General features: G+C 64.5%; 43 protein-coding genes and 1 pseudogene. 28 read left to right on the top strand and 16 right to left on the bottom strand.

Going from position 1 to position 55073, the window contains the following annotated elements:
- Positions 1 to 306: pseudogene (locus tag IVB13_RS07340) on the top strand (hypothetical protein); the annotation flags it as partial.
- A gap of 96 nt (positions 307 to 402) precedes the next feature.
- Here the strand turns inward: IVB13_RS07340 and IVB13_RS07335 are convergent.
- Positions 403 to 1275 (bottom strand): SDR family oxidoreductase, encoded by an 873-nt coding sequence (locus tag IVB13_RS07335; RefSeq protein WP_018456968.1) that lies wholly within the window; start codon positions 1273 to 1275, stop codon positions 403 to 405.
- A 116-nt stretch (positions 1276 to 1391) separates the two neighbouring features.
- Between IVB13_RS07335 and IVB13_RS07330 the strand changes: the two genes are divergently transcribed.
- The 5 genes from IVB13_RS07330 to ppc all read left to right on the top strand — a co-directional run bounded on the left by IVB13_RS07330 (position 1392) and on the right by ppc (position 8484).
- The gene (locus IVB13_RS07330; protein WP_018456967.1) at positions 1392 to 2201 is read left to right on the top strand and encodes a crotonase/enoyl-CoA hydratase family protein; all 810 of its coding nucleotides are present in this window, start codon (positions 1392 to 1394) and stop codon (positions 2199 to 2201) included.
- Positions 2202 to 2329: 128 nt separating this feature from the next.
- A complete protein-coding gene (locus IVB13_RS07325) occupies positions 2330 to 3874 on the top strand; it encodes an acyl-CoA synthetase (protein ID WP_247488118.1) in 1545 nt (514 codons plus the stop codon).
- Positions 3875 to 4045: 171 nt separating this feature from the next.
- The gene (locus tag IVB13_RS07320) at positions 4046 to 4450 is read left to right on the top strand and encodes a YccF domain-containing protein (RefSeq protein ID WP_018456965.1); all 405 of its coding nucleotides are present in this window, start codon (positions 4046 to 4048) and stop codon (positions 4448 to 4450) included.
- Positions 4451 to 4742: 292 nt separating this feature from the next.
- Entirely contained in the window at positions 4743 to 4967 is a 225-nt protein-coding gene (locus tag IVB13_RS07315; protein ID WP_247488116.1) for a hypothetical protein, read from the top strand.
- A 727-nt stretch (positions 4968 to 5694) separates the two neighbouring features.
- Positions 5695 to 8484, top strand: coding sequence for a phosphoenolpyruvate carboxylase (gene ppc, locus IVB13_RS07310; RefSeq protein WP_247488114.1), 2790 nt, complete (start codon positions 5695 to 5697; stop codon positions 8482 to 8484).
- Positions 8485 to 8536: 52 nt separating this feature from the next.
- Here ppc and IVB13_RS07305 read toward each other — a convergent pair whose 3' ends face one another.
- The 4 genes from IVB13_RS07305 to IVB13_RS07290 form a co-directional block, all read right to left on the bottom strand.
- Positions 8537 to 9649 carry an SMP-30/gluconolactonase/LRE family protein gene (locus IVB13_RS07305; RefSeq protein WP_026233273.1) on the bottom strand — a complete coding sequence of 371 codons (1113 nt, stop codon included), beginning with the start codon at positions 9647 to 9649 and terminating at the stop codon, positions 8537 to 8539.
- A gap of 129 nt (positions 9650 to 9778) precedes the next feature.
- The gene (locus IVB13_RS07300) at positions 9779 to 10693 is read right to left on the bottom strand and encodes an SDR family oxidoreductase (RefSeq protein WP_007593675.1); all 915 of its coding nucleotides are present in this window, start codon (positions 10691 to 10693) and stop codon (positions 9779 to 9781) included.
- A 5-nt stretch (positions 10694 to 10698) separates the two neighbouring features.
- Positions 10699 to 11838 (bottom strand): thiolase, encoded by a 1140-nt coding sequence (locus tag IVB13_RS07295; protein ID WP_247488112.1) that lies wholly within the window; start codon positions 11836 to 11838, stop codon positions 10699 to 10701.
- Positions 11839 to 11841: 3 nt separating this feature from the next.
- Positions 11842 to 12255: an OB-fold domain-containing protein gene (locus IVB13_RS07290; RefSeq protein WP_247394590.1), complete on the bottom strand. Its 414-nt coding sequence runs from the start codon at positions 12253 to 12255 to the stop codon at positions 11842 to 11844.
- Positions 12256 to 12428: 173 nt separating this feature from the next.
- On the opposite strand from IVB13_RS07290, the gene IVB13_RS07285 reads away from it, so the two are divergent.
- From IVB13_RS07285 to alkB, 4 genes are all read left to right on the top strand, one after another.
- Positions 12429 to 13778: an amidase gene (locus tag IVB13_RS07285; RefSeq protein ID WP_085352193.1), complete on the top strand. Its 1350-nt coding sequence runs from the start codon at positions 12429 to 12431 to the stop codon at positions 13776 to 13778.
- Positions 13771 to 14457: a DUF2848 domain-containing protein gene (locus IVB13_RS07280; RefSeq protein ID WP_085352194.1), complete on the top strand. Its 687-nt coding sequence runs from the start codon at positions 13771 to 13773 to the stop codon at positions 14455 to 14457. The genes IVB13_RS07285 and IVB13_RS07280 overlap by 8 nt, the downstream gene beginning before the upstream one ends.
- A gap of 158 nt (positions 14458 to 14615) precedes the next feature.
- Positions 14616 to 15362 (top strand): 2OG-Fe(II) oxygenase, encoded by a 747-nt coding sequence (locus IVB13_RS07275; protein WP_085352195.1) that lies wholly within the window; start codon positions 14616 to 14618, stop codon positions 15360 to 15362.
- Positions 15363 to 15371: 9 nt separating this feature from the next.
- Complete coding sequence (gene alkB / locus IVB13_RS07270; RefSeq protein ID WP_204513909.1) at positions 15372 to 16025, top strand: DNA oxidative demethylase AlkB; 654 nt, start codon at positions 15372 to 15374, stop codon at positions 16023 to 16025.
- A gap of 169 nt (positions 16026 to 16194) precedes the next feature.
- On the opposite strand, the gene IVB13_RS07265 is transcribed toward alkB, so the two are convergent.
- The 6 genes from IVB13_RS07265 to hpaH form a co-directional block, all read right to left on the bottom strand.
- Positions 16195 to 17823, bottom strand: coding sequence for a thiamine pyrophosphate-dependent enzyme (locus tag IVB13_RS07265; RefSeq protein ID WP_247488109.1), 1629 nt, complete (start codon positions 17821 to 17823; stop codon positions 16195 to 16197).
- Between the two features lie 25 nt (positions 17824 to 17848).
- Positions 17849 to 18718, bottom strand: a complete 870-nt coding sequence (locus IVB13_RS07260) for a fumarylacetoacetate hydrolase family protein (RefSeq protein ID WP_085352198.1) — start codon at positions 18716 to 18718, stop codon at positions 17849 to 17851.
- Between the two features lie 3 nt (positions 18719 to 18721).
- Positions 18722 to 19705, bottom strand: a complete 984-nt coding sequence (hpaD, locus tag IVB13_RS07255; protein ID WP_085352199.1) for a 3,4-dihydroxyphenylacetate 2,3-dioxygenase — start codon at positions 19703 to 19705, stop codon at positions 18722 to 18724.
- A 66-nt stretch (positions 19706 to 19771) separates the two neighbouring features.
- Positions 19772 to 21310 carry a 5-carboxymethyl-2-hydroxymuconate semialdehyde dehydrogenase gene (hpaE, locus tag IVB13_RS07250; RefSeq protein ID WP_085352200.1) on the bottom strand — a complete coding sequence of 513 codons (1539 nt, stop codon included), beginning with the start codon at positions 21308 to 21310 and terminating at the stop codon, positions 19772 to 19774.
- Positions 21303 to 21701, bottom strand: a complete 399-nt coding sequence (locus IVB13_RS07245; protein ID WP_085352201.1) for a 5-carboxymethyl-2-hydroxymuconate Delta-isomerase — start codon at positions 21699 to 21701, stop codon at positions 21303 to 21305. The genes hpaE and IVB13_RS07245 overlap by 8 nt, the downstream gene beginning before the upstream one ends.
- Positions 21702 to 21731: 30 nt before the next feature.
- Positions 21732 to 22538, bottom strand: coding sequence for a 2-oxo-hept-4-ene-1,7-dioate hydratase (gene hpaH, locus IVB13_RS07240; RefSeq protein WP_204510654.1), 807 nt, complete (start codon positions 22536 to 22538; stop codon positions 21732 to 21734).
- Between the two features lie 110 nt (positions 22539 to 22648).
- Here hpaH and hpaR point away from each other — a divergent pair, with 110 nt between their 5' ends.
- The 12 genes from hpaR (at position 22649) to IVB13_RS07180 (ending at position 39682) form a co-directional block, all read left to right on the top strand.
- Entirely contained in the window at positions 22649 to 23167 is a 519-nt protein-coding gene (gene hpaR, locus IVB13_RS07235) for a homoprotocatechuate degradation operon regulator HpaR (RefSeq protein ID WP_247488107.1), read from the top strand.
- Positions 23168 to 23407: 240 nt separating this feature from the next.
- Positions 23408 to 24184 (top strand): aldolase/citrate lyase family protein, encoded by a 777-nt coding sequence (locus IVB13_RS07230; protein ID WP_018456947.1) that lies wholly within the window; start codon positions 23408 to 23410, stop codon positions 24182 to 24184.
- A 93-nt stretch (positions 24185 to 24277) separates the two neighbouring features.
- Complete coding sequence (locus IVB13_RS07225; RefSeq protein ID WP_247488105.1) at positions 24278 to 25801, top strand: altronate dehydratase family protein; 1524 nt, start codon at positions 24278 to 24280, stop codon at positions 25799 to 25801.
- A 104-nt stretch (positions 25802 to 25905) separates the two neighbouring features.
- Positions 25906 to 29175: a transglutaminase family protein gene (locus IVB13_RS07220; protein ID WP_247488103.1), complete on the top strand. Its 3270-nt coding sequence runs from the start codon at positions 25906 to 25908 to the stop codon at positions 29173 to 29175.
- A 27-nt stretch (positions 29176 to 29202) separates the two neighbouring features.
- Complete coding sequence (locus IVB13_RS07215) at positions 29203 to 31740, top strand: circularly permuted type 2 ATP-grasp protein (protein ID WP_247488101.1); 2538 nt, start codon at positions 29203 to 29205, stop codon at positions 31738 to 31740.
- Positions 31737 to 32615, top strand: a complete 879-nt coding sequence (locus IVB13_RS07210; RefSeq protein ID WP_247488099.1) for a transglutaminase family protein — start codon at positions 31737 to 31739, stop codon at positions 32613 to 32615. The genes IVB13_RS07215 and IVB13_RS07210 overlap by 4 nt, the downstream gene beginning before the upstream one ends.
- Before the next feature lie 210 nt (positions 32616 to 32825).
- Positions 32826 to 33653, top strand: coding sequence for a metal-dependent phosphohydrolase (locus IVB13_RS07205; RefSeq protein WP_026233269.1), 828 nt, complete (start codon positions 32826 to 32828; stop codon positions 33651 to 33653).
- Positions 33654 to 33665: 12 nt separating this feature from the next.
- Positions 33666 to 34556 (top strand): alpha/beta hydrolase, encoded by an 891-nt coding sequence (locus tag IVB13_RS07200; protein ID WP_247488097.1) that lies wholly within the window; start codon positions 33666 to 33668, stop codon positions 34554 to 34556.
- Positions 34557 to 34693: 137 nt separating this feature from the next.
- Positions 34694 to 35320: a GTP cyclohydrolase I FolE gene (gene folE, locus IVB13_RS07195; protein ID WP_018456940.1), complete on the top strand. Its 627-nt coding sequence runs from the start codon at positions 34694 to 34696 to the stop codon at positions 35318 to 35320.
- A 27-nt stretch (positions 35321 to 35347) separates the two neighbouring features.
- Positions 35348 to 36871, top strand: coding sequence for an FAD-dependent oxidoreductase (locus tag IVB13_RS07190; RefSeq protein ID WP_247488095.1), 1524 nt, complete (start codon positions 35348 to 35350; stop codon positions 36869 to 36871).
- Positions 36872 to 37046: 175 nt separating this feature from the next.
- The gene (locus IVB13_RS07185; RefSeq protein WP_018456938.1) at positions 37047 to 38255 is read left to right on the top strand and encodes an ABC transporter substrate-binding protein; all 1209 of its coding nucleotides are present in this window, start codon (positions 37047 to 37049) and stop codon (positions 38253 to 38255) included.
- A gap of 197 nt (positions 38256 to 38452) precedes the next feature.
- Complete coding sequence (locus IVB13_RS07180; protein ID WP_247488093.1) at positions 38453 to 39682, top strand: acyl-CoA dehydrogenase family protein; 1230 nt, start codon at positions 38453 to 38455, stop codon at positions 39680 to 39682.
- Positions 39683 to 39769: 87 nt separating this feature from the next.
- Here the strand turns inward: IVB13_RS07180 and IVB13_RS07175 are convergent, their stop codons facing one another.
- Positions 39770 to 41107 (bottom strand): epoxide hydrolase, encoded by a 1338-nt coding sequence (locus IVB13_RS07175; protein WP_247488091.1) that lies wholly within the window; start codon positions 41105 to 41107, stop codon positions 39770 to 39772.
- Positions 41108 to 41737: 630 nt separating this feature from the next.
- On the opposite strand from IVB13_RS07175, the gene IVB13_RS07170 reads away from it, so the two are divergent.
- On the top strand, positions 41738 to 42229 hold the full coding sequence (locus IVB13_RS07170) for a septal ring lytic transglycosylase RlpA family protein (RefSeq protein WP_026233268.1): 492 nt from the start codon (positions 41738 to 41740) through the stop codon (positions 42227 to 42229).
- A 110-nt stretch (positions 42230 to 42339) separates the two neighbouring features.
- Here the strand turns inward: IVB13_RS07170 and IVB13_RS07165 are convergent, their stop codons facing one another.
- The 3 genes from IVB13_RS07165 to IVB13_RS07155 form a co-directional block, all read right to left on the bottom strand.
- Positions 42340 to 44244 (bottom strand): AI-2E family transporter, encoded by a 1905-nt coding sequence (locus IVB13_RS07165; protein ID WP_247488120.1) that lies wholly within the window; start codon positions 44242 to 44244, stop codon positions 42340 to 42342.
- A gap of 169 nt (positions 44245 to 44413) precedes the next feature.
- Complete coding sequence (locus tag IVB13_RS07160; RefSeq protein ID WP_018456931.1) at positions 44414 to 44728, bottom strand: hypothetical protein; 315 nt, start codon at positions 44726 to 44728, stop codon at positions 44414 to 44416.
- Positions 44729 to 45148: 420 nt separating this feature from the next.
- Positions 45149 to 46888, bottom strand: coding sequence for a HAMP domain-containing methyl-accepting chemotaxis protein (locus IVB13_RS07155; RefSeq protein WP_247488089.1), 1740 nt, complete (start codon positions 46886 to 46888; stop codon positions 45149 to 45151).
- A 220-nt stretch (positions 46889 to 47108) separates the two neighbouring features.
- Between IVB13_RS07155 and IVB13_RS07150 the strand changes: the two genes are divergently transcribed.
- From IVB13_RS07150 to IVB13_RS07135, 4 genes are all read left to right on the top strand, one after another.
- A complete protein-coding gene (locus IVB13_RS07150; RefSeq protein ID WP_085352232.1) occupies positions 47109 to 48491 on the top strand; it encodes an ethanolamine ammonia-lyase subunit EutB in 1383 nt (460 codons plus the stop codon).
- A gap of 151 nt (positions 48492 to 48642) precedes the next feature.
- The gene (locus IVB13_RS07145) at positions 48643 to 50229 is read left to right on the top strand and encodes a B12-binding domain-containing radical SAM protein (RefSeq protein ID WP_085352431.1); all 1587 of its coding nucleotides are present in this window, start codon (positions 48643 to 48645) and stop codon (positions 50227 to 50229) included.
- 6 nt (positions 50230 to 50235) lie between these two features.
- Positions 50236 to 51021 carry an ethanolamine ammonia-lyase subunit EutC gene (gene eutC / locus IVB13_RS07140; RefSeq protein WP_085362342.1) on the top strand — a complete coding sequence of 262 codons (786 nt, stop codon included), beginning with the start codon at positions 50236 to 50238 and terminating at the stop codon, positions 51019 to 51021.
- Positions 51022 to 51227: 206 nt separating this feature from the next.
- Positions 51228 to 53594, top strand: coding sequence for an MMPL family transporter (locus tag IVB13_RS07135; protein ID WP_018456926.1), 2367 nt, complete (start codon positions 51228 to 51230; stop codon positions 53592 to 53594).
- Between the two features lie 121 nt (positions 53595 to 53715).
- Here the strand turns inward: IVB13_RS07135 and IVB13_RS07130 are convergent, their stop codons facing one another.
- Positions 53716 to 54213 (bottom strand): hypothetical protein, encoded by a 498-nt coding sequence (locus IVB13_RS07130; RefSeq protein ID WP_247488087.1) that lies wholly within the window; start codon positions 54211 to 54213, stop codon positions 53716 to 53718.
- Between the two features lie 459 nt (positions 54214 to 54672).
- On the opposite strand from IVB13_RS07130, the gene IVB13_RS07125 reads away from it, so the two are divergent.
- Positions 54673 to 54906, top strand: a complete 234-nt coding sequence (locus tag IVB13_RS07125; protein ID WP_007593627.1) for a hypothetical protein — start codon at positions 54673 to 54675, stop codon at positions 54904 to 54906.
- Positions 54907 to 55073: the final 167 nt, after the last annotated feature.

Here is a 55073-nt window from a genome sequence, read left to right as displayed (position 1 = left end):
CGCAAGTTCGCCGCCGGTATCGCTAGCCATCTCGTACGCCTGTTCAAAGCCGTACCGGAGGCACTGCGCCATACCGTCACCTTCGACAACGGCACCGAGTTCGCCGCCCACCTTTCCTTGCAGAGCCTCTTGATGAAGACCTTCTTCCTGCGACCCGCACGCGCCGTGGCAAAAGGGCGGCATCGAGAACGCCATCGGCCGCTTGCGCCGCTTCATCCCCCGAAAGACCGACCTCGAAAAGCTCCCAACCAGGCGCTTCCCTCAGTCCATTGCCGCCTACAACAACACCCCGCGCAAATGCCTTGACTTCAGAACCCCGGCCGAGGCCTTCTCCTCTCAACTGTTGCACTTCGAGTGTGAATCCACCTCCTGGCTTTCGCCAGGACGACTACGGAGAGAGCCTCAGCCCCGCTTCGCACGGTCCTTTTCATTCTGCGCCATGATGCTCTCGCGTGCGGTTTTCCAGTCGTCGTCGCTCCAGTCGCGGAGCTGGTAGAAATTGCCGCCCATCGCGAGCGCCTGCGCGCCGTCCATGGCGATGGTCTCGCCGCTGATCCAGTCGCAACCGCCGGAGATCAGGAACACGGCGACGTTCTGCAATTCCTCCATGGTACCGACGCGGCCCATCGGGTTCATCGCCTTGGTGCGCGCGCCCGCTTCGTCGCCGGGCTTGATGCGCTTGCTCATGCCCTCGGTCGGGATCTCACCCGGCGCGATCGTGTTCAGCCGGATGCCATAGCGGCCCCATTCGGTCGCGAGCGACATCGTCATGGCATGGATCGCCGACTTGCTCATCGCCGACGGCACCACGTAAGGCGATCCGTTGCGCACCCAGGTCGTGGTGATCGAGACGACGTTGCCGGGCTGCTTCAACGCGATCCAGCGCTTGCCGACCGCCTGCGTCACGTAAAACGTGCCGTGCATGACGATGTTGGCGACGGCGTCAAAGCCGCGCGGCGACAGCTCCTCGCTGCGCGAGATGAAATTGCCGGCGGCGTTGTTGATGAGGTCGGTGAGGGGGCCGTCGCGAAAGATGGTCTCGATCATCTCCTCGACCGCGAGCGCGTTGCGGATGTCGACGCCGTGGCTGGTGACGCGGCCGCCATGCTCAGCCATCAGCTCGGTCGCGGTCTCGTCGCAGACGATCTTGCGCCGGCCGCAGATGTGCACTTCCGCGCCGAGCTGGAGAAAGCGCGCCGCCATCGACTTGCCGAGCCCGGTGCCGCCGCCGGTCACGAGGATGCGCCGCCCCGCCAGAAGATTTTCCTTGAACATGGCTGTTTCCCCCGTCGCGATTGTCGGTTAATTGATCGATTGACTAAATCCGGCCGCCGGCTTCCTGTAAAGCGGCACCGAACAAGAACAGCCGGGAACCAGGGGAGAATTCATCCATGGAAGAGCGCGTCTCGATCTCGATCTCGGAAGGCGTCGCCGACGTGCGGCTGGTGCGCGCGGACAAGATGAATGCGCTGGATCAGGCCATGTTCGAGGCCCTTGTGGCCGCAACGGATCGGCTTTCGAAGGAAAAAGGCGTGCGCGTCGTGGTGCTGTCCGGCGAGGGCCGCGCCTTCTGTGCCGGTCTCGACATGGGGCGTTTTGCCGCCATGAAGGAAAAGGGGGGCAATGGAATTCCGGGTGGCGAAAATCGCGACCTCACCAAACGCACGCACGGCCAGGCGAATTTTGCGCAACAGGCCGTGTGGGGCTGGCGCCAGCTTCCGGTCCCCGTGATCGCGGCGATCCAGGGCGTCGCCTTCGGCGGCGGCTTCCAGCTCGCACTCGGCGCCGACATGCGCTTCCTCACGCCCGATGCGCGAATGTCGGTGATGGAAATCAAATGGGGTCTGGTACCCGACATGGCGGGCACCCCGATCCTGGCTTCGCTCGTGCGCGACGACATCTTGCGCGATCTCACCTACACCGGCCGCATCTTCTCCGCGCAGGAGGCGATGGCTTACGGTCTCGCCACGCGCATCTGCGACGACCCGCGCGCTGCCGCGCTCGACGTCGCGCGCGAGATCGCGGGAAAAAGCCCCGATGCGATCCGCGCCGCGAAACGCATGCTCAACAATCTCTCGGTCGATCCGGGCCCCGCGCTACTCGCCGAGTCCGTCGAGCAGCAGAAGTTGATCGGCAGCGCGAACCAGACCGAGGCGGTGCGTGCCAATCTGGAGAAGCGCGCGCCGAAGTTTGCGGATTAGCGCAGACCTCATCCCGAGGAGCCGCGAAGCGGCGTCTCGAGGGATGGGCCACGGGCTCTCATGGTTCGAGACGGCGCCTTGCGCCTCCTCACCATGAGGGGCAACTTCAACAACAAAGAAAAACAACAATGAGCGAAACCTCAAATTTCCTCGGCATCGTCTCCGGCGGGCGCAGCCGCTCCCATGCCGAGGTCGCTGATCGTGCCGACCGCATCGCGAGCGGTCTCAGCCAGATCGGCGTCAGGCAGGGCGATTGCGTCTGCATGCTGATGCGCAACGACATCGCCTTCATCGAAGCCGCCTATGCCGCCATGCGGCTGGGCGCCTACGGCGTGCCGATCAACTGGCACTTCAAGCCGGAGGAGATCAACTACATCCTGAACGACACCGGCACCTCCGTGCTGATCGGCCATGCCGACATGCTGCATGCCTTGCGCGATGCGATTCCCCAAGGCGTCACCGTGCTCAGCGTGCCGACGCCCCCGGAGATCCTGTCCAGCTACAAGATCGATCCCGATCATCTGAAGACGCCGGACTTCGCGATCGATTTCGAATCCTGGCTCGCAGAGCACCAGCCCTATGACGGCCCGGTCGTGCCGCAGCCCATGAACATGATCTACACCTCGGGCACGACAGGCCACCCCAAGGGCGTACGGCGCAACGCGCCGACGCCGGAGCAGGCGGCTGCCGGCGAGCGCATGCGCGCGATGATCTACGGGCTCAAGCCCGGCGCCCGCACGATCCTGCCGGGCCCGCTCTATCACTCCGCGCCGAACTCGTTCGGCATTCGCGCGGGAAAACTCGGCGGCGCACTGGTGCTGATGCCCCGCTTCGAGCCCGAGGAATTTCTCGAGCTGATCGAGCGCTACAAGATCGACACCATCTTCATGGTGCCGACCATGTTCATCCGCCTGATGAAGCTGCCGGAGGAGGTGCGCAAGCAATACGACGTCTCCTCGCTCCGCCACATCATTCACGCCGCAGCACCCTGTCCGGCGGACGTCAAGCGCGCCATGATCGAATGGTGGGGGCCGGTGATCTATGAATTCTACGGCTCGACTGAATCCAGCGCCGTCACCTTCGCGACCTCCGAGGACGCGCTGAGGAAGCCCGGCACCGTCGGCAGGATTTCGCCCGGCGCCGAGCTGCGCTTCATCGGTGAGGACGGACGCGTGCTGGGTGTAGGCGAGATCGGCGAGATCTACTCGCGCATGGCCAGGATGGCCGATTTCACCTACCACAACAAGCCGGAGAAGCGCGCCGAAATCGATCGCGACGGCTTCATCACCTCCGGCGACGTCGGCTATATCGACGAAGAGGGCTACGTCTTCATCTGCGACCGCAAGCGCGACATGGTGATCTCGGGCGGCGTCAACATCTATCCGGCCGAGATCGAGTCCGTGCTGCACGCGGTGCCCGGCGTGCATGATTGCGCGGTGTTCGGCATCCCCGATGCCGAGTTCGGCGAAGCGCTGATGGCGGTGGTCGAGCCGCAAGCCGGCGTTACGCTGGATGCCGCCGAAATCCGCACCCGCCTGAAGGCCTCGCTTGCCGACTACAAGGTCCCAAAGCACATCGAGATCCGCACCGGGCTGCCGCGCGAAGACTCCGGCAAGATCTTCAAGCGGCGCCTGCGCGATCCCTATTGGGAGCAGGCGGGGCGGAAGATCTAGCGGTGCGTAGCCCGGGTGAGCGAAGCGATACCCGGGATAACAACCAGTAAGACCCGGATGTCGCTTCGCTCATCCGGGCTACACGAGCACGCGAATACGTGAGCGGCTTTATCGATCGCAACCTCGCGCATCGTGCTATACTCACGGGATCATCGACCTTCGGATCATCCCATGGCTCCCGTTTCCATCCTGCTCAACCTGCTCTGGATTCTCATTGGCGGCGCCTGGATGGCGCTCGGCTGGCTGGTCGCCGCGGTCATCATGGCGGTCACCATCATCGGCCTGCCCTGGGCGCGGGCGGCGTTCAATATCGCCGTCTACACGCTGATGCCGTTCGGCTCGCGGGCGGTCAGCCGCTATGAGGTCACCGGTGTCGAGGATGTCGGCACCGGCCCGCTCGGGGTGATCGGCAACATCATCTGGTTCGTGCTCGCCGGCTGGTGGTTGGCGCTCGGCCACCTCTTCACCGCCGTGGCCCTCGCGATCACCATCATCGGCATTCCCTTCGCCTGGGCCCACCTCAAGCTCGCCGGCATCGCGCTCTGGCCGATCGGCAAGGTGATCGTGCCGGCTTAAGGCAAACTCGTAGGATATCCTACGCCTCCGCAATGCGTCACATTTCATTGCAACTTTTTCCCGGCTTCATTGTTGACGAGCGGGAGCGAACGCGGCCGCAATGTGCCGCGGCTGGCCCTTGGTTCATTCTTATCGGGAGGCGATTGCATGAAGTGGCTTTGCTTGGTGGGCTTTGTGGCGGGGGCCGTTGCTTTGACACCCACACCTTCTGCTTCGGCGATGCCCGTTGCCAAGCCGGACACACTGGGCGCGTCTCAGACTGACACCATCGAGGTCAAGGGCGGCCACGGACATGGCGGTGGCCACGGGTGGGGTCATCGCGGCGGCCGTGGTCATCATTACGGCTGGGGCAGAGGCCGAGGCCATCACTATGGTTGGCGGCACCATCGCCACTGGTAAGCGTCACTATTTGGAGTTGGGTGGGCCGCTCAATGCTTCCGACCCACAATCCCTCGCGTTGCCCGACGGGCAAAACCCGCCACATGCAGGTCAATCGATCGGTTCTCCAATATTCTGATTGACCGAATTCGCTTCTTCGGGTAAACCGCAACTATTCTGGCCCGCTAAAAAGGGCGTTTCGCGATCGTCACGATACGTGAGCCGGGATGCGATGGACGCGGCAGCGCCGGCGCGTGACGAGATGGCAGGGCGGGCTACGCCTGTGAGTCATCGCGATCCGCGCGAACGACCCGGCGCGGTCACAGCGGTTCTTTTCGGCTTCGGTGACGAGCACGCGCGAGCTTCCGGATGTCCGGGGAGGGACGTCCGCGGACGGCAAAAGCGTGTGGTCCTGACGCCCGGGGTCTGTGCGTCAAGGCTTGCGGTGATGTGCGGCCCGACCGGGTGCGCGCATCGATCATCTGCAAGGCGACGGGGGCAATAGTGCGTCGCTCCCCGGGGAGAGCGCGCCATAAGCCGTAAACCATTGCGCAGGGAAGGCCGGGATGTTCCGGCATCACCTATGGTCACCCCCGCGTGCGTCTTTCGCGTGCGGACCCTGGGTGCCAGCCGGCGCCCGGCCTTCCCTGCGCCCTTTCTTATCGATGAGGGCGAAACGGACAGCAAAACTCGGGCCCCTGCGCCGCGAGACCGCGGACGTGTGCGCGCGCCGTTCAGCAAGGCGCATTTCTCCCATGATCGGTGATGTTGCCGCGCCGCCCCCAACTTCATCTTGCGCTGCGACAAAAAACTTGCACACTCGGCTGAGCCGGGCAGCGAAGCGAGCTCGAACAGCGGAGCGAGCCATGTCCCTCCAGACCGTATCATCCGACGCCGCCGAGCAGCGCCCCAATCGCCCTGAGGACGTCCAGGCGCTGGAAGCGGACGTGCGGCTGCGGGACGACATCCGCCTGCTCGGGCGCATTCTCGGCGACACGGTGCGCGACCAGGAGGGGCCTGAATTGTTCGATCTGGTCGAGCGCATCCGGCAGACCTCGATCCGATTCCACCGCGACGAGGACCGGCTCGCCCGCCGCGAGCTCGAGCAGATCCTCGACAGCATGTCGACCTCCGAGACGGTGCGGATCGTCCGCGCCTTCAGCTATTTCTCCCACCTCGCCAACATCGCCGAGGACCAGAACAACATCCGCCAGATGCGCGCCAACAAGGGCGGCGGCTCCGGCGTGCTGGCCGAGACGCTCGCCCATGCGAGGGCTGCGGGCATCGGTGCCGATGCCCTGCGCAACTTCTTCAAGAGCGCGCTGGTCAGCCCGGTTTTGACGGCGCATCCGACCGAGGTCCGCCGCAAGAGCACCATGGACCGTGAGATGGAGGTCGCAGCCCTGCTCGATCGTCGCGAGCGCGTCGCGCTGACGGCGGAAGAGGCTGCCGCCAGCGACGAGCAGCTCCGCCGCGAGGTGCTGACGCTGTGGCAGACCAACCTGCTGCGCCGGACCAAGCTCACCGTGCTCGACGAGGTCGCCAACGGCTTGTCGTTCTACGATTACACGTTTCTCCGCGAGGTGCCGCGGCTGGTCAACGCGCTGGAGGACCGGCTGGAGGAGGGCGGCGAGCAGGCGGCCGGCGAGCTCGCCTCGTTCCTGCGCATGGGCAGCTGGATCGGCGGCGACCGCGACGGCAATCCCTTCGTCACCGCCGACGTGATGCGCGGCACGCTGCGACTGCAGTCGAGCCGGGTGATGCAGTTCTATCTGAACGAGCTGCACGTGCTCGGCTCGGAATTGTCGATCGCGGCGCACCTCGCCGACGTCTCCGAGGAGCTGCGCACGCTGGCGGAGCGCTCGCCCGATACCTCGCCGCACCGGAGCGGCGAGCCCTATCGCCTCGCGGTCTCCGGCATCTATGCGCGCCTCACCGCCACGGCCGAAATGCTTCAGGTCGAGATTACGCGCCGGCCGGTCGGCAAGGGCGCGCCCTATGACAGCGTCGGGGAGCTAAAGGCCGATCTCGACGTGCTGCACCGCTCGCTGATCTCCAACAACGCCGGCGTCATCGCCCGCGGCCGGCTGCGGCTGCTGCGGCGTGCGGTGGACTGCTTTGGATTCCATCTGGCCCGGCTCGATATCCGGCAGAACTCGGCGGTGCACGAGCGGACCATTGCCGAGCTGATGGATGCCGCCAATCCCGGCATGTCCTATCTCGCGCTCGGCGAGGACGCCCGCATCTCGCTGCTCACCAACGAGTTGCGCTCAACGCGCTCGCTGGTGTCGCCGTTCGTCAAGTACAGCGACGAGACGATGGGCGAGCTCAACGTGTTCCATGCCGCCGCCGAGGCGCACGCGAAGTTCGGCTCGGACGCCATCCCCCAATGCATCATCTCGATGTGCAAGGGCATGTCGGATATGCTCGAGGTCGCGGTGCTCCTGAAGGAGGTCGGTCTCGTCCATCCCTCCGGGCGCAGCGCCATCAACATCGTGCCGCTGTTCGAGACCATCGAGGATTTGCAGGCTTCCAGCGCCATCATGGACCGCATGCTCTCGCTACATGATTATCGCCGCCTGGTCGACAGCCGCGGCAGCGTGCAGGAGGTCATGCTGGGCTATTCCGACTCGAACAAGGATGGCGGCTTCGTCACCTCGGGCTGGGAGCTCTACAAGGCCGAGATCGGCCTCGTCGACGTGTTCGAGCGCCACGGCGTGCGCCTACGCCTGTTCCATGGCCGCGGCGGTTCGGTCGGCCGCGGCGGCGGACCGAGCTATGATGCCATCATCGCCCAGCCCGGCGGCGCGGTGAACGGCCAGATCCGCATCACCGAGCAGGGCGAGATCATCTCGTCGAAATACTCCAACGCCGAAGTCGGCCGCAACAATCTGGAGATCCTGGCAGCCGCAACGCTGGAGGCGAGCCTGTTGCATCCGCGCCAGAGCGCGCCGCGCCGCGAATATCTGACCGCGATGGACGAGCTTTCAAATCTCGCCTTCAAGGCCTATCGCGGCCTCGTCTACGAGACCGACGGCTTCGTCGATTATTTCTGGGCGTCCACGGTCATCAACGAGATCGCGACGCTCAACATCGGCAGCCGCCCGGCCTCGCGCAAGAAGACCCGCGCGATCGAGGACCTTCGCGCCATTCCCTGGGTGTTCTCCTGGGCGCAATGCCGCCTGATGCTGCCCGGCTGGTACGGCTTTGGCAGCGCGGTCGAGCAATGGATCGCGGAGCATCCCGACAAGGGCATGCCGTTCCTCAAAGAGCTCTACAAGGAATGGCCGTTCTTCCGCATGCTGTTGTCGAACATGGACATGGTGCTGGCCAAGAGCTCGATCGCGATCGCCTCGCGCTATGCCGAACTCGTGCCCGACGAGGCGCTCCGCGAAAAAATCTTCAGCCGCATCCGCCGCGAATGGCATTCCTGCATCGAGACGCTGCTGGACATCATGGGCCAGGACCGGCTGCTGCAAGGCAACCCGCTGCTGGAGCGCTCGGTGCGCCACCGCTTCCCTTATCTCGACCCGCTCAACCATGTGCAGGTCGAGCTGCTGAAAGAGCATCGCGCGCAGAACCCGGATGAGCAGGTGCTGCGCGGGATTCAGCTGACGATCAACGGGATCTCGGCGGGATTGAGGAATACGGGGTAGAGACATGGTGAGTGGCGAGTGGAATCCATTCGCCACTCACCATTCGCTGCACTCAACAGAAATGCGCGCCCTGCGTCTCCACATACACCGCATAGAGCGACTGGCTCGCGGTCATGAACAGGCGGTTGCGCTTCTTGCCGCCGAAGCAGACGTTGGCGCAGGTCTCGGGCAACAGGATCTGCCCGATGCGCGCGCCGTCGTTTGGCGCGAACACCTGCACGCCGTCATAGCCGGGGCCGACCCAGCCGGCGCCGACCCAGATGTTGCCTTCGGTGTCGACGCGCAGGCCGTCGGGGAAGCCTGATTTGCCGTCGAGCGTCATGTCGATCAGCTTCTTCGGGTTCGAAAGCTTCGCCCCATCGATGTCGTACGACCACACCACGTTCTTGGCTTCAGGATAATGCGTGATGCCGGTGTCGCAGACATAGAGCTTCTTGTAGTCCTGACTAAAAGCGATGCCGTTCGGCTTGAACGGCTCGTCGGCCACCTTCGCGACCTGGCCGCTCTGCGGATCAATGCGATAAACCGCTTCCTTCTGATGGGGCTGCAGCGAGCCGGTATTGGCCAGCTTGCCCTCGTAGATACTGATCGCGCCGTAGCCGGGATCGGTGAACCAGATCGCCTTGTCGTTGGGATGCACCACCATGTCGTTGGGGCCGTTGAGCGGCTTGCCGCCGGCCTGCTCGGCCAGGGTCGTCACCGAACCGTCGTGCTCATAGCGGACGAGCCGGGTGCGCTCGGCACTGAGCTGGCGCCCCTCGGTGTCGAACGAGTTGCCGTTGGCCTCGTTCGACGGCTTGTGGAACTGCTCGGAGATGTGGCCGTCGTCATCGAGGTAGCGCAGCTGCCGGTTGGCGGGGATGTCACTCCAGACCAGATATTGCCCTTGCGCATTCCACGCTGGCCCTTCCGCCCACAGGCAGCCGGTATAGAGCCGCTTGATTGCGGTGTTGCCGACCTTCGCCTTGAAGCGCTTGGGATCGATGGCAATGATGTCAGGATCGGGATAGCGCTGCGGCTCGGCATTGGCGCCGAAGTCGCGGGCGTCCGCGCGTGAGGCGAGCAGGGCGGATGCGGCAACGGTCGCGGCGCCCTTGAGGAGCGTGCGGCGGGCGAGGCCGCTGCCTGCAGTCGTGTCGTCGGAGTCGGTCAGCATTCTTGTCATGGTTTCCTCCCAAAGTTGTGTTGGGAGGAAATGATCCGCCAGCAATCGGGCGTAAAGCGGAGCGATCTCCGGACAAGGCAGCCGGAGATCGCAGAGCAGGAATGCCGGAAGTGCGGCTCGACGGGATCCTTACACGGGATCCCACGGGAAGATGTCGGCGGAACGGTCGAGCTTGTAGAACGAACCTTTCAGCGCCGGCATGCCGTGTTCCGCGATCGATTGCGGCGTCCAGCCTTCGCTCCGATGCACCGAGCGCAGCGGCCGGTTCTGGCTGAAGAGGAACAGCTCGTTCATGCGTGCGCCGAAGATCTGCCCTGAGACGTCCTTGGCGGCATCGGAGAGCAGATAGGCGCAGACCGGCGCGATCTTCTCCGGGCCCATCTGCTTGATCTTCTCGACGCGCGCCTTCTCGGCTTCGGTCTCAGTCGGGATGGTCCCGATCATGCGGGTCCAGGCGAACGGCGAGACGCAGTTGGAGCGAACGTTGAAGCGGCCCATGTCGAGCGCAATAGACTTCGATAGGCCGACGATGCCGAGCTTGGCGGCGGCGTAATTGGCTTGTCCAAAGTTGCCGATCAGGCCGGAGGTCGAGGTGAAGTGCACGAACGAGCCGGACTCCTGCTCGCGGAAAATCCGCGCCGCGGCGTGGCTGACGTAGAACGAGCCCATCAAATGCACCTTGATGACGGCCTCGAACGCTTCCACGCTCATCTTGTGGAAGATCATGTCGCGCAGGATGCCGGCATTGTTGACCACGCCGTCGAGCCGGCCGAAATGATCGGTCGCGGTCTTCACGATCTTGCTGGCGGGGATGGCTTCGGCCACCGACTCGAAATTGGCGACGGCGGTGCCGCCGCGCTTCTTGATCTCCTCGACCACTTCCTCGGCGGGCGCGGCGCTGGTGCCAGCGCCGTCCGCGGCGACGCCGGGATCGTTGACGACGACCTTGGCGCCCTCGCCGGCGCAGAGCAGCGCGATTTCGCGCCCGATGCCGCGGCCTGCGCCGGTGACGATGATGACCTTGTCTTGCAGTGATTTCGTCATGTGGATTACCTCTCGTTCGTAAACACGATCGTGCCCGACGCGGCGAACATGCCGCCGACGCCGTGACACACCGAAATCTTCGCCTTGGCGACCTGCGCCGGCGCGATACCGCGCATCTGCCGCACGCTCTCCTGGAGCGCGTACATGCCGTACATGCCCGAATGCATGTAGCTCAGGCCGCCGCCATTGGTGTTGAGCGGCAGCTTGCCGCCGGGCCGCGTGTTGCCGTCGGCGATGAACTTTCCGGTCTCCTCGTGCGGCATGAAGCCGAGGTCGCCGAGGCCGAACAGCGGCAGATGCGCAAAGGCGTCGTAGATCATGAGATGGTCGACATCCTTATGCGCGATGCCGGCCTCCTTGAAGGCGAGGGGCCCCGCGGTCTTGAACGCGCGCGAGGAGTTGAACGTCTCCATCTGGCTGACCATCGGCGTCTCCACGCTCTCGCCGGTGCCCATGATGTAGACGGGCTTGCGCGGAAAATCCCTGGCACGGTCCGCCGAGGTCAGGATCAGCGCGCCGCCGCCGTCGGTGACGAGGCAGCATTGCAGCAGGCGGAACGGATAGGCGATCATGCGCGAGTTGAGGACGTCCGCGACCGTGATGGGATCCTTCATCATCGCGCGCGGATTCTTCGCCGCCCACTCCCGCTGCACCACTGCGACCGAGGCGAGCTGCTCGTGCGTGATGCCATAGGTCTTCATGAAGCGAAGCACGGGGATCGGGAACATGCTGGGCGGGCCGTAGACACCGAACGGCGCCTCGAACTGGCCTTGCAGGCTGTCGGCAGGAATCGAGCGCGGCGCCTTGCCGATCATCGACTTGCCGCTCTCGGCATGGGTGATCAGCACCGTCTTGCATAGGCCGGCCTCGATCGCTGCGGCGGCATGGCGGACGTGCAGCATGAAGGAGCAGCCGCCGACCGAGGTGCCGTCCACCCAGGTCGGCTTGATGCCGAGATAGTGGCAGACCTGCTGCGGCGTTTCGACGGCGGTGGCGAAACCATCGATGTCGGACAGCTTCAGCCCGGCATCGGCAATGGCATTGAGCGCCGCATCCGCGTGAAGCTGGAGCTGCGAGACGTTGGGGATGACACCGAGTTCGGTGGTCTCGGCCGCGCCGACGACGGCAACCTGATTGCTGCGCATGCTCTATCCCTTCGCCGGACGGAATACGGGGAGGGTGATCTTGTCGTCGAGCGCCTCGAAGGCGACCTCGAGCTTCATGTCGAGTTCGAGCGCCTCCGGCGTCTGCGGGCAGTCGATGATGTTGCTCATCATCCGCGGTCCCTCTTCGAGCTCGACTACCGCAATCGCGTAAGGCGGCGTGAAGCCGGGCGCGGCGGGACGGTGGTTGATCACGTAGCTGTAGAGAAAGCCGTTGCCGCTCGCCTTGAAGATGCTGACCTTGCGCGAGGCGCAGGACGGGCAGAACGGGCGCGGCGGGAAATAGACATGCGCACAGGCGTCGCAGCGCTGCAGGCGCAACTCGCCCGCCTTGGTGCCGTCCCAGAAATGCTGGGTCTCCGGCGTCGGTTTCGGTCGCGCGCGATGCGGTTCGGCCATCTCGGCAGGTCCTCCCAAGGCCAAGCGAAGCCCGGCTGTTGCGATCTTGATGCGACAATCGACCATGGCGCGTCAACGGTCCAGCAATGCGCATGCATGCCATCATGCGCACAATGCTTGTGTCGAAGTGAGGCAGCGCTATACATTGCGCGCAAATATTCCGTGAGACAGACATGCCCGATTTTTCGACACTGAAGAAGCTCGCCGAAGACCTCGAAAGCGGCCGCACCAGCTCCCGCAAGCTGGTCGAGGCTTGCATCGCCAAAATCGCCGATCCGGCCGGCGAGGGGCAGCGTACCTTCATCCATGTGGACAGGGACGCCGCGCTTGTGGCGGCGGATGCGATGGACGGTTTGCGCAAGGTGAAGGCGGCGCCGTCGCGCTACGCCGGTATCCCGGTCTCGATCAAGGATCTCTTCGACATCAAGGGCCAGGTGACGCGCGCCGGCTCCCGCGCGCTCGATGATTCCTCGCCGGCCGAGCAGGATGCCCCCACGGTAGCGCGGCTGCGCAAGGCCGGCTTCGTCGTGATCGGGCGCACCAACATGACCGAGTTCGCCTATTCCGGCATCGGCATCAATCCGCATTACGGCACGCCAAAGGGCGCCTGGAACCGGGCCGAGGGCCACGTGCCCGGCGGTTCGTCCTCGGGTGCCGCGGTGTCCGTGCTCGACGGCATGGCGCATGGCGCGCTCGGCACCGACACCGGCGGCTCCTGCCGGATTCCGGCGGCCTATAACGGCATCGTCGGCTACAAGCCGACGCAGCGGCGCGTGCCGCTCGACGGGGCTGTGCCGCTGTCGTTCTCGCTCGACAGCATCGGGCCGCTGGCACGATCGGTCAGTTGCTGTGCCATTCTCGATGCCGTGCTCGCCAACGAGCTGATCGGCCCGCTGAAGCCGCGACCTGTCAAGGGCATGCGGCTGGCGGTGCCGACCACGATCGCGCTCGATGACCTCGACGCGGCTGTGGCCGGGACATTCGAGCGTGCGCTCAAGAGCCTTGCCGATCACGGCGCGATCATCGAGCGCATGGAGATGGCCGAATTCCACGACATCGGACCGATGAACGCCAAGGGCGGCTTTGCGGCTTCCGAAAGCTACGCCTGGCACCGCTACCTCCTCACATCCAAGGGTGACGTCTACGATCCCCGAGTCTCCGTGCGCATCATGCGCGGCGAGGCGCAGAGCGCGGCGGACTACATCGATCTTCTCCACGAGCGCCGCTCGCTGATCGCCCGCGTCAATGCGCGGATCGCGCCCTATGACGCGCTGGTGCTGCCGACCACCGCCAACACGCCGCCGAAAATCGCCGATCTCGCCGACGACAAGGAGTTCACCAGGGAAAACCTGCGGGCGCTCCGCAATTGCACCCTGATCAACATGATCGACGGTTGCGCCATCTCGCTGCCGGCGCATCGCGAGGGCGAAATTCCCGTCGGCCTGATGCTGGCGGGCGCGGGCGGATCGGACCGCCGTATCTTCGAGCTTGCTGCCGGCATGGAGGCCGTAATTCGTGTTTGACCTGACCTTCACCGTTGACGCCCAGGACACCACCACGCCGCTGACGCTGGCGATCGACCAGATGGTCATCGCCGGCTGGACCGGCCGCGATCCGGTCGCGCGCGACAAGCACATTGCCGAGCTGCAGGAGATGGGTATCGCGCCGCCGGCCTCGACGCCGATCTACTACCGTGCCTCGGCGCGGCGGCTGACGCAGGAGGACAGCATCGAATGCACCGGCGGCGATTCCTCCGGCGAGGTCGAGTTCGTGCTGATCGGCTGGCAGGGTCGCATTTTCGTCGGCTGCGGTTCCGACCACACCGACCGCAAGGTCGAAGCCTACAACGTCACGGTGTCCAAGCAGATGTGCGACAAGCCGATCGCATCCACCGTGTGGGAGCTCGAGGACGTCATCGGCCATTGGGACAGGATGATCCTGCGCTCCTGGGCCACGATCAAGGGCGAGCGCGTGCTCTACCAGGAGGGCACGCTCGACGCGATGCTGCCGGTCGTCGACCTCATCGCGCGTGGCTTCGACGGTGGGAAATTCCCCGACGGCTGCGCCATGTTCGGCGGTACGTTTGCGGCGAAGGGCGGCATCCGTCCCGCCGATCGCTTCGATTTCGAGCTGGAGGACCCCGTGCTGAAGCGCACGATCAAGCACGGCTATGACGTGGTGACGCTGCCGGTGCGGGGCTAAAGTCTCTCCTTCGTCATTGCGAGGAGCTCTTGCGACAAAGCAATCCAGACTGGTTCCGCGGAGGAATTCTGGATTGCTTTGCTCCGCTCGCAATGACGGGGAGAGAGACGGAAATCGGGTGGTAGAGGACGGGGCGGTCCTGCGAAGGTCAGAGAGCCATGACAGCAACAGCACGCAAATCGCCTCAATCCCCGTCAGCGGATACTGCCGCCCATGTCGATGCCCTCGACTGGCCGCAAATCACCGGCGAGCTCGACACCCACGGCTCCGCCGTCCTGAAGGGCCTGCTCACGCCGGAGCAGTGCCGCGCCGTCGCCGCGCTCTATCCCGACGACACCAACTTCCGCAGCCGTATCGTCATGGGCCGCCACGGCTTTGGCCGCGGCGAATACAAATATTTCTCCTATCCGCTGCCCGATCTGATCGCGCAGTTGCGCCCGGCGCTCTACGCGCATCTCCAGGGCGTCGCCAATCGCTGGAACGAGGCGATGGGGATCGACATTCGCTATCCCGCCACTCACGCCGCGTTCCTGAAACGATGCCACGAGGCAGGCCAAACGCGGCCGACGCCGCTGCTGTTGCAATATGAGGCCGGCGATTTCAACTGCCTGCATCAGGATCTCTATGGCGAGCACGTGTTCCCGCTCCAGGTCGCGATCCTCTTGTCCGAGCCGGGACGCGATTTCACCGGCGGCGAGTTCGTGCTGACCGAGCAACGCCCGCGCATGCAGTCCCGCGCCGAAGTGGTTCCGCTCGCGCAGGGCGACGCCGTTGCCTTCGCTGTGCATCATCGTCCAGTGCAGGGGACACGCGGCACCTACCGCGTTAATCTCCGCCATGGCGTCAGCCGGATTCGCTCTGGCCAGCGCTACACGCTGGGTGTGATCTTTCACGATGCGAAATAAACGCTGCCGCTGATGGGGGATTTGTTCGATAATGTCGCCGAAGCTCAGCCGTCGCGCGAGAAGATCGCCGACGGCGCCGTGCTGCTGCGCGGCTTCGTCAAGCCGATCGAAAGCGAGTTGATCGATGCGGTGCGCGCCATCGTGGCGCAGTCGCCGTTCCGGCGCATGACCACGCCCGGCGGGCATCTGATGTCGGTCGCCATGACCAATTGCGGCGAGCGCGGCTGGATCACCGATCATACCGGCTATCGCTATGATCCCATCGACCCGCGGACCGGGGCGCCGTGGCCGGCGATGCCACCCGTGCTCCGCGATCTCGCCCGCCGCGCGGCGGAGCAGGGCGGCTTTACTGGCTTTGCGCCCGATGCCTGCCTCGTCAACCGCTATGAGCCTGGCACGCGGCTGTCGCTGCATCAGGACAAGGACGAGCTGGATTATTCGGCGCCGATCGTCTCGGTCTCGCTTGGGCTACCTGCGACCTTCCTGTTCGGCGGCCTGGCACGCAACGACAAGCCGCGCCGGTTCCGGCTCGTCCATGGCGATGTCGTGGTCTGGGGCGGGGCTAGCAGGCTCGCCTATCATGGCGTCGCGCCGCTCGCCGATGGTGAACATGCGTTGCTCGGGCCTAAGCGGATCAATCTGACCTTCCGCAGGACGCGCTGATCTTCCTTCTCCCCTTGTGGGAGAAGGTGCCTTCCCGAAAGGGAAGGCGGATGAGGGGTCTCCATCCGCGGAGACAGACCCCTCATCCGTCTCGCTGCCGCTGCGCGTCAGCGATCCACCTTCTCCCGCAAGGGGAGAAGGAAAGAGTTCCGGAACGACGATGCTTCGTTTACGGCTTCGGCGGGTGAATGAACGCCCACGGGCTGACTTCCGAATCCCGCGTCACTTCCACCGAGATCAGATACGGCCCGCCATGGGCGAGCGCCTTCTCCATCGCCGCCTTGAACTGGTCAGGCGCGGTGACGCGCGCGGATGCGACGCCAAAGGACTCCGCCAGCTTGACGAAATCCGGGTTGATCAGATCCGACGCCACCACGCGGCCGTCGAAGCGCTCGCGCTGGTCGCGGCGGACATTGCCGTAGGCGTTGTTGTTGAACACCAGCGTCACCACGCCGATGTTGAATTGCACGGCGGTGGCGAGCTCCTGCACGCCGAACATGAAGCCACCGTCGCCGGTGATCGCCACCACCGGCTTGTCGGGATTGGCGACCTTGGCGCCGAGCGCGGTCGGGAAGCCCGAGCCGAGCGTGCCCTGATAGCCGGATGTGATGAAAGTGCGCGGCTCGTAGATCGGGAAGCCGTACCAGGAGGCGAAGCCGAACTGCGACAATTCATCGGTCACGATCGCGTTCGCCGGCAGCACCTCGCGCAGAATGTTGAGATACGCCATCTGCGGCTGGATGCGCTGGATCTCGGCTTGCGCCGTCGCAGTCACCTCGCGGATGTCTCCCCGCCGGCCGCTGGTCCTGGCATAGCCGGCCCTCTTCACGGCGGCGACGAGATCGGCCGCCCCGGCCTTGGCATCGGCGACGATAGCGACATCGGAGGCGACCCGGCGCATCTCGGCCGGATCGATATCGACACGAATGGATTTCAGCCCCTTCGGCTGATACGGCCAGCGGAAGCCCGATGCCGGCAGTTCGGCGCGCGTGCCGATCGCGATCATCAAATCGGTTGTCGGCCACAGCTTGTAGGCCGCCGCCATCGTGAGTCCAAGCTCATGCGCATTGGAGACGATGCCGCGGCCGCTGCGGAAGGCGACGACAGGCGCGTCGGTCATCTCGGCGAGTTCGAGAATCTCCTCGCGCGCTTCGATTGCGCCGCTACCGACGAAGATCATCGGCGCCTTGCTGTTCCTGATCAGCGCGGCCGCTTGCTTGATCATGTCAGGGTCGGGCTGCGGCGCGGGCAGCGGCTCCAGCACTTGCGCAGCCGCGGTGTCGGCGCGCTGGGTGAAGACGTCCCAGGGCATCTCGACCGAAGCGGGGCCACGCCGTCCGGACGTCATCTCCTGGAAGGCGCGCGCGACGGTGGTCGGCGCGTTGCCGGGATATTCGATCCGGTCCGCCCATTTCACATAGGTGCGTAAGGTCGCGAGCTGGTCCGGCATCTCATGCAGATGGCCGCGGCCCTTGCCGAGAAATTGCGTCGGCACCTGGCCGGTGACGCACAGCACCGGCTCGTTGCAGCCGAAGGCGGTGAGCAGCGCGGCGCTGGCGTTGAGCACGCCGGGGCCGGGCACCACGCTGAACACGCCGGGCCTGCCGCTGGAACGGGCATAGCCGAACGCCATGTAGCCGCAGGCCTGCTCGTGCCGCGCGCCGATCACCTTGAGCTGGGCCTGGTGGAAGGCGTCGAACAGGCCGTAGACCTGCGCGCCGGGCAGGCCGAACACGGTGTCAACGCCATGAGCGACAAGGCCGCTTACGATCGCTTCGCCGCCGGTGAGGGTGGTCATGGCATTATTCCATTTCAATCGGTGTTCAGGCTTCGTTGACGACGCCGTTTCGCAAGGTCCCGATGCCATCGGACGCGACTTCGATAACATCGCCCGGCTTCAGATAGCGCGGCGGATCGAACCGCGCGCCGGCGCCGGTCGGCGTGCCCGTGACGATGACGTCGCCGGGGACAAGCGTTGCGAAGGTCGAGATATAGCTGATGAGATAGCGGAACGGGAACATCAATCGGCTGGTGCGGTCGTCCTGGCGCAGCTCGCCATTGACATGCGTGGTGAGGCGGATGTCGGCAATCTGCGATTCCTGCGTGTAGGGCACCAGCCACGGGCCAAGGCTGCCGCTGGAATCGAAGTTCTTGCCCTGCGTGACGTTGAACTTGGCATGGCGCAGCCAGTCGCGCACCGAGCCTTCGTTGCAGAGCGTCAGCGCGGCGATGTGATCGAGCGCAGAACTTTCCGGAATGTGTCGGCCTTGCTTGCCGATCACCAGCACGATCTCGCCCTCATAGTCGAGCTGCGCTGAGGCGCGCGGGCGCACCAGCGGCGTGTCGTGGCCGACAAAGGAGCGCGGCGAGCGCATGAACATGCTCGGATATTTCGGTGCGTCCTGGCCGTCCTTGTACTCGGCATTGCGGTCGGGATAGTTGACGCCGATGCAGATGATTTTTTCCGGCGCGGGCACCGGCGGCAGCCAGATGATGTCGCCGAGCGCGAGATCGGGCGTGCGGCCGGTGGCCTCCTCGGCGAGGCTCGCGAGCTGTCCTGCCGCGATCACCTCGCGCAGCGTCGGATAGTCCTTTGCGTGGCGCGCGGAGAGATCGACAATGCCGCCGTCGACGACGGCGCCGTACTTCGTAGCACCCTTGACGGAATAGGTGGCGAGGCGAGGGAGATTCATTGCTTAATCCGCCACCAGCACGTCGGCCACGAACTTCGGTTCACGCACGGTCTGCCCGGAGAACGGCGAGCCCTGCTCGAACCAGGAGCGCGGGGCGGGCGCGCCCCACAATGTCTGGCGGCGCGGATCGCGCAGCGACCAGCGCAGCGGCTCGTGGTCGTGATCGCCGGTGAAATAGTCGCTGGTGTAGAGCTCGAGACGGTGTCCATCGGGGTCGCGGACGTAGAGAAAGAATGCGTTCGAGATGCCGTGGCGCCCGGGGCCACGCTCGATGTTCTTCACGAAGCCCTGCGAGGCCATGACGTCGCAGAGGTGGATGATGTTCATCGCCGTCGGCGTCCAGTAGGCGAAGTGGTGCAGCCGCGGGCCCTTGCCGTTGGTGATGGCAAAATCGTGGACATTGCCCTTGCGATGCATCCAGGCGGCGGCGATGCGCCCGTTCGGTCCGTCCTCCTCCGCGTATTCGGTGAGGCGAAAGCCGAGCCGGGCGTAGAATTCGACGGTGTCCTGCACCTCGGCGGCGAACACGTTGAAATGGTCGAGCCGCTGCGGATGGCAGCCCCTGTAGAGATCGTAGCGGCGCAGCAGATGCGGCCGCCGGTCCATCGACGCATATAGCTCGATCTGGAAGCCGAACGGATCGGTGAACTGCAGCGTGCGGCCCTGGAACGGCTGATCGACGAAGGCGTAGCCAAGGCCGTTCTCGGACAGGAACTTCGCAGCCTTGTCCAGATCCCCGTCGTTGCCGACCTTGAAGCCGAGGCGGTTGCAGGCAGGCGCGGCCGCCTTGCGCAACACCAGCGAGTGATGCTGATGCTCCTCGGCCGCGCGCAAGTAGACGACCTTGTCGTCGGCGTCCTCGACATGCAGGCCGACAACGCTTTCATAGAACTCGCGGCTGAGCTTCAGGTCGGTGACGTCCAGCACGGCGTGGCTGGAGCGGATGATGTTGAACGGCGGCTCGAAGATATGTTGCGGTACGGGCATTGCGTTTCCCCTCTCTAGACCCAGCCATTCCTCGTTGGCGCTCCGCGCGCCGAGGAACCGCGGGCGTTAGATTCCCAGCTTCTGAATCTTATGCGTGCCCCGCGCCAGCGAGACGTGCTTGGTTTCCATGTAGAAATCGAACGAGTAATCGCCGCCGTCGCGGCCGATGCCGGAGGCCTTCATGCCGCCGAACGGCGTCGGCAGATGGCGGACGTTTTCCGAGTTCAGCCAGATCATGCCGGCTTCCAGCGCATCCGCGACACGCAACGCGCGGCCGACATCGTTGGTCCAGACATAGCCGGTCAGGCCGTAGCGGATGTCGTTGGCGATCTCGATCGCGTCTGCTTCGTCCTTGAAGGGCAGCACGGTGAGGAAGGGGCCGAACACCTCTTCCTGCGCCACGCGCATCTTGCCGTGAGCGCCGGTCACCAGGGTCGGCTCGACATAATATCCGCCGCCCGGGCCATCATAGGCCTTGCCGCCGACGGCAATCGTCGCGCCGTCCTGGCGTGCGACGTCGAAATAGGAGCAGACCTTCGCGAGATGACGTTCGTGGATCAGCGGCCCGATCTCGGTGGCGGGATCGAGGGGATGGCCGACCTTCAGCGCTTTCACCCGTGCGGTCAGCTTTTCGACGAATTTTTCGGCGATGCCGGCCTGGATCAGCAAGCGGCTCGACGACGTGCAGCGCTCGCCGTTGAGCGAGTAGATCATGAACACGACCGCATCGAGCGCGCGGTCGAGATCGGCGTCGTCGAACACGATCACCGGGTTCTTGCCGCCGAGTTCGAAATGCACGCGCTTCAAGGTCGGCGCGCCCTGAACCATGATCGCCGAGCCCGTCGAACTTTCGCCGACGAAGCCGATCGCCTTGATGGCGGGATGCTCGGTCAATGCCTTGCCGGCCTCTTCGCCAAAGCCATGTACGGTATTGAGCACGCCGTCGGGCACGCCGGCTTCCTTGACGAGCTTCGCAAGAATGGCCGCCGTGACCGGCGACCACTCCGCCGGCTTGTGCACGACGGTGCAGCCGGCCGCGAGGGCAGGGGCGATCTTCCAGGTCGAGAGCATGAACGGCGTATTCCACGGCGTGATCACGCCGACCGGGCCGATCGGCACGCGCGTCGAGACGTTCCAATGCTCGTCGCTCGGTGTGTTCTGGCCGTCGCGCGCCTCGCCGCATCTGTCGGCGAAGAAGCGGAAATTCTCGGCGGCGCGGATCGCGGCCTTGGCCATGAAACGATAGGCCTGGCCGGTGTCGATGCATTCGAGCACCGCGATGTCCTCGGCATTGTCCTCGATGGCGTCGGCGACCCGATGCAGCAGCTTCTTCCGCATCGCCGGTCCCATGTCGCGCCAGGACTTGAAGGCCAGCGCGGCAGCGGTGGCGGCGCGATCGACATCCTCGGCATTGCCGCGGGCGACGCTCGCCAGCGTCGCGCCGTCGACCGGCGATTTCGTCTCGAACGTCTCGCCGGAGATCGACGGCACGATCTTGCCGTCGATCATGTGGCCGATACCGTCGGCACGCAGCGTCTTCAGCAGCGGTGCGATGCGGTCGCGATTGGCCTGGAATACGTCGGTTTTCGGCGTGGGCTTATCCATGGGCGGCCTCCGCTTTCAGAGCGTCGTGGATGTTGTTGCGCTTCCAGCTCGTATCCTTGTCGTTGATCTGCATGTCGAACGAGAGCGCGAATTTCGAGCTTGCGAAGACGGGATCAAGATGGCGGGAGAGCGCATGGAAGATTTGTTCGCCGGCTTTCTTGCGGGTTGGCAGATCGCGGCCTTCGCCGATGCGCAGCACCATGTCGAGAAAGCCGTAGTCCTGCCGCGCATCGGCGATCGCATAATGCTCGCACCTCATGGCGCGGACGCGGATGCCGCCGAGCGGGAAGATGCCGGTCTCGACCGCAGCCTTGCGCACCACCTCGCACGCCGCGCCGATGTCGAGGCGGTCGTCGAGATTGGCCGAATATTCGATCGTGAAATGCGGCATCGCGGTTTCACTCCCTGTCTTTTTAGTCGTCTAAGCGAAGTAGCAGCTCACCGAGCCGTAGGCGCCATAATCGGCTTGAATTGTGTCGCCCTTGCGGGTCTCGATCGGACGGATGAAGGAGCCGGCGAGCACGATTTGCCCGGGCTCAAGCGCAAGGCCGAGCGGTGCGATCTTGTTGGCGAGCCAGGCGACTGCAGTCGCGGGATGATTGAGCACGCCGGCGGCAAGGCCGGTCTCTTCCAGCTGGCCGTTCTTGAAACAGAGCGCGCCGATCCAGCGCAGGTCCGCGTCCAGCGGGCGGATCGGCCGTCCGCCGAGCACGATGCCGGCATTGGCCGCGTTGTCGGCAATGGTGTCGAAGATCTTTCGGGTCGCCTTGGTCTGGGGATCGACGCGCTCGATGCGCGTGTCCAGAATCTCCAGCGCCGGCACGACGAAGTCGGTGGCGTTGAGCACGTCGAACAGCGTGCAGTCGGGGCCCGCGAGGCGCTTGCTCATGACGAAGGCGAGCTCGGCTTCCACGCGCGTCGCGATGAAGCGCTCCGTCGGGACGAGGCCACCATCGGCGAAGAACATGTCGTCGAGCAATACGCCGGAATCCGGCTCGTTGATGCCAAGCGCGCTCTGCATCGCCTTCGAGGTCAGGCCGATCTTGTGTCCCCGGACGATGCGCCCCTCGGCGACCTTGACGTCGACCCAGGCCTTCTGAATCGCGTAGGCGTCAGCGATGCTGATGTCGGGAAAGTCCTGCGAGAGCTGCCGGATCTGCGTACGGGTCTTTTCCGCCTGGTGCAGACGGTTCGCGCAAGCTCGGATATCGTCGTTTGAAAGCGCCACGTGTAATCTTACAAATCGTCGTGCCGGAAGATACTTAACATGTTAAGTGAATGCGTCAATCGCAAATTGGCTTGCTGCACTGCAAACGTTTCGCGGCTTGAAAGGGCGTCATGACGAAGAGACCGGCTGATCCTGCGAACGGAAGTGAGCCCGCCGTGCGGCAGGTGCCGATGCGCGACTTCTCGCGTTCGCTGCCGATGTCGTTGCTGCGGGCACGCGAGGCGGTGATGCGGCAATTCCGTCCCTCGCTGCGCACGCATGGCCTGACCGAGCAGCAATGGCGCATCCTGCGCGCGCTCGCGGCGATCGACACGGTCGAGGTCACGGAACTCGCGCGCACCGCGTTCCTGCTCGGCCCGAGCCTGTCGCGCATCCTGCGTGATCTCGAGGCGCGCAATCTGATCGAGCGCAAGACCGCCAAGGCGGACCAGCGCCGCAGCATGGTCTCGATCTCGGAAAAGGGCGTGAAGCTGATGGCTTCCGTCGCGCCGTCCTCCGAAGCGATTTATGCCGAGATCACGCGCCGCTTTGGCGCACGCAAGCTCGTCGAATTGCAGGAGATGCTCAGCGAGCTCGAACAAAGTCTCGCAGGGCTCGGCGCGGGCGAGGAGGCAAGTGCCGTGGAGTGAAAGCAGATATGCGCGAGCGCGCGGCAACAATCATGGACATCGCCGCAGTTTTTCGCTCAAAGTGCCCCGCAGCCGATGCGCAAAAATCGGCGCGCCGGGACGGATTGCGCCGCCTTTGCCAAGTGAAACCTTGCGTCATCGCGAGCGTAGCGCGGCGGTCGGGTTCGCGCTAATAACGGCATCGTGCTGTCGCGGCGCTCGTCATGGTGACGAAGGTCCAAAACAAAGAAGGAAGGCAACGTGGCGAACAAGGTCAAGGAAATCTGGAAGTCGGGCAAGGCCGTGGTCAACGCGTGGCTCGCGATTCCCTCCGGCTTCTCGGCCGAGATGATCGCGCAATGCGGCTTCGACAGCGTCACCGTCGACATGCAGCACGGCGTGCAGGATTATCTGTCGATGGTGCAGTGCTTCCAGGCGATGGACAAGCATCCGATCACGCCGATGGTCCGCGTGCCCTGGAACGAGCCCGGCATCATCGGCAAGGTGCTCGATGGCGGCGCCTATGGCGTGATCTGCCCGATGGTCAACACGCCGCAGGAAGCCAGGAACCTCGTCTCCTATGCCAAGTACCCGCCGAAGGGCGTCCGCTCCAACGGCCCGATCCGCGCCGGCATGTACGGCACCGCGGGCTCCTACCAGAAGACGGCCAACGACGACATCGTGCTGCTGCCGATGATGGAGACCAAAACCGCGGTCGAGAACATGGAAGCGATCTTCGACGTCGAAGGCATCGACGGCGTCTATATCGGCCCGTCCGACCTCGGCTTCTCCTACGGCCTCGAACCGAAGCTCGATCGCACCGAGCCCGAGATCCTTGCGATCTACGAGAAGATCATCAAGGAGTGCGGCAAGCGCGGCCTCAATCCGGGCATCCATTGCAGCGGCGCCGAAGGTGCCGCGCGCGCCATCAACATGGGCTTCAAGCTGGTGACGCTCTCGAACGAGGTCGGCCTGATGACGACCTACGCCAAGATGCAGGTCAACGCCACCCGGAAGGATTCCGGCGGCAAGGCCTGAGAACTCGCGAATGGCGATGGGGAGTAGCGAATGAGCTGCTCCCCTTTTCCATTCGCCACTCGCTACTCACTATTCGTCTGAAGGAGACCTCCCATGACCATCAGCCCCGTCATTCGCCTGCATCCCGATGATGGCGTGCTGATCGCGCGCGCGAGCTTGTCGCCGGGAACATTGGTGGCCGACGGCGTGACGACGGTCGAGCGCATTCCTTCCGGCCACAAGGTCGCGATCAAGCCGATCGCATTGGGCGAGCCGGTGATACGCTACGGCCAGATCATCGGCTTTGCGACGGTGCCGATCGCGCCGGGCCAGCACGTGCACGTGCAGAACTGCGGCATGGGCGATTTCGCCAAGGACTATGCCTATTGCGTCGACGTCAAGCCGACGCCGAATTTCGATCTGCCGGCGAGTTTCGAAGGCATCCGCCGTCCGGACGGCCGCGTCGCCACGCGCAACTACATCGGCATCCTCACCTCGGTGAATTGCAGCGCGCATGTCGCAAGCCTCGTCGCCGACGTCTTCAAGAAGAATCCGTTCACCGGCGACAATCCGCTGGCCGACTTCCCCAATGTCGACGGCGTGGTCGCGCTGACCCACAAGACCGGCTGCGGCATGACGCAGAACGAGCCCTTAGCGCTGCTCCGCCGCACGCTCGGTGGTTATGCACGGCACGTGAACTTCTCTCATGTGATCGTGCTCGGCCTCGGCTGCGAGGTGAACCAGATCGGCGGCCTGATGGAGGAGCAGAAGCTCGCGGGACGTCTGCGTGCGATGGACATCCAGGAGGTCGGCGGCACCCGCAAGACGGTGGAAGCCGGAATTGCCTTCGTACGCGAGGCACTCGCGGAGTCCAACAAGGTCAAGCGCGAGTCCGTTCCGGTGAGCGAATTGACCGTGGCGCTGCAATGCGGCGGTTCGGACGGCTATTCCGGTGTTTCCGCCAATCCGGCGCTGGGTGCGGCCAGCGATCTCATCGTACGTCACGGCGGCACCGTGATCCTGTCGGAGACGCCGGAGACCTATGGCGCCGAACATTTGCTCACGCGCCGCGCCGTCAGCCGCGAGGTCGGCGAGAAGCTGGTCGATCTCATGCGCTGGTGGGACGAATACACGACGCGCGAAGGCGCCGAGATGAATGCCAATCCCAGCCCGGGCAACAAGGCCGGCGGCCTCACCACCATTCTGGAGAAGTCGCTCGGCGCGATGGCGAAGGCCGGCACAACCAACCTCGTCGAGGTGCTGCGCTACGCCGAACCCATCACCAAGAAGGGTTTCGTGTTCATGGACACCCCCGGCTACGATCCGGTCGCCGCGACCGGGCAGGTCGCCGGCGGCGCCAATCTGGTCTGCTTCACCACGGGCCGTGGCAGCGTGTTCGGCTGCAAGCCGGCGCCCTCGATCAAGCTCGCCACCAACACGCCCATGTACAAGCGCATGGAAGAGGACATGGACGTCAATTGCGGCACCATCCTCGAAGGCGAGGAGAGCGTCCAGCAATGCGGCCAGCGCATTTTCGATCTCATCCTCAAGACCGCGTCGGGCCAGCCCACCAAGAGCGAGAGTTTTGATTTCGGCGGCGCCGAGTTCGCGCCCTGGGTACTGGGCGCGACGATGTAGCAAAGGCACAGCCCGTGCCGTAGGCACGGTCTGCCCGTTGTTAGTGCTTGATCGAGGTCACCAGCGGTGTTCTGCTCAAAAAAGCTGCTGGAGTACCGCACCCCGTGTCGATCTACGTCGCACTACACCACGTCACGCACTACAAATACGACCGTCCGATCGATCTCGGCCCGCAGACCATCCGTCTGCGGCCGGCGCCGCATACCCGCACGCCGATCCTGAGTTATTCGCTCAAGGTCACTCCGGCCAATCATTTCGTGAACTGGCAGCAGGATCCGCTGGGCAATTGGATCGCCCGTTACGTCTTTCCGGAGAAGACGACCGAGCTCAAGATAGAGGTCGATTTCACGGCGCAGATGACCACGGTCAATCCGTTCGACTTCTTCGTCGAGCCCTATGCCGACAGCTTTCCGTTCGAATATACGCAAGATCTCAAGACGGAACTCGCGCCTTATCTCGAGACCGTCAAGCCCGATCGGCTGTTCGCGAAATATCTCGATACGATCCCGCACGAAGCCCCGAACACCGTCAACTTCCTGGTCGATCTCAACAGGGAGTTGCAGAAAAGGATCGGCTACGTCATCCGCATGGAGGCGGGCGTGCAGACGCCGGAGGAGACGCTCTCCTCCGCGGCCGGCTCATGCCGTGACTCCGCCTGGCTTCTGATCCAGACCTTCCGTCACCTCGGTCTCGCCGCCCGTTTCGTCTCCGGCTATTTGATCCAGGTCCGTCCCGACATCGATCCGATCGAGGGGCCGCCGGAGGTCGAGAACGATTTCACCGATCTGCACGCCTGGGCCGAGGTCTACCTGCCGGGCGCGGGCTGGATCGGCTTCGACGCGACCTCGGGCATGCTTGCGGGCGAGGGCCACATCCCGGTCGCCGCGACGCCGCACTACCGCTCGGCGGCGCCGATCTCCGGCGGCGCAGGCTTCGCCGAGGTCGAATTCGCCTTCGACATGAGCGTCAAGCGCATTCGCGAGGCGCCGCGCATCACAAAGCCGTTCTCCGACGAATCCTGGATACGGCTGAACGATCTCGGCGAGCAGGTCGACGGCGATCTTGCGGCCCAGGACGTGCGTCTGACCATGGGCGGCGAGCCGACCTTCGTCTCCGTCGATGATCTCGAAGGCGCCGAGTGGAACACGGACGCCGTCGGCCCGACCAAGCGCGGGCTCGCCGACGATCTGATCCGCCGCCTGCGCGCGCGTTTCGGACCCGGCGGCCTGCTGCACTTCGGGCAAGGCAAATGGTATCCCGGCGAAAGCCTGCCGCGTTGGGCGTTTGGCCTGTACTGGCGCAAGGACGGCGTGCCGATCTGGAAGAATGCCGACCTCATCGCCAGCATCGAAAATCCGCGGTCGGCGCAGGCCAAGGACGTCCAGGCGTTCGTGGAGGGCACGGCGCTGCGGCTCGGGCTCGATCCCGGCTACATCATGCCAGCCTATGAGGACACCGCGTACTGGCTGCAGAAGGAATCCGAGCTTCCCGTCAACGTCGATCCCTCCGATTCCAAATTGTCCGATCCGGAGGCCCGCGCGCGGATGGCGCGGGTGTTCGAGCAGGGGCTCAACAACCCTCGCGGCTTCGTGCTGCCGGTGCAGCGCTGGAATGCGGCGCCACGCTGGCGCAGCGAGCGCTGGCAGCTCCGGCGCAGTCATCTGTTCCTGATGCCGGGCGATTCGCCGCTCGGCCTGCGCTTGCCGCTGGACTCGCTCGGCTATGTCCCGCCCGATCAATATCCCTACATCGTCGAGCGGGATCCGATGGAGGCCCGCGGCAAGCTGCCGGTGTTCAGCCTTCCGGCGCGTCCGGACGCGCCGGAGCGGCTCGAGCCCGAACAGCTCAACACCTCGGTCCCCGTCCGCACCGCGATGTCGGTCGAGGTCCGCGACGGCGTGCTCTGCGCCTTCATGCCGCCGGTCGAGCAGATCGAGGATTATCTCGAGATGATCGCGGCGCTCGAAGCGACTGCCGAGGAGATGCAGCTCCAGGTCCATGTCGAGGGTTATCCGCCGCCATTCGATCCGCGTGTCGACGTGATCAAGGTGACGCCCGATCCCGGCGTGATCGAGGTCAACGTCCAGCCGGCAAAGAACTGGCGCGAGGCGGTCGACATCACCGTCGGGCTCTATGAGGATGCCGGCAAGACACGCCTCGGTGCCAATCGCTTCCTGGTCGATGGTCGCCACACCGGCACCGGCGGCGGCAATCACGTCGTGGTCGGCGGCTCGAGCCCGCAGGACTCGCCGTTCCTGCGCCGGCCTGATCTGTTGAAGAGCCTGGTGCTGCACTGGCAGCGGCATCCGTCGCTGTCCTATTTTTTCTCCGGCCTGTTCATCGGCCCGACCAGCCAGGCGCCGCGCATCGACGAAGCCCGCCACGACAGCATTTACGAGCTCGAGGTCGCGCTCACGCACGTGCCGCCGCCGGGCACTCAGGCGCCGCTGTGGCTGGTAGATCGCTTGTTCCGGCATCTCCTCGTCGACATCACCGGCAACACCCATCGCGCCGAGATCTGCATCGACAAGCTCTATTCACCGGACGGCACGACCGGCCGCCTCGGTCTCGTTGAATTCCGCGCGCTCGAAATGCCGCCGGATCCACGCATGTCGCTGGCGCAGCAGCTGCTGATCCGCGCGCTGATCGCAAAATTCTGGCGCGAGCCGCAACAAGGCAAGTTCGTGCGATGGGGCACCGCGCTGCACGACCGCTTCATGCTGCCGCACTTCATCTGGGAGGATTTCCTCGAAGTGCTCACCGAGTTGAAGCAGTCCGGGTATCCGTTCGAGCCTGAATGGTATCTGGCCCAGCTCGAATTCCGCTTCCCCGCGTTCGGCCGCATCCATCATGGCGGCGTGACGCTGGAGCTGCGGCAGGCGCTGGAGCCTTGGCACGTCCTCGGCGAGGAGGGCTCGGCCGGCGGCACCGTGCGCTATGTCGACTCGTCGGTCGAGCGGCTTCAGGTCAAGGCGGAAGGCTTCGTCGCGGGCCGCCATATCGTCGCCTGCAACGGCCGCCGCCTGCCGATGACCGCCACCGGCCGCTCTGGTGAAGCCGTGGCCGGCGTCCGCTTCAAGGCCTGGCAGCCGGCCTCAGGCCTGCACCCGACCATTCCCGTTCATGCGCCCCTGACCTTTGACCTCATCGACACCTGGAACGGCCGCTCGCTCGGCGGCTGCGTCTATCATGTCGCCCATCCGGGCGGCCGCAGCTACGACACCAAGCCCGTCAACACCTACGAGGCCGAGGCGCGGCGGCTGGCGCGCTTCCAGGACCATGGCCATACGCCGGGTCCGATGCAGCCGCCGCCCGAGGAACGCACAAATGAGTTTCCGCTGACCCTCGACTTGCGGACCCCGCTCCTGCAATGAGTATGATGCCGGGGCAGGGAGTGGCGCATGGCCGAGGGCGCAGCCGAAGAGGACGACAAGGCGGGTCAGGCGCAAGGTCAACGTGATGGCCAGCGCGAAGGCCAGCGCCGCTTCGCGCAATGGGTCCGCGACTACAGGCGCCTGCCCGACATCCCCGACGAGTTTCTCGGCCCGGACGGCAAGCCCCGCGCGGTCTGGAGCCGCTTCTTCGATGCCTTCGGTGCGCTCGCGCCCGATGAGGTTGAGCGGCGGTTTGGCATGGCCGACCGTCATCTCCGCGAGGCCGGCGTCACCTATCGCGCGCCCGGCGAGAGCGCCGACCGGCCCTGGTCGATCAGCCATCTGCCGCTGCTGATTGACGAGGCCGACTGGAAGCAGCTGTCCGACGGCATCACCCAGCGCGCCGAGTTGCTCGAGCTCGTGCTGCGTGACATCTATGGCGAGGGCCGCCTCGTCGCCGAAGGCGCGCTGCCGGCGGCCGCGATCGCGGGGAGCCCCGAATATCTCCGTCCCGCCTGCGGCGTGCCGCCGCCGGGCGGGCGCTATCTCTCGCTCTATGCCGCCGATGTCGGCCGCGGGCCCGACGGACGCTGGTGGGTGCTCGGCGATCGCACGCAGGCGCCGTCGGGTGCGGGCTATGCGCTGGAGAACCGCCTGGTGCTCTCGCGCGCCTTCTCGGACCTCTACAAGTCGATGAACGTGCCGCGCGTCGCGCCGTTCTTCGAGGCGTTTCGCGACAGTCTTCGGGCGCGCGCCGACCGCGACGAGCCGCGGATTGGCGTGCTCACGCCGGGCAGCTTCAGCGAGACCTATTTCGAGCACGCGACGTTGGCGCGCTATCTCGGCTTCCTGCTGGTCGAGGGCGACGATCTCGCCGTCAGCGACAATCATATCCACATCCGCACGGTTGCAGGCCTCAAGCGCCTCGACGTGCTGCTGCGCCGTGTCGATTCCAATTCGCTCGATCCGCTCGAGCTCGATGCCTCGTCACGGCTGGGCGTCCCCGGCCTGATCGACGTGCTGCGCAAGGACGGCGTCGTCGTCGCCAACATGCCGGGCTCGGGTGTCCTCGAGGCGCGCGCGATGCTCGGCTTCCTGCCGGCGCTCAGCCGCCGGCTGCTCGGCGAAGAGCTGAAGATGCCGCACATCGCGACCTGGTGGTGCGGCCAGCGCTCGGCGCGCGACGAAGTGTTGTCGCGGCTCGACGAGGTCGCGATCGAAGGCGCGTATCGGCGCGGCGTTCCCGGTTTCGACAGCAACGGTCCGGTGCTCGCGAGCGAACTCGACGCCGCCGGGCGCCGGCGCCTGAGCGACGCCATCGCTGCGCGCGGCATGGACTATGTCGGCCAGGAGGTGGTGCGGCTCTCGACCATGCCGGTGTGGGAACAGGGGCAAATCACGCCGCGTCCCTTCGTGCTGCGCGTGTTCGCAGCCGCGACGCCGGACGGCTGGGCCATCATGCCCGGCGGCTTCTGCCGGATCGCCGAGCAGCCGGATGCGCGCGCGGTGTCGATGGGCGACGGCGCGCGCTCCGCCGACGTCTGGGTGGTCTCGGACAAGCAGGTCTCGACCGCGACGCTGCTGCCTGCGGTCGACAAGGTGCGCATCCGCCGGATCGCCGGCGTGCTGCCGAGTCGCGCCGCCGACAATCTGTTCTGGCTCGGCCGCTATCTCGAACGCGCCGAGGCGACGCTGCGGCTGGTGCGGGCGCTGGGCTCGCCGAGCGGGCCCAACAAGGGCACCGCGGCCTCGCTGCAATCGGCGGAGCGTATCCAGCGCCTGCTGGTGACCTGGGGCGCGATCTCGCAGACCTCGCGCGCGGCGCCCGGCCGCATCGTTGCCGAAGCGCTGCAGAGCCCGGAGCGTTTCGGCTCGGCACTGTCGCTGGTCCGCGCGGCCCAGCGCACGGCGACCTCCTTGCGCGAGCGGCTGTCGCCCGATGCCTGGCAAGTCATCACCGAGATGGTCGAGCGGCTGGCGGTCGAGGTCGAGGACGACGACAGCGTGCTGAGCGCGGCCGAGTTGACCTTGCAGGAGCTCGCGAGCTTTGCCGGCCTTGCGCATGAGAACATGAACCGCGCCGCCGGCTGGCGCTTCCTCGATATCGGTCGGCGCACCGAGCGCGCCATCAACACCACGCGCTTTGCCCGGCAGTTTGCCTATGACGAGGCCGGCGACGAGGATCTCGATATCCTGCTGACGCTGGTGGATTGCCAGATTACCTACCGCTCGCGTTATCTGCTGGCGCCGATCCTGGCGCCGGTGCGCGACCTCGCCGTGCTCGACAGCTACAATCCGCGTTCGGTGGCGTTCCAGGTGACGACGCTGAACGAACACATCGCCGCACTGCCGAGCCTGAAGGAGCACGGCCTGATCGAGAAGCCGCAGCGGCTTGCGGTCGCGCTGCAGGCGATGCTTGCGACCGCGGAGGCCGAGAAGCTCGAGGTCAAGACGCTGTTCGCCCTGGAGCAGGATCTGCTCAGCCTCGCCGAGGCGGTCGGGCAGCACTACTTCCCGCACGGTCCCAATGCGAGCCGGCCGGAAAAGCTGACGGGGCTGGCGTGATCTACGATATCCGTCACGTCACCACCTACGAATACGAGAGCCCGGTTAGCTTCGCGCGCTGCACGCTGCGGCTGGAGCCGAGGAGCGGCAATGGCCAGGAGCTGATTTCGCATAAGGTCGAGATCCGTCCGCGCCCTGCGGAGCGTAGCGTCCGGCGCGATTTCTTCGGCACCTTGACCGAGAGTGTCGTGATCGAGGCCGCGCATCGCACCCTGCGCATCGATTCCCGCTCTCGCGTGAAGGTGTCGCGCCAGCCGCCGGCGCGCGCCGCTGTCAGCCCGGCCTGGGAGAACATTCGCGACATCGCCTTCGAGGCGACGAGCCTCGGGCCGTCCTCGCCGGTCGGCTATGTCTTTGCGAGCCCGCTAGTGCCGGTGCTGGGACCGGTCAGCGCCTATGCGGCGGAAAGCTTTGCGCCCGGCGCGGGCATCCTTGCCGGGGCGGTCGATCTGATGCATCGCATCCGCACCGAATTTCGCTACGACCCCAAGGCGACGGTGATCTCGACGCCGCTCAACGAGGTCTTCGTCAAGCGCCATGGCGTCTGTCAGGATTTTGCCCATGTGATGATCGCGGGCTTGCGCGGGCTGGGCCTGCCCGCGGCCTATGTCAGCGGATATTTGCGCACCATTCCGCCGGCGGGCCAGCCGCGCCTGCAGGGCGCCGACGCCACCCATGCCTGGGTGTCGCTGTGGTGCGGGGACGAGCTTGGCTGGGTCGATTTCGACCCGACCAACGATCTTATGGTTGCTGGCGACCATATCGTGCTCGCGGTCGGCCGCGACTTCTCCGACGTTTCGCCGGTCGACGGCATCATCGTCGGCTCGCCGAAGCAGAAGCTCGACGTCGCCGTCGACGTGCTGTTGGTGGAATGATTGCGGGTCCTGCCCGCGACACCCATCCCGGGTGTGGCGGGTCTGCACCGCAACCGCGATATCGCGGGGCACAAACCGCAACATATTTCCGAGTTTGCGCCCCCGGGTTTGGCCAGTCGGCCAAGATGGGCTATGCTGGCGCCTGCTCGAGGACGAGAATGAGACGTCGGGAATTGGCGTGGAAAACCACCGACAGACGGGGCTGCATCCATGATGACGTTACCGAAACTGGCGGCGGACTCCCTTGAAAAATTGCTGGGCTCGTTCATGCGTCGCCGGTTCGACGAGCCCTCTGCGCGCATCGTCGAGAGCGCAACCCGCACGGCGATGGAATGCATCGGCAATAGCGACGCGCTTTATCACAATATCGAGCATACGATGCTGGTGACGCTGGCGGGTCACTCCATCCTCAGCGGCCGATATCTTCACGCCCATCTGTCGGCGGAAGACTATGTCCATGTCCTGATCGCCTGCCTGGCCCATGACATCGGCTATGTGCGCGGCCTGTTCGAGGAGGATGACACCGATGGCTTCGTCATCGATGCAGCCGGCACCAAGGTGTCACTGCCGCGCGGCGCCTCGGATGCAAGCCTGATGATGTATCATGTCGACCGTTCCAAGCTTTATGTTTCGCGGCGGCTGCGACACATTCCGGGGCTCGATCCGGAGCGCATCGCCCGCGCCATCGAGGGCACCCGGTTTCCGGCCCGGGAAGGCCAGGACTATGACGACGAGGCCTCGATCCTGCGCGCCGCCGACTTCATCGGCCAGCTCGGCGACCCCAATTATCTGCGCAAGGCCAATGCGCTCTACTACGAGTTCGAGGAAGTCGGCATCAACCGCCAGCTCGGCTACGATTCGCCGGCCGACATCGTGAACCGCTATCCGCAGTTCTATTGGAATAGCGTCGCGCCGCACATCCAGACCGAGATCGGTTACCTCAACAAGACCGAGATCGGTCGGCAGTGGATCGCCAACCTCTACAGCAACGTGTTCCGCGCCGAGCGTGACATCACGTTATCCGGGCCGCAAAAATAGCTCCGCTTTCTAATGCAACAAAAAACGGTCACCACCGATATCCTCGACATCGCCTATCGCGAATACGGCGCGCCGGACGGCTGGCCCTGCATCATGGGTCACGGCTTTCCCTACGACGTGAACGCCTATGCCGAGACCGCGCCGATCATGGCGCAAGCGGGCGCCCGGGTCCTGGTGCCCTGGCTGCGCGGCTACGGGCCGACGCGATTCCGCTCCGCTGCGACGTTGCGCTCCGGCGAGCAGGCGGCGCTGGGCGCCGATCTGCTGGCCTTCATGGATGCGCTTGGAATTGCGCGCGCGGTCGTCGGCGGTTACGACTGGGGCGGGCGCGCAGCCTGCGTGGTCTCGGTGCTGCATCCGGAGCGCGTGATCGCGCTCGTCTCGGGCAATTCCTACAACATCCAGAACATCGCGCGCTCGATGGAGCCGGCTTCGCCACCGGAGGAGGCGGCACTCTGGTATCAATATCTCTTCCACAACGAACGCGGCCGCCGTGCGCTGGAGCGCAACCGGCGCGGTTTTGCGCGCCAGCTCTGGTCGATGTGGTCGCCGAGATGGGCCTTCGACGACGCGACGTTCGAGACCAGCGCCATCTCGTTCGACAATCCCGATTTCGTCGATGTCGTGATCCACTCCTATCGACATCGTTACGCGCTGGTCGCGGGCGATCCCGCCTATGCCGCGATCGAGGCGAAGCTCGCCGCCCAGCCCCCGGTTCGGGTACCGACCATCGCGATCGACGGTGACAGCGACGGCGTCAATTCCGGCACCGCTCACCACGCAGGCAAATTCGTGGGCTTTTTCGAGCGGCGCGTCTTTACAGGGGCCGGCCACAATTTACCGCAGGAGCGGCCGGCCGAATGGGCCCAGGCCGTGCTCGATGTACGGAAAGCGGCCTCATAGCGCCGGATTTCTCGTCCCGCTGTCTTGCCGCTCTCATAGCTTCCAATTTTTCCTGATTCCGGGAACCTTTTCCAATCGCAGCCGTCCAAGCTGTGGGGCCGCGTTCTGTATGCGGTTCGTTGCAGGGGAGGTTTTCGATGAAGACGCAAACGCGCAGGCTGGAACGTGTCGCGGTCGCGCAGGCGCCGAGCGAGCGGCCTGAGAGGGCGGAGGTCGAGCAGGCGATCCGGACCATGATCCGCTGGGCCGGCGACGATCCCGCGCGCGACGGTCTGCGCGATACGCCGGACCGGGTCGCGCGCGCCTTCGAGGAGTATTTCTCCGGCTATGCGCAGGATCCGACCGAAATCCTGCAAAAGACCTTTGAGGAGATCGAAGGCTATGACGAGATGATCGTCCTGCGCGGCGTTCGCTTCGAAAGCCATTGCGAGCACCACATGGCACCGATCGTCGGCCGCGCCTGGGTCGCTTATATCCCGCAAGGGCGCGTCGTCGGCATCTCCAAGCTCGCGCGTCTCGTCGACATCTACGCCAAGCGGCTTCAGATCCAGGAGAAGATGACCGCGCAGATCGCCAACACGATCAACGATGTGCTGAGGCCCGAAGGCGTCGGGGTCATCATCAAGGCGACGCATCACTGCATGACCACGCGTGGCGCACATAAGCCCGGGACAGATCTCGTCACCAGCCGCATGCTCGGCGTGTTCCGCGACAATGCGTTGACGCGCCAGGAACTGCTGGGGCTGGCCAATTCGGACGATTGATCCGCGACGGCTCAAGGAGGCAACGCCATGACCGAAGACAAGAAGCCAAGCGGGCCCGACCTGAGCCGAGGCGTGACGCTCGCCGAATTCAAGGACGGCAAATTGATCGGCCATGTCGGCGAGGAAGACGTCCTGCTGGTGCAGGCCGGCAGCGAGATCTTCGCGATCGAGCCGGCCTGCAGCCACTATCACGGTCCGCTCGCAGAAGGACTGGTGGTTGGCGACACCATCCGCTGTCCCTGGCATCACGCCTGCTTCTCCTTGCGGTCAGGCGAGGCGACCCGTCCGCCGGCGCTGAATGCGCTGGCGGTGTGGGAGGTCTCGCGCGATCAGGACAAGATCGTCGTCCAGCGCAAGCGCGAGATGCCGAAGCCTCCGGCACCTCACCGGACAGCGCCAGCGTCGGAAAAATTCGTCATCATCGGTGGCGGCGCGGCGGGTTTCGCGGCGGCGGAGACGCTCCGTCGCGAGGGCTTTGCCGGCGCCATCACCATGCTCAGCAATGACAGCGCGATGCCGGTCGACCGGCCCAATCTTTCCAAGGATTACCTCGCGGGCAACGCGCCGGAGGATTGGCTGCCGCTGCGGGGCGAGGACTATTATCAGGACGCCGGCATCGATCTCAGGCTCAACACGAATGTCACCGCGATCGAGGCGAAGACGCGCAGCGTGACGCTGGGCAACGGCGACAGGCTGCCGTTCGACCGGCTGCTACTCGCGACCGGCGCCGAGCCGGTCCGATTGCAGATTCCGGGTGCCGACCAGCCCCATGTCTACACCCTGCGCTCGGTCGCCGACAGCCGCGCCATCATCAAGGCGGCGGGCAGCGCCAAGCGGGCGCTGGTGATTGGCGCCAGCTTCATCGGCCTCGAAGTTGCGGCCTCTTTGCAGGCACGCAAGATCGAGGTGCACGTGGTCGCGCCGGACGAACGGCCGATGCAGAAGGTGCTCGGTCCCGAGATGGGCGACTTCGTGCGCGCGCTGCATGAGGAGAACGGCGTCAACTTCCATCTCGAGGACACGGTGGAAAAGCTGGACGGCACGCGCGCCACGTTGAAGAGCGGCGGCGTGATCGAGGCCGACCTGGTCGTGGTCGGGATCGGCGTCAAGCCGCGCCTTGCGCTTGCCGAGCAGGCGGGGCTTGCGGCCGATCGGGGCGTCAGCGTGAGCGAATATCTGGAGACCAGCGTATCCGGCATTTTCGCGGCCGGCGACATCGCGCGCTGGCCCGATCCGCATTCGCGGCAAACCATCCGCGTCGAGCATTGGGTGGTGGCGGAGCGGCAGGGCCAGACCGCGGCGCGCAACATGCTCGGCAAGCGCGAGCGCTTCGAGGCCGTGCCGTTCTTCTGGTCGCAGCACTATGACGTGCCGATCAACTATGTCGGCCACGCCGAGAGCTTCGACGACATCGCGATCGACGGCAGCATTTCCGGCAAGGACTGCCTGCTGAAGTATAGCAAGGGCGACCGCGTTCTTGCGGTTGCTTCAATTTATAGGGATCTCGACAATCTCAAGGCCGAGCTGGAGATGGAGCGGACACGCGGCTGAGGCGCGCATCCGGTCTCGATTTGCGTCAATGGTGCTGCCCGCGAGGGCGGCTGTGCACCGGCTGATCAGCAACTCGACGCAAGACCGTCTTGTGGAACTCCGCTGATCTGACGTGCTGGCAAAAGCAGCACGTCGCGCCTCCAAGTCGCGCGGCGATCATCACCGGGGAGAAACCATGAAAGCCGCTTTGGTCCTGGCTGCAGCCTTGGCTGCCTGCCTGTCCACGCCTGTCTCCGCGCAGAAATCCTACGGTCCCGGCATCAGCGACACCGAGATCAAGATCGGCAACACCATGCCCTATAGCGGTCCCGCTTCGCCGCTCGGCATCACCGGCAGGGTGATCTCGGCCTATTTCGACGAGGTCAACGAGAAGGGCGGCATCAACGGCCGCAAGCTCAATCTCCTGTCGCTCGACGACGCCTTCTCGCCGCCGAAGACCATGGAAGCGGCGCGGCGGCTGGTCGAGGGCGACGGCGTCGCCTTCATCTTCGCGACCATGGGCACCGCGCCGAGCTCGGCGATCGCTAAATATCTCAACAGCAACAAGGTGCCGCAGCTGTTTCTGATCAGCTCGGCCTCGAAGTGGAACGACCCCGCCAACATGCCCTGGTCGATGGCGCTGCCGTGGGCGCCGAACTACACCAGCGAGGCCGCCATCGACGTCGCCTATGCCCGCGCCAAGAACCCGAACGCGCGGTTCGCGGTGCTCTATCAGAACGACGACGCCGGCAAGGAATATCTGCGCGGCGTCAAGGAAGCGCTTGGTGCCGACGCGGACAAGGCGATCGCGATGGCGTCGAGCTTCGAGGTCGCCGACCCCACCGTCGATTCCCAGGTGCTGACGCTCGCCAACACCAAGGCCGACGTGTTCATGATCTATTCGGTGACGCCGCGCGCCTGCGCCCAGGCGATTCGGAAAGCGCATGAGGTCGGCTGGCAGGCGACGCGCTTCCTCGCCTCGGGCTGTGCCAACAAGGCGACCGTGATGGTCCCGGCCGGCCTCGATGCCGGCAAGGGCGTGCTCTCGCTCGGCTCGCTCAAGCCGTTCGTCGAGGCGCCGAAGGACGATCCGGCGATGACGGCCTATATCGACTTCATGAAGAAGCGCCTGCCCAATGCCGACGTCAACAACGTCGCGGGTCTCTACGGCTACACCGTCGCCGAGGCATTGGTGGTCTTGCTGAAGCAGTGCAAGGACAATCTGACGCGCGAGAACATCATGGCGCAGGCGGCCAATTTGAAGAACGTGCCGCTATCGCTACTGATGCCCGGCATCACCCTCAACACCACGCCGCAGGATTTCCGCCCGATCAAGGACGGCTATATGCTCCAGTTCAACGGCAACGACTGGATCGTCGCGAGCGAGCTGTTGCGCGGCACGTGAGGGACTGCGAAGCGAGCGGCTGCAGAGACGGTGCACCCTCTCCCCTTGTTGGAGAGGGTGGATCGCCGCGAAGCGACGAGCCGGGTGAGGGTATCTCTCCGCGAGTCGTCTCTACATTTGAACTCGCGGATACAACCCCTGATCCGGCGCTTCGCGCCACCTTCTCCCACAAGGGGAGAAGGGAACAGGAGACCCCCATGGACTTTCACCATTCCGAACGTTCGCTGGAGCTGCAGGAGCGGGTCCGCCGGTTCATGCGGACGCATGTCGAGCCGGTCGAGGAGCTCTACTACGAGCAGGTGAAGCCGGAAGCGACACGCTACAGGACGCCGCAGGTCCTTCAGGACCTGAAGCGGCTGGCGCGCGAGCAGGGGCTTTGGAATCTGTTCCTCTCCGGCGAGCACGGCCAGGATCCCAACAACACTGGCTTGACCAATCTCGAATACGCGCCGGTGAAGGAGATCATGGGCCGCATCCTCTGGGCGCCGGAGGTGTTCAATTGCTCGGCGCCCGACGTCGGCAACATGGAGGTGCTGGCCAATTACGGTACGCCGGCGCAGCAGGAGCGCTGGCTGAAGCCACTCCTGGAGGGGCGCATCCGCTCCGGCTTCTCGATGACGGAGCCGCAGGTTGCCTCCAGCGATGCCACCAACATCCAGTGCGAGATCAGGCGCGACGGCGGCGACTACGTCATCAACGGCCGCAAATGGTTCACCTCGGGCGCGATGAACGAGGATTGCGAGATCCTGATCGTGATGGGCAAGACCGCGCCCGACGATCCCGATCGCCACCGCCAGCAATCCATGATCCTGGTGCCGAGAGCGACGCCCGGCGTGCGCATCGTCCGCGACATGCTGACCTACGGCTATGACGACGCGCCGGTCGGCCATCCCGAGATCGTCTACGAGAACGTTCGCGTGCCCGCGGAGAACATCCTGCTCGGCGAGGGCCGCGGCTTCGAGATCGCGCAAGGCAGGCTCGGCCCCGGCCGTATCCACCATTGTATGCGGCTGATCGGCTGCGCCCAGCGCGCGCTCGAATTGATGTGTCAGCGCGCGGTCTCCCGCACGGCCTTCGGCAAGCCGCTCGCAGAACAGGGCTCGGTGCGTGAGGACATCGCGCACTCATTCTGCGAGATCGCGCAGGCGCGGCTCTTGACGCTGCAAGCCGCCGACAGGATGGACCGCGAGGGCAACAAGATCGCGCGCGACCTGATTGCGGCCGCCAAGATCGTGGTGCCCAGCATGGCCGCCCGCGTCATCGACCGCGCCATCCAGATCCACGGCGCTGCCGGCGTCTCGCAGGACACGTTCCTGGCGCGTGCTTACGTCTACGCCCGCTTCATCCGCATCGGCGACGGACCGGATCAGGTGCATCTGGCCGCGGTGGGGAAGGAGCTGATCAAGCGTGGCGGGGTGATGGGCTAGCAAACGCCATCACTGACGGCCCCATTTCTTCTTTCCCGCGCAAAGCAAGGCGGCATGAACACCTTGCCGGCGGCGCCTTGACCACCGTCACTGGACCAGATGTGCGGGCCGAAGGGGCCTGAATGCGGCGCGCAGCTCGGCGGAGAAAAGCGCCGGCTGCTCCCAGGCAGCAAAATGACCGCCTTTGTCGACCTCGTGGAAGTAGGTCAGGTTGCGATAGGCGCGCCGGGCCCACGTCTCCGGGGCTTGATAGCTCTCGCCCGGGAAGACCGTGATGGCCACCGGCAGTGAGATCTCCGCAGTCTTCTCCGGACCTGCAAGGGCGGGACTGCGCCCGCTATATTCCCAGTAAAGTCGCGCCGAGGAGGTGGCGCTGTTCGTCAACCAGTACAGCGTGATGTCGTCCAGCACCTCGTCGCGGGATTTTTCGGAGTCGGTGTCGTCGAACTTCCAATGCGAGAAGCCGGGATGTCCGAGCATCCAGGCTGCCAGGCCCGCGGGAGAATCCGTCAAGCCGTAGCCGATCGTTTGCGGCCTCGTTCCCATCATCAGCGCGTAGGACCGGTTGCCCATCTTGCCGGCCGCACTGAATGCATCGAACGCCGCGCGTTCCTTGGCGGAGAGGTCTGCCGGAGCAGGCCCGCCGGCCGCGAGGATCGCGGCGATATCGGGCGGGACGATCGCCGGCAAGTTGATATGGATGCCGAGCAAGCCTGCCGGCGCCAGCCGTGCCATCGCACTCGAGACCGGCGAGCCCCAGTCGCCACCCTGCGCGACATAGTGGGTGTAGCCCAGGCGCTTCATCAGTTCGGCCCAGATGCGCGCCGTGCGGTCAGGACCCCAACCGGTATCGACCGGTTTGCCGGAGAAGCCATAGCCGGGCATCGAAGGGATCACGACGTCGAACGCGTCTTCGGCCCGGCCCGCATGGGCCGTCGGATCGGTGAGTGGATCGATCAGCTTGAGCTGCTCGAAAACCGATCCCGGCCAGCCATGGGTTATGACGACAGGGAGGGCATTGGGATGTTTGGAGCGGACATGAATGAAGTGGATGTCGATGCCGTCGATGTTGGTGACGAACTGCGGAAGTCGATTCATCCTCGCTTCGATCTTGCGCCAGTCGTAGGCCGTCCCCCAATAGTTGACGAGGGGCTGGAGCTTCGCCAGCGGGATACCTTGGGACTGATCGGAAACAGTCTCGCGATCAGGCCATCGCGTCGCCAAAACGCGCCGCCGAAGCTCGACAAGGTCCTCCTCCGGCACGGCAATGTGGAAGGGGTGAATTGTGCTTTCGCCCGCGGCCGCCGCTGCACGCAGCGGAAACACGCTCGCGGAAATCGCCGCTGAAACTCCAATCGCTACGGTGCTCAAAAGCGCGCGCCGGCTTCTGTCGATGGTGTTCTCGGAATTGTATGGCATCGGCATGGGACACCCTCCTGGCTTCAGGCGATCGGAGCCTGCGGAGCAGGGCAGTCCTTCGTCTGGCTCTGCAACATGGCTCGGAAGCCGGTCAATAGCTCGTTAAGGCTTGTTAGATGCTGTGAGCAGTTGCGACTGATGCAGGGGCAAGGTGAAGAAAGACAAGTTCAGCAGTTCTGTCCCTTGTCCCCCGACAAGGACGGAGTAGACAAGCTGATCGGATCTGTGCGTCGGCTCCTTGTCCATGAACGCATTCAGCAGCGGGCCTTGCTGCGCGAGGACATTGCAAACTCCCTCTGTGACATCGCGCAAGCAAGCCTTCTCACGCCAGGTGGCAGCCTCCGTCGCTGCGATGATCGCTTCTGCGAAAACCCGCCGATGAGAATGAAAACACGGTCAGGCGGGCGAGCGCACCGATTATCCTGATTGGTCGCGCTATGAGAGTCATGTCGCGCTATTTCGCCGCGGCTCTCGTCGTCATGCTGTTGACGCAATGTCTGTCTTAGACGGCGACAACTAAAACACGGTGCTGGAACTAGTGCGGTTCCTCCAACGGTTCCGGAGCCAGGGGTTGGCTCGACCCGCAAAACGATTTGCGGCATCGGAACTGAACAATCGAAAATCACAGGAGATATAATGGGGTTCCGATCGAGCGCCGCAATTTGCGGCGCCATGATTGCGCTTGCCGTTTCCGTTTCTGTAGCGCGATGTGAAGCTGGTGGGGTTCACTCAAACGCTGTCGACGATGCCGCTTCCGGGGAAGCGATCGTTGGCGCGGCATCCATGTACAATCCGTTCAAGCCGGGCAAAGAGGAGGGCGGCCCGAAGACGGCTTCCGGCGAGCGCTATGATCCCTCGGTGTGGTCGGCTGCCATCAAGACGAGCTTGCGTAAGAAATTCGGTGGGGTCCAATTTGGCGCGAAGCCGAAATACGCCCTCGTCGAGGCCGTCGGCAAGAAGGTCATCGTCAGGATAAATGACGTGGGACCGCTAAGGCCTGGCCGCATCATCGACTTCAATGAGCGGACGATGCGCCATTTCGATCCGAGCCTGGAGCGCGGGGTCATTCCTGACGTAAAAGTCCGACCGCTTGCCGGCGGCGATTGGACCCCCGGACCGGTTGGCTGAACGTCGCACCAGAAGGTCGCGCAGTACGACCGAAGGTCCCGACGCCATCGCCATGATGACATCACGGTTTGCTGCGCGCCCGCAGCAGCCATGTCTACGCGTCTAAACTACTAAGCGGCCGTGATCTTCGAAATCTGGCCTTCGGCTCCTGTGCCAAGGCCATCCACACCTGTCGCCTCTATGCAGAGTTTAAGCGCTCCGCCCAGAGTTGCAGCAGCCAGATCCGCCTTGGCACCTTCCCGCAGGCTTTCCAGCGCCGCTGGGTCGATGTCCTTCATCCAGCAACCCAGAATGATTGTGGCCTTCGGCAATTTACGGCGAAGGCGTCGCACCGAGTAACGCATGTGGGCGGGGCTGCTTGCATCCATATAGACGAGGCAGACAATGGCGACCCCGGTGGTCTCCAGCCGGAAGATATTCGCCGTCGACAACGCTTCCGCTGCCTCGACTCTGGCCGACAAGCCATGCGCGCCGGTCAGTTGAGCCAGCATGATCGCAGCGGCTTCGTCGATCGGATTTCGCCCGGCCACACAGAGGACGGGATGTTCGCCTTGCCATCCAGCGGGCAAGTCCTCCTTGCGCAGAACCCGCAGACTCTCATAAGGCGCGTCCTCAGCCACGCCTTCTATGGCAGATGTAGCTTCGACATCTGTGGTCGGGCCGACCTTCGGCGGCAGACGCTCATCCTGCTCCGAAATGTTATTGGCAAATTCCTGGACCGCATCCCTGATTTTGGTCAGCCGGTCGGGAGCCAGAGCGCCGCGCTCGGCATCTGCTTGAGCCAGTTGCAGTCCTCGCAGGGCGACTTCGTCGTAATAGGAGCTAAGAGATCGCTCCTTCAAGAACTCCTCGGCTTTTGCCGATGCTTCTGTCGGATCGCCGGCGAGCATCCGCTGATAGAATATCTCGGGCGGAGAGAGTGCTGGTCGGTCTCCAAACATGACGTCCAGGAACTCCAGCCGCTCGACATGGCGGCCCAGTACGACGAGACACACCGTGAGTGGTGTCGCCAGAACGAGGCCGATCGGACCCCAGAGCGCCGTCCAGAACGTCGCAGAAGCCACAACGGCCACCGGCGACAGTCCCGTGCTGTGTCCATAGACCATCGGCTCCAGCACATGGCCGACGACGGGCTCCACCACCACGAACAGCGCGATCGTCCAAAGCAGCATCGTCCAGGTTGGATCGACCGCGACCGCGAGAGCGAGAGGAAAGGCGGCGGCGATGACCGCCCCGATGTAAGGCACGAAGCGCAGCACTGCTGCCAGAATACCCCACAGGATCGCGCTTGGAACGCCGATCAGCCAGAGACCCATTCCGATTATGATGCCGAAGCTGCCGTTCACGAGAAGCTGGATAAGGAAAAGCCGGCTGAGGCGGCTCGCCGCGTCATCAAGGGCAGCCGTGGTGCGCTGCAGGTCATCCGAACCGGCCAGCCTGATCAGACGATTACGAAGATCCTCGCGTTGAAGCAAAATGAAGATCACGAATATGACGATGATCCCGGTCGTTGCGAGCGGATGAAGCAAGGGTGAAATCAGCGTTTGCAAGCTCTCCAGCGCGCCGGGATCGGGCTGAAGCACTTCCACAGGAACGGGCCTCGGCGCGGCCGCTTTCGGAGCTGCTATGGTGCCCAACGAATTCGCGGCCTCCTTGGGCTTGTCGAGTTCTTTGCTGAGGTCCTTCAACATGCTCGAAGCCCGCTCGAGCGTGCCTCGACCAGCGGTGGTCTCACGGAAGGATTGGATCTTCTCGCTTATTGTGGACTGATATCGCGGCAAATCGCCAGCCAGCTGCGTGAGTTGGGTAGCAAGGAGACTGCCCATCGCAAATATGAATGCGAAGGCGATCACGACCACGCTCACCACAGCCAAACTGCGTGGAATGCGCAGACGCTGAACCAGTCGAACCAGGGGCGCCAGCACGAAGCTGAGCAAGACGGCCAGCGCTATGGGGATGATGATCTCGCGACCATAATACAGCACCATGACAATGATCGCGGCGAGAATGGCCATCGCCACGGCGCTCAATAGCGAAATCAATTCTTCCGGTGTTCGTGCTTTGAATGGCTGCCTGATCACAGCTCCTCGCTAGGCCGGGAAAAGCGGCGAGTTTGTTGACGTCCAGTGAGTTCAAAAAAGCCGCGGATTGCTCCGCGGCTTTTGCATTCACAGGATTCGTATCTCAGTAGCGGTCGGTGCCGATCCCGACGCTCACGCCGGGAGCGCGGAAGCCGATGCCGCTGCGCTCTTCATAGCCGCGCCGCTCGATGTAGCGCTCGCGAGGCGCATATCCGTAGGAATCGCGCCCTTCGCGGATGATGACACGGCGTTCGCCGCGCTCACGCCAGCAACGACCGTCTTCGTTGCAGACCATGCGCACGTTCTGAATGTTGCTGTCCGGAGCGACAGACAGGGTGGGAGACAGCGGGGCTGCAGCAGCGGCGGTGACGAGAAGGGTACTTGCTGCGGCCGCCAGAGCGGCTGTGAAAAATTTCATCGTGTTTCTCCCAAATGTGATGTGTCAGTGAGGCAATAGACTGGGAACCCAATGGTTCCATGGCTGAACAGATATCGTCAGCTGCCGCCATTCTGTTCGCAGGCATTCCCTGCCCGAAAGACAGGTGAACTCGCCATGATTGGCGATCATGACCTGGAAGATGGGATTGCGGAGAGAGGCATCGCGCGGTCTCTGTGAAGATCGGCTTCGAGATCCTGCCGGCCCAGCGCGGAAAGCTCCAACATTGACATCATGCTCCTGTTTTGCCCGACGGAGCAAGTAGATTCGTCAAATCCGCAGAGGATCGGGGCGGTGGCCAAGCCATTGAAATCGCTGTCCCCGGCTACTGTGCATGGGGTTGTTTTCGCGTTTTTTGATGGAGCGACCCCACCGCCGGCCCTGTCGGCGATGGACGTGCTGCTACCCGGCCTTGGCGATGCGGCCGTCCGCCGCGCCTGAGCGCAGGTTCTGGAAGAACTTCTCCACCTCGCGCGACAGCGTCTCCGCCGTCTCGGTCACGCTGCTCGCAGCCCTCAGCACCGAGGAGGCCGCAGTATCGGTCGCGCCGATGGCGTCGCGGAGCGAGCTGATGTTGGCGACGAGGGTCTCGTTGCCTTGAGCAGCCGATTGCGCGTTGGACGAGATCTCGCGCGTGGCGGCGTCCTGCTGGCCGATGGCGCCGGCGATCGCCGAGGTGACGTCGTTGATCTCGCTCACCGCGCCGCCGATCTCGCGGACGGCGTCGACCGCGTTGCGGGTGGAGGACTGGATCATCGAGACGTTTTCGCTGATGTCGGCGGTCGCTTTCGCGGTCTGCCCCGCGAGCGCCTTCACTTCGTGTGCGACGACGGCAAAGCCGCGGCCGGCGTCGCCCGCGCGCGCCGCTTCGATGGTGGCATTGAGCGCGAGCAGATTGGTCTGCTCGGCGATCGCCTGGATCAGGCTGAGCACGCCGTCGATGCGTTGCGTGGCGGCCGCCAGGCTCTCGATCTCGGCAATCGATTTCTCGGTGCGCTGCCCGGTCTGCTCGACCGCGCTGGCGGATTGCCGCACCTGCCGGCCGATCTCCACCACCGACGCAGACAGCTCCTCGGCCGCGCCTGCCACCGCCGTGACGTTGTGCGATGCCTGTTCGGTGGCGTTCGCCGCCGTGCCGGCGCGGCTGCTCGCGTCCGCGGTAACGCGGGTGATGGTCTGCGCCGTTTCGCGCATGACAGAGGCGTTGTCGCTGAGGCCGCGCATGATCGCGCCGATCGCCTCGCGAAACGCGTCGACGGATTGCTCGATGTGGCGGGCGCGCTCCTCGCGCGCGGCGGAGTCCTGCGAGACCTGCGAGGCGAGGTTGCGGTTGCGCCCCATTGCGTCCTGGAAGATCTGGATCGCGCGCGCCAGTGCGCCGATCTCGTCGGCGCGGTCAGAGTGGGGCACCACGATGTTCTCGGCGCCGTCAGCGACCTGCTTGATGGTCGCGGTGATGGCGGAGAGCGGGCGTGCGATCGAGCGGGCGATGATGACGATGCCGATCACGACGAGGGCGAGCGCCACGCCGGCGAGGCAGGTCAGGACGAAGGACAGGATGCGATTGGTCTCGGTCTCGTGCGCGATTTGCCTCGCGCGCTCGGCATAGACCTTGGACAGCGCCTCGAGATCCTTGTTCAGCGCCGAGCGCACGGCGCGGTTGGCGTCGTTGTCGCCCCATTCGCGGCCCGCGGCCGCATTGATCTCGACGCCGCGGCGCACCAGCTCCTTGCGAAACTCGACGAACTGCTCGATGCGCTTCTTGAAGGTGGCGAACTGCTCGGCATCGTCAGCCTTGACGATGGTCTCCCAGCGCTTCACGACGTCGAGGATCTGGGCGTTGAACTTGAGCAGGCCCTCGCCGTATTTCTTCACCACGGCCGGTTCGGTCGACATGTAGACGCCGCGCGATTCCATCACGACCGCATAGACCAGCGAGTTGACCCGCTCGACGTTCAGCGCGGCGGCGTTCGCGGTCTCGATCGCGCTTGTCAGCTCGGCGCCGCGGCGGCTGTTGTAGTCGGACAGCATCGCGATCGCGGCCGTGAGCAGCGCGAACAGCGCGAAGATCGCGTAGAGCTTGTTGGCAAGCGTGAAGCGGCCGGCGAGGCCGGCGGCATTCCCAGATTGGTCGGTTTTCATGGTTTCAGGGGCCCGAATGGCCGGGAGCGGCCGGAGAGCGCGGTCGTAACAAATCGATGCAAAACTATGCAGAATGAAGATGGACGCAGCGTTAACGCCGGGTTTGGCCTCCTTCGCCCTCGGTCGAAAGAAAGGTCGATATTTCAGCGTCTTGATCTGAAGGTATAGTCTTGGGATTGCCCTGGAGTCGGCCTTTGGCCGACGAACCCCGGAGAGACCCTTGGTCTACCGCCACACCATCGACGCCACGACGTACGCATTCCCTGATCTGCGCGATCTGCTCGCCAAGGCGACGCCGCCGCGCTCCGGCGACCGGCTGGCCGGGATCGCCGCCGCCAGTGCCGAACAGATGATCGCGGCGCGGATGGCGCTGGCCGACGTCCCTCTCGGGCAGTTCTTACAGGAAGCCGTCATCCCCTATGAGACCGACGAGGTCACCCGCCTCGTTATCGACAGCCACGACGCCAAGGCGTTCGCGCCGGTGGCTTCGCTGACGGTCGGCGCCTTTCGCGACTGGCTGCTATCGGACGCCGCGACGCCCGAAATCTTGCGCAAGCTGGCCGGCGGCATCACTCCGGAGATGGCCGCCGCGGTCTCGAAGCTGATGCGCAACCAGGATTTGATCCTGGCGGCGCGGAAATGCGAGGTCACCACCGCTTTCCGCAACACCATCGGCCTGAAAGGCCGGATGAGCACCCGGCTCCAGCCCAACCATCCCTTCGACGACGCCAGGGGCATCACCGCCTCCATCCTCGACGGCATCCTGCTCGGCGCCGGCGATGCCTGCATCGGCATCAACCCGGCGAGCGACGACCCGGCCGTGATCGGCCAATTGCTGCGGCTGCTCGACGAGGTCATCGCGCGGCTCAAGATCCCGACCCAAGGATGCGTGCTGACCCATGTCACCACGACATTGTCGCTGATCGGGCAGGGGGCGCCGGTCGACCTCGTGTTCCAGTCGGTCGCCGGCACCGAGGCCGCCAACCGCAGTTTCGGCGTCAACCTCGCGCTCCTCAAGGAGGCCCAAGAGGCCGGGCTGTCGCAGAAGCGCGGCACGGTCGGGCAGAACGTGATGTATTTCGAGACCGGGCAGGGCTCGGCGCTATCGGCCAATGCCCATCACGGCGTCGACCAGCAGACCTGCGAGGCGCGGGCTTATGCGGTGGCCCGCGCCTTTGCGCCCCTCCTGGTCAACAGCGTGGTCGGCTTCATCGGCCCGGAATATCTCTACGACGGCAAGGAAATCATCCGGGCCGGGCTGGAGGATCACTTTTGCGGCAAGCTGCTCGGCCTGCCGCTTGGGATCGACATCTGCTATACCAACCACGCCGAGGCGGACCAGGACGACATGGACAATCTGCTGACGCTGCTCGCTGCCGCCGGCGTTACCTTCATCATGGGTGTCCCCGGCGCCGATGACGTCATGCTGAACTATCAATCCACGTCTTTTCACGACGCGCTCTATGTCCGCGACGTCTTCGGATTGCGTCGTGCGCCGGAATTCGACGACTGGCTGGCGCAGTCGGGCATTGCGGGCGCTGACTTCCGTCTTGCCGGCGATGCAGGCCTGCTGCCCGATTTTGCCTCACGGTTGATCGCGTGACGTGGCGGAAGCACCCGGTGGCCCGAGGAAACCATTGGTGCCCAAGGGAATTAAGCTCTGCCACAATATTGAGAAATTCCGGCGGCAGCATTACGCTATGTAGCTGTCTGGCAATTTCCGCAGCTAAGTCGAGCGTGGCGGGGGAGCTTTGATGCGAGCTGAAAGTAACGGGACGTCCCGGCGGATTCTCTGCGTGTTTCCGCGATACACATCGTCGTTCGGGACGTTCGAGCATTCCTACCCACTAACCGATGGCGTCCGCGCCTTCATGCCGCCGCAGGGACTTTTGCTGCTCGCGGCCTATCTGCCCGAGGAATGGCAGGTCAAATTCGTCGACGAGAACCTTCGCCGTACGACCAGAGAAGAGTTCGAATGGGCCGAGGCGGTCTTCGTCAGCGGCATGCACATCCAGCGCCAGCAGATGAACGATATCTGCCGCCGCGCCCACGAGTTCGATCTGCCGGTCGCGCTCGGCGGCCCCTCCGTCAGCGCCTGCCCGAACTACTATCCATCCTTCGACTATCTCCATGTCGGCGAGCTCGGCGACGCCACCAATCAGCTGCTCGAGATACTGTCGCGCGACATCTCGCGTCCCGAGACCCAGGTGGTTCTGACCACCAAGGACCGCGTGCCGATGACGGAGTTTCCGATCCCGGCCTACGAGCTCGCCGACGTGAAGAAATACTTCCTCGGCAGCATCCAGTATTCCAGCGGCTGTCCGTATCAGTGCGAGTTCTGCGACATCCCCGGCCTCTATGGCCGCAACCCGCGCCTCAAGTCGCCGGAGCAGATCATCGCCGAACTCGACCGCCTGCGGGAATGCGGCATGACCGACACGGTCTATTTCGTCGACGACAATTTCATCGGCAACCGCAAGGCGGCGCTCGACCTCCTGCCGCATCTGATCGAATGGCAGAAGAGGACCGGCTACATGGTGCGGCTCGCCTGCGAGGCGACGCTCAACATCGCCAAGCGGCCGGAAATCCTCGAGAAGATGCGCGAGGCCTATTTCGTCACCATCTTCTGCGGCATCGAGACGCCCGACCCCGATGCGCTGAAGGCGATGCACAAGGACCACAACATGATGGTCCCGATCCTCGAGGGCGTGCAAACCATCAACTCCTACGGCATGGAGGTCGTGTCCGGCATCATCATGGGGCTCGACACCGACAAGCCGAACACTTCGGAGGCGCTGCTCGCCTTTGTCGAGGAGTCCCGAATTCCGCTGCTCACGATCAACCTGCTTCAGGCGTTGCCGAAGACGCCGCTGTGGGACCGTCTGGAGCGCGAGGGGCGCCTGGTCGAGGACGACGGGCGCGATTCCAATGTTGACTTCCTGTTGCCCTACGACGACGTCGTTGCGTCCTGGAAGCACGCCATGGCCGTCGCCTACGAGCCCGAGAAGGTCTACGGGCGCTTCCAGTATCAATGCGACCACGTTTACGTGCACCGCCTCAAGATGCCAACGCCGGACGAGATGAAGACCTGGACCAACATCAGGCGCGGCCTCGTCATGCTGCGAAACATCTTCTGGAAGGTCGGCGTGCTCGGCGACTACAAGCGCGTGTTCTGGAAGTTCGCGCTGGGCCGCATCAAGCGCGGCGATCTCGAAGGCCTGATCGGCTGCACCCTGATCGCGCACCATCTCATCACCTTTGCGCGGGCGGCCTCGACCGGCCAGCAGAACGCCTCGAACTATTCGATCCGGCTACGCGAGGCCTCCGTTCCCGCCGAATGACACAACATGTCTGATCCGGCCATCCCGCGTCGTCCGACCCTCGATCTGCGTTCGCTCACGCCCGCGCGCGTGGCGCTGGGGCGCAGCGGCGCGAGCCTGCCGACGCGGGCACTGCTCGATTTCACACTGGACCACGCCCGCGCCCGCGATGCCGTACACGCCGTGTTCGATGCGCCGCGGCTGGTCGCGGATCTCTGCGCGCTTGGCCTCGTCGTCACCGAGGCGAACAGCCGGGCGGTCGACCGCGGGGACTATCTGCGGCGGCCCGATCTGGGCAGACGGCTCGATGCCGGATCAGCCGAGTCCTTGGCGCGGAGCGCCTCGGAGCCGTGCCAACTCGCACTCGTGATTGGCGACGGCCTGTCGGCGGCGGCGGTCCACGCCCATGCGGCCGCGCTGGTGATGCGCCTGCTGCCGTTGCTCGCGGCCGACGATGGTGTCGCGATCGGCCATGTCGTCGTCGCCTCAGGCGCGCGCGTCGCGCTCGGCGACGAGATCGGCGCCATTCTCGGCGCGCGCATGGTCGTGATGCTGATCGGCGAGCGGCCGGGCCTGTCGGCGCCCGACAGTCTCGGCGCCTATCTGACGTTCGCCCCGAAGCCGGGCCGTACCGATGCCGAGCGCAATTGCGTGTCGAACATCCACAAGGCCGGGTTGAGCTATGACGAGGCTGCCTTCAAGATCGCCTGGCTGGTCCGCGAGGGGCTCGCGCGGGAAGTGAGCGGTGTGGCGCTGAAGGACGAGAGCGCAGACCGGGCGCCGCGTCGAATTGGCACGGCTTTGCCCGGATGAAGGGCATTAAGGCAAAATCGCCACATCTTGATCGATTCGGCCACACTCCGCCTGCTTGCGAGAAGGGCGATTGACCTGCTAAACCCCTCGCAGCGATTTTCTGCGCATTTTCAAAGGGCAAGCCTCCCATTGGTATGGCATTTTCAAGCCGTTCGCGGGGCGCGACAAGCTCACAGACCCGAGCCGATTTAGGAACTGGACAAGGCATGCTCGAAAAGCACAGCGAGAGTGAGGTTCATGTCGACAAGGTCGAGCAGGGACCTGCGTCCTCGATCGCCTTCGGGCTGGAGCGCATCGGGCTGATCGCAGTCCGGGCGCCCATCGTCTCCTGCGTCGTCCTGCTCGTGCTGATCGTCGGCGCCGTGTTTGGCATCCACCGGATCAAGATCGACGATTCGCTGTCGCAGCTGTTCCGGTCCAACACGCCGGAATTCCGCCAGTACGAAGCGGTGACCAAGAAGTTCCCGGCCGAGGAATTCGATGTCCTCGTCGTAGTCGAGGGCAAGACCCTGCTGGCCCGGAACAACCTCGAGAAGCTGCGCGACTTCGTCACCGACATGCAGCTGGTCGAGGGTACGCGCGGACTGGTCTCGCTGTTCTCCGCGCGTCAGGCGCCCGCTCCGGGCAAGCTTCCCGCCGCACTGTTCCCGCCCGAGCTGCCCGAGGGCGAGGCCTATGACAAGTTCATCGAGGGCGTCAAAGCCAACGAGATCATCCGCGGCAAGCTGTTGTCCGAGGACGGCACGCTGGCGCTGATCGTGCTGTCGCTCGATCCGGAGGTGGTCGCCTCCAACAAGCTGACCAAGACCGTCGCCGACATCCGCGCGCTGATAAAGGAAGACCTCAGTGACACCGGGCTCAACGTGCAGCTTTCCGGCGTGCCGGTGATGCAGCTCGAGATCCGCAACGCGGTCGAGCGCGACGGGCTCACCTACAACATCCTCGGCATTCTCGCCGGCTGTGTCATCGCCATCATCTTCTTCCGCAAAATCTCGTTCATGGTGGCGGCGGCGTTCCCGCCGATGATCGCGATCCTGCTGGCGCTCGGCGCGCTCGGCTGGGCCAATTTCAATCTCAACATGTTCCTGAACGTGATGACGCCGCTCATCATGGTCATCAGCTTCTCGGACTCGATGCAGCTCACCTTCGCCGCGCGCGACCGGCTGATCGCGGGCCAGGACAAGTTCACCGCATTCAAGAACGCGGTGCTGGTGGTGGGACCGGCCTGCGTGCTGACGCACGGCACCGCAGGCATTTCCTTCATCGCGCTCCAGTTCTCCGACTCCGATCTGATCCGCAAGTTCGGCGAGGCGGGTCTCGCCGCCACCATCATCGCGCTGGTTGCGGTGTTGTCGCTCGTGCCGGTGTTCGGCGTGCTGCTCGTGCGCAACGAGAAGGTCTTTGCGACCAAGTTCCAGAGCGCGGATGCCGGCGTACAAGCGCTGCGTAATTTCTGCTACTGGATCGCGGTGCGCATGGTGGGCCGTCCCGGCCTGTTCAGCCTGATCGCGGTGGTGTTCGTGGCGGGCCTCGGCGTCATCTACGCAAATCTGGAGCCGCGCTACCGGCTCGCCGACCAGGTGCCGGACAAGCGCCAAGCGGTCGCGGCCAGCGACCGGCTCGACGCCAAGCTCACCGGCGCCAACCCGGTCAACGTTCTGATCCAGTTCCCCAAGGGTGAATCGCTCTATTCGCCGGAGACGCTGCAGACCATCGCGGACGTGCACGCGACGGTGGAGAAGGCCGCCGGTGTCGGCAATGTCTGGTCGGTCGAGACCCTGCGCCGCTGGCTCGCGGACAAGGCCGGCAGCGCCGACGTCGCGACCCTGAAGGAATATGTCAGCGTCATTCCGGAGCATCTGGTGCGCCGGTTCATCGATGCCGAGCAGGACGCGGTCGTGGTCGCAGGTCGCGTGCCGGACAAGGATTCCAGCCAGCTCCTGCCGATCGTCGACAAGCTCGATACCGAGCTCGACGCCGTCCGCAAGAAGCATCCCGGCTATGAAGTGGCGGTCACGGGTCTTGCCGCGATTGCCGCGCGCAATTCGGCCGGCATGATCGAGAAGCTCAACCGCGGGCTCACCGTCGAATTCGCGCTGGTCGCGATTTTCATCGGCCTTGCCTTCCGTTCCTGGGTCGTGATGTTCGCCTGCATCCTGCCGGGCATCTTCCCCGTCGTGATGTCGGGAACAGTGCTGTGGGCGATGGACGAGGGACTGCAATTTGCCAGTGTCGTAGCTCTGACCGTTTCGTTCGGCCTGGGCTTAAGCGCCACCATCCACTTCCTCAACCGCCTCAGGCTCGAGAGCAAGCCGGGCGTCGGCTCGGCGCTCGCAGTGGAGCGCGCGACCGTGCTGGTCGGCCCGGCCTTGATCCTGACCACGTTGGTGCTGGCCTGCGGTCTCGTCGTCACGGTGTTCTCCGATCTGCCGTCGCTACGGCTGTTCGGCTGGCTCAGCGCCTTCTCGATGGTGATGGCGCTCGTCGCCGACCTCTTCATCCTGCGGCCGACGGCGATGTGGTTGATCAATCTGCACGCCAAGCTTCAGGGCACCGACAAGCCGGCGATCTGAGCGGCTGCATCCATCGGACACGGAATCGGCGCGGTCCGGACGATTGCGCCGCGCCTCCGAAAAACAACAAGCCCCGGTTCGCGAGAACCGGGGCTTGTCGCTTTCGAAGCGGAAAGAGCTGTCAGCCCTTCGTCATCGTGATGTTGACGCCGCGAATCTCGCCCTTGGATGAGATCTGCACCGTCTGCTTGGTGCCGTTGGTGCGCAGCGACAAATTGGCGGCAAAGCCGTTGGCCTCGACGAACACCTCGATCTGGCCGCCACCGGCAGTGCCTTGGAGATTGCCGAAGATGTTGCGGTTGGTCTCGCTCCAATTGCCGGAGATGCGCTCGCCTTGGCTGGTCACATCGCTGGTGAGGTCGAACTTGTAGCTGTCGGAGGCGCAGTGCAACGCCTGCTTTAGACTGAGACCGGTGCCGGCAACCTTGTAGTCCGCCTTGCAGCGGATGCGCTCGGTCGAGCCGTCGGACAGCGACACCGTACCCGTCCCGGTCCATGCGCCCTCGAAACCTGCAAACGGTCCGGACGACTGAGCCTGACTTGTCGAAACCGAGAAGAGCAGCGCAGCGCCGATGACGGCCGCCTTGATTGCCAGTTCAGTCCGTCCAAAGAATTTCATCTCAAAATATCCCGTTTAGAACGACGTCCGCTTCTCACGAAGAACGTCTCGCCACATCGAAAGTTTAGTGTTCCGAGCCAGTGACAGGTTCAATGCCCGACTGCCAGAGATGGCAGTTCACGACGCCTTGCGCCATGCTTCCACCTCTCGATTTGTCGTATTTCGGCATGTTTCTTGGTCCCGAGGCGGTATCGAGAGATGCAGCTCTGCAACAGGTGCGCAGCAAAACGCGGCGCACCTGAATTATGACGTAGTATCAGTCTCTTACATTTGCCAGAGAAGACGCAGGGAAGCCCTGATTTGGTGGACGTGGCGCCAATTTGGCCGCATTTGCCAGTGCTTGTGCCTTCTCCGAGGCCGCTCCTCCCGCGGCGACTTGCCATCAGAACAATCCGCTCCGGTCGTCGCCCTGTGCTGTCCGGGATTGGTGCGATTCTGCCGTCAGAATGAAGGAATACAATGCGTAAGCTTCTCGTCGCTCTCACCTTGCTGTCGGCCTCCCTCTCGACCGCAGCGTTCGCCCAGCAAGGGCGCGGCACGGACGCCGAGCAGAAGGCCTGCTCGCGCGATGTGCAGAAGCTCTGCCGTCCGGTCATCGACCAGGGTGATTTCACCATCCTGGCCTGCCTCAAGGAGAACCGGGCCAAGATCTCTCAGGCCTGCGACCAGGTCCTGAAGAACCACAACCAGTAAGCTCGGCCACTGGCCCACAAAAGGCGGCCCCGGGGCCCCTTTTCGGACCTGATCCGCAAAGGGCAGCCATCGAGAGACAGGATTGGTTTTGCGGCCGTATTCCCCTATATGGGTTTCACTTACCGGGCTTAAGTAATTGATCTTGCTTATTATCGTCGTAGGTTGTG

Source organism: Bradyrhizobium sp. 17, from assembly GCF_023073515.1.
In the GTDB taxonomy this organism is placed as follows: domain Bacteria; phylum Pseudomonadota; class Alphaproteobacteria; order Rhizobiales; family Xanthobacteraceae; genus Bradyrhizobium; species Bradyrhizobium canariense_D.
Note: the sequence above shows the minus strand (reverse complement) of the source record. Positions and strands in the feature narration are given on the sequence as shown.

Coding starts and splice junctions, on each gene's coding strand:
- IVB13_RS07335 (WP_018456968.1), bottom strand. CDS start 1,275: ATGTTCAAGGAAAATCTTCTGGCGGGGCGGCGCATCCTCGTGACCGGC.
- IVB13_RS07330 (WP_018456967.1), top strand. CDS start 1,392: ATGGAAGAGCGCGTCTCGATCTCGATCTCGGAAGGCGTCGCCGACGTG.
- IVB13_RS07325 (WP_247488118.1), top strand. CDS start 2,330: ATGAGCGAAACCTCAAATTTCCTCGGCATCGTCTCCGGCGGGCGCAGC.
- IVB13_RS07320 (WP_018456965.1), top strand. CDS start 4,046: ATGGCTCCCGTTTCCATCCTGCTCAACCTGCTCTGGATTCTCATTGGC.
- IVB13_RS07315 (WP_247488116.1), top strand. CDS start 4,743: ATGGCGGTGGCCACGGGTGGGGTCATCGCGGCGGCCGTGGTCATCATT.
- ppc (WP_247488114.1), top strand. CDS start 5,695: ATGTCCCTCCAGACCGTATCATCCGACGCCGCCGAGCAGCGCCCCAAT.
- IVB13_RS07305 (WP_026233273.1), bottom strand. CDS start 9,649: ATGACAAGAATGCTGACCGACTCCGACGACACGACTGCAGGCAGCGGC.
- IVB13_RS07300 (WP_007593675.1), bottom strand. CDS start 10,693: ATGACGAAATCACTGCAAGACAAGGTCATCATCGTCACCGGCGCAGGC.
- IVB13_RS07295 (WP_247488112.1), bottom strand. CDS start 11,838: ATGCGCAGCAATCAGGTTGCCGTCGTCGGCGCGGCCGAGACCACCGAA.
- IVB13_RS07290 (WP_247394590.1), bottom strand. CDS start 12,255: ATGGCCGAACCGCATCGCGCGCGACCGAAACCGACGCCGGAGACCCAG.
- IVB13_RS07285 (WP_085352193.1), top strand. CDS start 12,429: ATGCCCGATTTTTCGACACTGAAGAAGCTCGCCGAAGACCTCGAAAGC.
- IVB13_RS07275 (WP_085352195.1), top strand. CDS start 14,616: ATGACAGCAACAGCACGCAAATCGCCTCAATCCCCGTCAGCGGATACT.
- IVB13_RS07265 (WP_247488109.1), bottom strand. CDS start 17,823: ATGACCACCCTCACCGGCGGCGAAGCGATCGTAAGCGGCCTTGTCGCT.
- IVB13_RS07260 (WP_085352198.1), bottom strand. CDS start 18,718: ATGAATCTCCCTCGCCTCGCCACCTATTCCGTCAAGGGTGCTACGAAG.
- hpaD (WP_085352199.1), bottom strand. CDS start 19,705: ATGCCCGTACCGCAACATATCTTCGAGCCGCCGTTCAACATCATCCGC.
- hpaE (WP_085352200.1), bottom strand. CDS start 21,310: ATGGATAAGCCCACGCCGAAAACCGACGTATTCCAGGCCAATCGCGAC.
- IVB13_RS07245 (WP_085352201.1), bottom strand. CDS start 21,701: ATGCCGCATTTCACGATCGAATATTCGGCCAATCTCGACGACCGCCTC.
- hpaR (WP_247488107.1), top strand. CDS start 22,649: ATGACGAAGAGACCGGCTGATCCTGCGAACGGAAGTGAGCCCGCCGTG.
- IVB13_RS07225 (WP_247488105.1), top strand. CDS start 24,278: ATGACCATCAGCCCCGTCATTCGCCTGCATCCCGATGATGGCGTGCTG.
- IVB13_RS07215 (WP_247488101.1), top strand. CDS start 29,203: ATGGCCGAGGGCGCAGCCGAAGAGGACGACAAGGCGGGTCAGGCGCAA.
- IVB13_RS07205 (WP_026233269.1), top strand. CDS start 32,826: ATGATGACGTTACCGAAACTGGCGGCGGACTCCCTTGAAAAATTGCTG.
- IVB13_RS07200 (WP_247488097.1), top strand. CDS start 33,666: ATGCAACAAAAAACGGTCACCACCGATATCCTCGACATCGCCTATCGC.
- folE (WP_018456940.1), top strand. CDS start 34,694: ATGAAGACGCAAACGCGCAGGCTGGAACGTGTCGCGGTCGCGCAGGCG.
- IVB13_RS07190 (WP_247488095.1), top strand. CDS start 35,348: ATGACCGAAGACAAGAAGCCAAGCGGGCCCGACCTGAGCCGAGGCGTG.
- IVB13_RS07185 (WP_018456938.1), top strand. CDS start 37,047: ATGAAAGCCGCTTTGGTCCTGGCTGCAGCCTTGGCTGCCTGCCTGTCC.
- IVB13_RS07180 (WP_247488093.1), top strand. CDS start 38,453: ATGGACTTTCACCATTCCGAACGTTCGCTGGAGCTGCAGGAGCGGGTC.
- IVB13_RS07175 (WP_247488091.1), bottom strand. CDS start 41,107: ATGCCGATGCCATACAATTCCGAGAACACCATCGACAGAAGCCGGCGC.
- IVB13_RS07170 (WP_026233268.1), top strand. CDS start 41,738: ATGGGGTTCCGATCGAGCGCCGCAATTTGCGGCGCCATGATTGCGCTT.
- IVB13_RS07165 (WP_247488120.1), bottom strand. CDS start 44,244: ATGGCCATTCTCGCCGCGATCATTGTCATGGTGCTGTATTATGGTCGC.
- IVB13_RS07160 (WP_018456931.1), bottom strand. CDS start 44,728: ATGAAATTTTTCACAGCCGCTCTGGCGGCCGCAGCAAGTACCCTTCTC.
- IVB13_RS07155 (WP_247488089.1), bottom strand. CDS start 46,888: ATGAAAACCGACCAATCTGGGAATGCCGCCGGCCTCGCCGGCCGCTTC.
- IVB13_RS07145 (WP_085352431.1), top strand. CDS start 48,643: ATGCGAGCTGAAAGTAACGGGACGTCCCGGCGGATTCTCTGCGTGTTT.
- eutC (WP_085362342.1), top strand. CDS start 50,236: ATGTCTGATCCGGCCATCCCGCGTCGTCCGACCCTCGATCTGCGTTCG.
- IVB13_RS07135 (WP_018456926.1), top strand. CDS start 51,228: ATGCTCGAAAAGCACAGCGAGAGTGAGGTTCATGTCGACAAGGTCGAG.
- IVB13_RS07130 (WP_247488087.1), bottom strand. CDS start 54,213: ATGAAATTCTTTGGACGGACTGAACTGGCAATCAAGGCGGCCGTCATC.
- IVB13_RS07125 (WP_007593627.1), top strand. CDS start 54,673: ATGCGTAAGCTTCTCGTCGCTCTCACCTTGCTGTCGGCCTCCCTCTCG.